Origin of the sequence: Chitinophaga pendula, from assembly GCF_020386615.1 — a bacterium.
Lineage (GTDB): Bacteria > Bacteroidota > Bacteroidia > Chitinophagales > Chitinophagaceae > Chitinophaga > Chitinophaga pendula.
Genome location: NZ_CP077769.1, coordinates 6,490,244 through 6,547,914, shown reverse-complemented (window position 1 = coordinate 6,547,914; position 57,671 = coordinate 6,490,244). Strand labels below are relative to the sequence as shown.

Sequence of the window (57,671 nt, the reverse complement as noted above, 5' to 3'; positions counted from 1 at the left end):
AAACGGCTCCTTTCGTACAGCCGGGTAAGATCGGTGATATTGGTTGTGCGGCAGGCTCCTGGCTGAAGATGGCAGGAGAGGATGCGCGCCTGCATGAATGTGATTTCTATGGAATAGAAGTATCGAGGCATTTGTATGATATCTGCCTGCAACGTAAACATAATGGCGAGTTCGCCAATCCTTCGGTATTCTTCTCCCAAAAGAATGCGGTAACCAGCCTGGTATTTGATCCCGGTAGTATGCATACGATACATACTTCTTCGCTCACACATGAGATCACCTCTTATGGTAGCATTGCAGACCTGGAGGCGTTCATTCGTAATCGTTATGAAGAGCTGGCACCGGGTGGGGTGTGGATTAACCGGGATGTGACAGGGCCAGACAATAAGGAAGAGGTGGTGTGGCTTTGGCTGAATGAGACGGATGGCGCTAATGAGCTGCCGGATCCCGCCATTACAGATACGCACCTGCTGGCGGAGGCATTGGGCCAACTATCTACACGTGCCTTGTTCCGTCGCTTTGCGCAGGACTTCCGGCATGCGGAAGGTTATCACCTGCAGCATGAATGGGTGGAGATGGGCGGTACTACTTACTGCCGCTTGTCGATGCAGGATGCCTGTGAGTTCCTGTTCAAAAAAGACTACCAGGATAACTGGCTCAGCGAAATGCATGAGACCTTCTGTTTCTGGAACTTCGAGGATTGGAAGCAAGCGCTGGAAGCCACCGGCTTTCATATAGATGCCCGTTCCGGAAGTTATCGTAATGAGTGGATCGTGCAGAACAGATTGGTGGGCAAAACGCAACTGTTCCGGCAGCAGGAGGATGGTACGCTGGTGACTATTGACTTCCCGGTGTCGCATCTGTTGTTGCTGGCCAGGAAGTAAAAGCGGATGGTACGCTGGTGACTATTGACTTCCCGGTGTCGCATCTGTTGTTGCTGGCCGGGAAGTAAAAGCGGATGGTACGCTGGTGACTATTGACTTCCCGGTGTCGCATCTGTTGTTGGCCGGGAAGTAAAAGAGGGCCGGCCTCTCAAGAAGCCGGCCGGTGATGGTGATGATGCTTATTTATACAGATAATTGAGTGCCTTGATATCATTCGAATTGAATGAGTAAGTGCTGGAGGTCAGACAAGCGGTCATCCAGGAGGAGGCATCTGCACCGGAAGGTGTGCCAGGAATCTGGATCGCGCCTACGCCTGCATCGCCTTCATTACCTCTGTTGGCTACCGGGCAGCTGCGGCGGCTGAAGTAGTCGGTATGTCTGAAGCCGATAGCGTGGCCGATCTCATGACGCATAGTAGCTGCGATCATAGCTACAGAGCTCCTACCTAAAGCCCGGTCGTTCATATTCAGTTTGAAGCCGGCTGCAGGATTGCCAGATAAGTCCGGGAAGCCTGCGGATATACCCAGGGTGGTAGTACCATCCGGGTTAAGACCCTGATTCATGGACGTGATCGTAATGGAAGGAGTGCCACTGGAAGCACGGGCGAATTTCAGGCGCAAGCCCAGATCCTGGTAGCTTTTTACTACCTGATCCAGTGCGGTGGAGAAACTTGCCGGGAAATTACCGCTCAGGCCAACGGTGATGGTCCTGGGCAGGCCGGTAACAATTCTGGTAGTATGGTATTGCTCTTCTTTGGCTACTACCATACGGGTACCGTCCTGTGAAACACCATTGAGATCTTCTGATGTAAGCAGGATATCATTTTCAACAATGTAACCTTCTTCTGTTTTTAATACGCCCACTGTGCTGAACCCCAGGGATTTTATCTTACTTAATACGTCTGTAGATATGGGATTAGTGTTGTTTAATGGGGGCTGTTCGGGTGTTACATCTTTTTTACAAGCAGGCAACATTGCTCCCGCGATTGACAAGGTCAGCAGCGCTAACTTAACGGCTTTCATAAAATTGTTTGTTTTTAAAAGTGGAATGATGCCCACCAGCTGGTGATTTGGGTTGTTGCCTGCTGCAGCAGGCTTTCGGTAAAAAGATACCCGCAATAATGTTTTTTTACCCTTAACACATACTTTTTTTACAGGAAATTTTCTAATTGGGCATAACTAGTTTAACATCAGGATATGCCCTGATGCAAATGATATGTGTAGTGTATGTAAAGCTAGGGGAAAATAAGGGCCAGTTAAGGCCCTTGTGTGTTGATTATCAACTGTTCACTGTTAATAATCAAAGTTAGGACTAATCTGAACACGTCAGCCGTACTCTATTCTCTAATACGGATACTTTATTGCAGATATAAAGTGTGTAATGAACACCTACAGGTGCGAACATACATTATGTACATACTGTGCATGTGTATATAGGGTATCTGCGTTGTGTATGTATATAATGTATGTACATCGTCATTCCTGCTTTTGTGATTACACAGCAGACAATATTTGAAATGAGCAAGGGTAGGATAGCAGCGTGTAGTGTAATGGATCAGGTGCCTGCTTCGAGTGCGGGCATCAGTTCGAAGGGTTGTTTGCAGTGCGGGCAGGCGGCTTGCCCGAACAGTTGGGCGACTATTGTTTCATAGTCTTCAATATCGTATCGGATAGCAAAGTCGGCCATCCAGAAGGGTGCGTCGATACGATTGTAGGCGCCATTCCAGTTATCGAGATCGATAGGTTGCGGGGCAACCGGGTGTTTTTCCTGTTCTTTATGGAATACGGGATCTTCTCCGTAGGCCTGCAACCGGTTGCTTTCATTCCATATGAACACTTCACCTTGGCAATGGGGGCAGAGGCATACGTATTCATCTTCGTTGTAGATGATCAATGCTCTTGCGATGGCTTTGCTGCCGCTAACAGCTGCGATGGTAACGAGCAATTGTTTTTTGTCTTCCGCGGTCAGCTGATTATCTCTGTCGAGCAAGGTGAGACAATACTGCTGGAGTTGGGAGGCCGTGTTGCGATAGGCATCTCCTATTGTTTGCAGTAGGGCGGGGTCGATCTTTTTGTTCTTGCGGAGGGCGTCGTATCCATCGGTGTGGTCACCGTAATCGAAAGCGTATACACAGGCAAAGAATCCGCAGAGGTCGAGGATGCGCCCATGTTCTTCTTCTTTTTCCAGCAGGGAGTAGAGGTGGGGAACGGCGGCCAGCGTAGCATCGTAGATGGTGTACTGGTGGCAGAGCATCCCATAAAAGAGATCATCGGCTTCTTCATGTTGTCCTGCTATCAGCTGATTGATCAGGCCAGGCACATCATCTGTGGCACCATAGGCATGGTGCAGGTGTTGCCAATTGGTATCGGAGAGTGATAGCATGAGTAGTGGATTAGTTGTGACATTTCTTCAAACATTCTTCTAAAAGATAGCCTAAAATTACTGATTGCCAAGATACTTTCTCATTCCGGGTAGTTACAAGCGATTCAATGCCCGTCTTTTCCTGAGTTTGCTGCAAAAAGAAGGCCGGAATACGATTATTCCGGCCATTTACCTAAACCTACAACTGTTACACTGTTAGTAATTTAATATGCGTTCAATATTTTCTATTTAGTTAAGTGATACTTCCTGCTCTTCGTAAGGCGCCACCATACGCTGGCGGATGAGTCGTTTTGCAGAGGTTTTACCCCATCCGAAACGGTTCATGATGCTGTCGACTACGCGGTATACTACCGGTACTACGATCAGGGTGAGGAACATGGAGCTGATCAGACCACCGATGATCACCCAGGCGAGACCATTCTTTACGGCGGCTACGCCACCATGTGCCAATGCGATGGGCAACATACCGATCACCATAGCGATGGTAGTCATCAGGATGGGTCGTAGACGGGCGTGGTTGGCCAGTAACAGTGCTTCGTTGGTATCGTGGCCCTGTTCTTTCATCTGGTTGGTAAAGTCCACCAATATGATAGCGTTCTTGGCTACGAGCCCGATCAGCATGATCATACCCAGGATGGTAAAGATGTTTAGGGAGTTGTTAGTGAGCGCCAGTGCCAGGAGGGCACCGATGATCGACAACGGAATGGAGAACATCACCACGAACGGGTAGATATAGTTATCATACAAGGCCACCATGATGAGGTATACCAGCACGATGGATATCAGCAATGCGACACCGAGTGTGCTGAAGGAGTCGCCCTGGTTTTCGGCATCGCCACCGAATACATAGCTGACGCCTGCAGGTTTGGACAAGGATGCCAGCTTTTGGGTGAACTCCTGGGTAACGGTACCAGCGGGGCGGCCTACTACCTGTGACTGTACAGATACGGAGGCGTTTTTATCCCTTCTTTCCAGGTGGCTGGGTCCGGAACTTTCGATCACATTGGCAAACTGGGACAATCTGATCAGTTCTCCTTTATTGTTGACGAATTGGATATTGGATACATCCTGGATGTTTTTACGGTTGAAGTCGTCGAAACGGATGTTGATATCATATTCATAGTCGCCCTGGCGGAACTTCACTTTGGCGTCGTCGGCGGTACCGCTGAAAGCGGTCTGCATGGTACCACCTACCTGATCGAGGGTGAGGCCGAGTGCGGACATTTTATCGCGGTCCACCTGTACGTTGATTTCAGGGTTACCTTCTTCCACGGACAGTTTGGCTTCGCTGGAACCTGGTATTGTTTTTACCAGTGCCAGGGCTCTTTTGGAGTAGGCCATTACGCTATCGAGGTCGCTACCCATCACTACCAGTTCTACGGGTGCTCTTTCGGCGGTACCCATGATACTTACTTTGGTCGTCTTCACTTTTACGCCGGGGAGGTCTTTTTTCACTTCGGCTTTCATGCGGGCGCCCAGTATTTCGGAGGATTCGCGTTTGCTTTCGTCTACCAGGAGTACGGTGATCTCTGATTTATAGGCCGTAGACTGAGAGGTACCGAAACCATCTTCACTGGTCTGACCTACGGTGGTGATGATACTTTTCACTTCCGGGCGGGTGGACAGGTATTGTTCCACTTTGCGGGTAGCGAGGTTCGTCTGTTCGAGGGAGGCATCCTTCGGCATTTCGAGTGCGAGGATGAACTGGCCGCGGTCACCGCTGGCGATGAACTCACCACCGATGTATCCTTTACCGATCAGCATAAAGGAGGCGAAGAGCAAGCCAACTGATACGATCAGGGTGATGGCTTTGTGTGCCAGTGCCCATTTGAGGAGGTTGGCCATCCACTCGGTGAAACGTTGCAACTGTTTTTCGAACCAGAGGATGAAGCGCTCGAATACGTTCTTACCGGTCATGTGTTCCAGCTTACCGAAGCGGGAGGACAGGAGGGGTACGATCATAAAGGAGGCGAGTAAGCTGAGCATGGTGGATATCATTACCACTACGCAGAACTCGCGCAGGATCTTGGACACCAGCTCGTTGGTCAAAGAGATGGGCAGGAACACTACTACGATCACGAGGGTGATGGAGGTAACGGTGAAGCCTATTTCTTTTACGCCATCGTAGGCGGCGCGTACCCTGTTCTTACCCATTTCCATGTGGCGATAGATATTTTCCAGTACCACGATGGCGTCATCCACGAGGATACCTACCACTAGCGACAGCCCCAGGAGGGACATGAGGTTGAGGGAGAATCCCATCATTTTCATACCGATGAAGGTAGCGATAAGGGATGCGGGGATGGAGATCATTACGAATATGGCATTGCGGAGACTGTGCAGGAACAGCAGCATCACGGCAGCCACGAGGACGATAGCGATGATGAGGTCATGCATTACGGAGTCGGCGGATTCCAATGTAAAGTCGGAGGAGTCGTTGGCCACCAGTATTTTTAGCCCGTTGCCGGCATATTCTTTTTCTATCTGAGCGATGCTTTTCTTCATTTCCTCACTTACGGTCACGGCGTTGGCATCGGTTTGTTTCTGTACCTGCATGGCGATGGAGCTGACGCCATCTACGCGGGCGATACGTTCTGCATCTTTCTGTGCATCCTGTACGTCGGCGATGTCTTTGAGGCGTATCTGGGAGCCATCGGCGGTGGTGGTGAGTACGAGGTTGCGCAGTTGATCTACGTCTTTGTACTTACCGGCGAGGCGGATGAGGATCTGATCTTTACCGGTTTTGGCTTTACCTGTCGGGAAGTCAAGGTTGGCGTTGGTGATCAGCTGTCTTACCTGGAGGATGGACAGCTTGTATCCTTCGAGTTTTTTAGGATCGATGTTGACCTGTATTTCGCGTTCCTGACCACCGATGAGGGAGATCTGGGCGACGCCCGGGAGGCGGGATAATACGGGTTGTAATTTTTTGTCGACCAGGTCATAGAACTGTTTACTATCCATGTTGGCGGTAGCAGACAGTGTCATGATGGGAAGGTCGTCGAGGGAGAATTTATTGAGGGACGGCGGTTTGGCATCACCCGGGAGGTCGGCGAGGATAGCGTTCACTTTACGCTGCGCGTCCTGGAGGGCGATGTCGACATTGGCGTCGTTATTCAATTCTACGGTTACGACGGAGAGGCTTTCATTTGATTTGGAAGTGATCTTTTTGATCTTTTCCATGGAAGCTACGGCGTCTTCAATTTTTTTGGTGATGGTGCTTTCTACCTCTTTAGGCGATGCGCCCGGGTATATGGTAGAGATGGTCACGATCGGGGAGGAGAACTTGGGCAACAGTTCATAGTTCAGCGACTTGTAGCTCATGATGCCCAGGAGCGTGAGAATGGTAAATATTACCACTACTATAGTAGGTCGCTTGATGGATATTTCTGTGATCTTCATTGTTTCCTAGTTTACTTTAGCCTGGAAATGGTGAGAGCAGGGAGCGGACAGGACCGGTAGCCATTGTGCTGTTTTTTATTTGCTGACGATAGTGTCAGTGATGATATCCTGTCTATTGGTCTTTATATATCGGCTAAGGGGCCTATCCGCTGTATCTGCTAACCAGTCTATTATTTCTGCACGATTACTTTGGATCCGTCAACCAGGTTAATCTGACCACTGGTGATCACGGTTTCTCCTTCGTTGAGGCCTTCACGTATCTCTACCTGATCGCCCAGGATGCGAGCTGCTACTACCTTGCGCAACTTAGCCACATTGCCTTCCATCACGTATATCTGGTTGCTGTTGACACCACCAACGAAAGCGGTGCGTGGGATGAGGATGGTAGGTGTTGCATCCGGCGTTTCAAAGTGCGCCGTGCCGTACATGCCTGCTCTCAAAGTTTTGTCCTTGCTATTGTTCACTTCCATTTCTACTGGGTAGTTGAGGGTGTTATCACCTTTTGCTGCGATAAAGGTGATACGGCCTTCAAAGTTGGCTTCCGGGAAGACATTGGAGGTCACTTTCACGGTCTGGCCTTCTTTGAGGTTCACCACTTGTCCTTCCGGTACGGATACGGACAATTTGAGTTTGGAAACATCTACGATATCGAACATTTTGGTACCTGGTGAGAGGTATGCTCCCAGTTCGATATATTTTTTATTGATAACGCCTTGGATGGGCGCTTTTACGTAGGTATCGCGGGTACGGCGATTGGCGGCCTCGTATTTGGATCTGGAAAGATCGTATTGGAGGCGGATATCGTCTACTTGTTTTTGGGTTACGCCCCCTGTTTTGAAGGCGTTCTCATATCTTTCTTTATCTACTTTGAGTTGTTCGAGATTAGCTCTGGCTTGCTGGAGGTCGGTATTAACGATTTCGTCGTCAATACGGGCGATGTTTTGTCCTTGTTTAACGAAGGAACCTTCGTCGACCAGCAATTGGGTGATACGGCCGGATACTTCAGCGAGGTAGGTGAGTTCGCGAACGGGCTGGAAGTTACCATTTGCGAGGAAGCCTTGAGAGAGGTCTGTTTTAGCGACTTTAGCTATCAGTACAGGTACATCTCCGCTATTGCTTTTCTTTACAAATTCGGTTTTTTCTTCGTTGGCCTTTTTGTTCGCGCCCAGCTTCCACATGATCAGGACCACGGCTCCAACAGTAATCAAGCCCCAGATAATAATCTTTTTCATGAGCAAATAGTTTCTTGTTTCGTAGTTCGTGATATTAAATGCCTGCATCCCGTGAACACAGGTCGTAGGTATTATGAATTATTGTGCCAGTGTTTTAAGCCGGCCATTTGATTTGATGATATCGAGTTCTGCGAGTTTGTATTGCAGCAGCGCTTCGTTATAGTTGTTCTGTGCTTCTGCCAGTGAGGTTTCTGCATCGAGCAGGTCTGTCAGATTGGCGAGGCCCAGGTTGTAGTTGTTTTGTGTAGAGCCATACACTTCGTTGGCCAGGTCTACGTTGTCTTTTTGGGACTGTATGGTAGACAGGTTGTTCCTTACGTTGAGTTTAGCGTTTTCGTATTCGGTGCTCAGTGCCAGGGCTGTTTCTTCTTTTTGTTTTTGCAGTTGGCGGAGGGTCACGTTGGCTTGGTTGACCCTGGAGCGGCGGGCAAATCCGTCGAAGATGGGTATGTTCAAGGTGAGTTTTACGGCAGCTACATCGTACCAATTGGTGGTAGAGCCGCCGGATTTGGATTTGAACATATCGAATTTGTCGCTGACGCCATTGTAGTTATAGCTTCCACCGATAGATACGGTAGGGTAGTATTCGGCTACGTAGGCTCTTTTCTGGAATTCCTGCAGTTCCTGTTGTTTATTGAGTAATCTGTATTCAATCCTATTGTCGAGTGTGATCCCGCCGAAATCGCTTACGGTAGCGGCTTTACTTTCGATTTCTTTGAAGGAGGTGCGAGGGAGGTCTACGTTATTTTCCATGGACATTCCCATTGCCTGTTTGAGTGTATTGAGTTGTACCTGGAATTGGTTATTCAGGTTGGTACGTTGTGTTTTATAGTTGGTGAGACTTACTTTGATACGATCGAGGTCGATCTTTTTGGCCAATCCGTTTTCGAGTTGTGAGGCGACTGTTTTCACCAGTTGACCGAGTTTGTCGATGTTGGCATCAAGTACGGTCATTTTTTCGCGTGTTACCAGTGCGTTGTAATATAGTTTGGTTACGTTATAGATGACGGTTTCTTCGGTCTGGGCGGATTGCATGCGATAGTATTCTTCGCCTGCTTTAGCGGCTTTGAGGCCGGTAAACACCTGTTGGTTGAAGACTTGCTGAGACAGTTCGGCGCCTGCTGCGATGTTGTGAGTAAGGCCAGCGGTCAGTAGTTGTGTGGTACCAGGTTGGTTAAAGAATTCGCCAGGTACGGGGAACACTGGTTTTTTGATATTGTTGGTATAAGAAGCGCTACCATTGAGTTGAGGTAGTGCTTTAGCGCGTACTTCACTGGTTTTGAAGCGGCCCATATCTTCTTCCATCCGGATCCTGGCTAGTTGCTGGTTGTTAGTCAGCGCATATTTCAGGCATTCCTGGAGAGATAGTTCCGATTGGGCATACCCGTTGTACACACCTATCCCCAAAAAAAGGATAAGTGACAATTTTAACCTTTTCATACGTTGCGTTGATTATATAATATCGTTGTGATTATTCGTCTTCCTGAATCTGGAGGTATTTGTTTGCCAGTTTGTGACCTTTAAGGGTGGCGATACCCAGGATGAAATGTTCTGTTACCTGGTGCATCACGGCATGGAGGTCGAACTGACCTACCGGAAACTGGGTGGGTTCGAAGGGTGATTCTAGCTGAAGTTGGCGCATGCGGGCTATAATATCCAATTTCAGGTTGCTACGGTACACTCCTTCGATGATACCTCTTTTCAAGTTTTCTTTAATGTTATAAAAAATACAGTCTCTTTTGAATGCTTCAATTTTGATCCAGATAGCCGGGTGATACTTTTGTATCTCGTAGAGCATGACCGGATTTACACTTTTGGCCACTACTTCTATATATTTCAGGCCGTTGATCGACTCTTCGATGGCGTTAGTTGCATTTTCCGAGTAGGCTTTCAGCTGTTCGACGTGCGTTTGTAACAATCTGTCCATTACTTCCTGTACGAGTTCTTCCTTATCCCGGAAGTGTTCGTAGATCGTTTTTTTTGATATCCCTGCTTCGCGGGAGATATCGGACATTGTTACACTTTTGATTCCATACAGTTTGAATAGTCTTAATGCCGTTTCTATTATTCTTTCTCTCACCTCCATGCCATTCGGATTTAATGGTGACGCTAATATTTCAACCCGTTGACGAATACTTCGGTCAGTAGTTTCTGTTGTTTGGATACTGCGGAGAAGTCTTCTTCATCGATATTTATCTGGTCTTTGCCTTCCAGTACGGAGAAGCGTAGACCTATCATAGCCAGGCTATACAGCTCTGCCATTTGGCGGATATTATTTTTACTGATATTGAATTCGCCGGTTTTGACTCCTACTTCGAATACTGTTACCAATAATTTGAGTTCTCTTTCTTTTACCTTCTTCATGATCTCCTCATTATGGAAGGAGGGGTCATTAAGTACTTTGAACAACTCGAGGCGGCAGAAGCGGCGGACGAAGTCGTGGCGTACGTCTATAAGGCGGAAGAGTGTTTTGGATGCTTGTTTTACATCTTCGATCTCAGCTTCCAGTTCAGAGAAGTATAGTTCGCCGATCTTTTCGAGTACGGCTATATGTAGTCCCTTTTTATCGGGGAAGTAATAATATAATGATGCTTTAGAGCAGTGCAGATCTTCTGCGATCTCGTTCATAGTGGTTTTAGAGGCACTATAGTGAGTAAATCGCTTCAGCGCAGCTTCGAGTATCCGCTCCCGCATTTCATCTTTGCTCTCGGTATGTTTACTCTCGGTATGCATTAACTTTCTGACTTTTTAAGTTACGAAGTCAAAATTAGGACCATTTTGGGAATTTGGTACCATGGGTTGACCGTTTAACACACATTTAACTTTTAGATGACAAAAGTCAAAAAGTCGAAAAGTCAGAATCATTACTTTTCACTACTTTGTATCTTATTGAAAAACAAATAGATAACACTTTTGGCACAAACTGGTGTTGGGACAAAAGGGGTGGTAAAGGCTGAAACGGCGGAAACTATTTTTACTCAGAAAACTTTCGTACGGGGGAAAAGTTTTCAAAATATGCGGGAAAAGGAGGAGAGGTCTGGGGAAAAATTGGACCGGAGGTATACTCCGGGTCTAGGTGTGATACAGGAACATTAGGGAAAAGGTGAACCGGAGGTATAGGCGACATATAATAAAGCAGGCCATTTCCGGTATTAGAAATGGCCTGCTTGTATCTAATTATCTCATAGTCAGACTATTTTAAACTTTCGAGTGCTGCTTTCAATTTTTCCAGCATAGCAGGGATCTCTTCCTTAACGCAGGTACCTACGCTGAGGCGGTACCAGGGGGAATTCCTGGCGGAGCCGAAGGCGTAGAATGGTACTACGGCCAGTTTGGCTTCATCGAGGATGTAGGAAGTAACGGCGGCCTGGTCTTCCAGTTTGGTACCGGCGGCGGTTTGTTTGCCTACGAGGTCTAGTTTGATGGTCAGGTAGATAGCTGCCTGAGGGGCGATGGCATCTACCTGGTGACCGGCTTGTTTGAGGGAGGAGAAGCCATCGTATATTTTCTGTAATCTTTCTTCTACTTCGCCTTTGAAGTGTTTGAGATAGGCGTCTACGTTGTCTTTCTGCACGAGGTAGCGGGCGGCGGCTTTTTGTTCGGCCATTGGGCTCCAGGCACCTACGTGGGAGAGGATGGCTTTCATTTTACCGATTACGGCAGCGGGGCCGAATGCCCAACCAACTCTTACGCCGGTACCGGCGAATGCTTTACTCATACCATCGATGAAGATGGTATAGTTTTTCATTTCGGGGCGGAGGGATACCGGGTTGTGGTGTTGTGTAGCACCGAAGGTGAGTACCCAGTACATCTGGTCGAACATTACGAATAATGGTTTTTCGTCGGCGCCGCGGCTTTTGTTCTCTTCGAGTACGAGGTCGCAGATCTCTTCCAGTTGTTGTTTGCCAAAGGTGGTACCGGTGGGGTTCTGCGGGGAGCAGAGGGCCAGGAGTGTTGCACCTTTGAGCAGTGGTTTAAGTTCTGCGGCGGTGGGCATGAAGTCGTTTTCCGGGGAGGTTTCGAGTACTACGTGTTCGGCTTCGAGGAAGTGGGTATAGTGGTTATTGTTCCAGGAAGGGGTTGCGTAGATTACTTTTTCGCCACGGTCTACGATGGTTCTGTAAACGGCATATATAATAGGACGGCCACCGCAGGAGATAACGATCTCTTTTGTGGGGTCGTAGTCCAGTTGTTCGCGTTCTCGGATGAAGTCTCCAACGGCGGTACGCAGTTCGAGGATACCATCAGCGGGCGGGTAATTGGTAAAATGTTGTTTATAGGCAGTGATGATCTCTTGTTCGAATTCGGCGGGGATGGGGAATACATTCGGGTCGAAGTCGCCGATCGTGAAATTATAGATCTTTTCCCCCTTAGCCTGTTTCTCCTTTATTTCACCGGCCAGTTTAATAATTTCAGAACCAATCAGTGTCTCGGCTAAATGAGAAAGTTTCATAACCATTCAAGTTTATTTGTTTAGAGATTTTTTTCGCGCCAAAAGTAACCGATCCGAAGATAATTTGAAAGAAAAGGTGGATTCTTTTTAGATTATTCAATATCTAGCACTATTCTTTAATAAAACAAAAATGAAATGTCCAAAAAACGGGCATATCCGCAAGTGCTCGCAGCAGAAAAGGGAGGGAGTGGGGGGAGGCGACTGATGAGGGAGGCAATACATGATACTTTTCAGCTATGTAATATAATTTCAGTGAGAAGGGAAAGAATGTGAAAAGTGCGGGGATAATGCGGGGATAACTAAGTGATCAATATAGACCATTGAAATTAGGGGGAATGCCAAATCTTTCTATCTTTGTTTACATTACTTTTTACATCAAGCCATACAGATTAAAAAGAGATGACAGGCGCCGGGGGCCGCGAACCCGGGGTAATGTTCCTGGTTATTTTGAATAGTTTTAATACGGGTGGGTATTGTTTGTAAGAAGTGGCTGTTGACACTTGCTTCCTTATACGGGCCTGCTTTTTTACTATCTTAGCCGATAAGTGGGTATTGCAGGGTGGCAAATGAATATAAAAAAAACACATAACACAGATGAAATTTATTGTTTCTTCCTCTACTTTATTAAAACAATTGCAACAGATCAGCGGTGTTATTAATTCCAACACTGTACTGCCTATACTGGAGGACTTCCTATTTCTGATAGACAGGAATGAACTGACTGTAGTAGCTACTGACCTGGAAACCGTTATGAAGGTAAAGCTGGAGGTAGAGGCCAAAGAAAACGGGCGTATCTGCATTCCGGCGAAGATCCTGATGGATTCTTTAAAGAACCTGCCTGATCAGCCGTTAACCTTTCACATTGACACGAACTCTTTTGCGGTAGAGATCACCTCAGACAATGGAAAGTATAAGGTGATGGGAGAGAATCCGGAGAATTTCCCTAAGGAGCCGACTGCGGATGAGACGACATCTTTCAATATGATGTCTTCTTCCTTGCTGACTGCTATTAATAAAACATTATTTGCGGTGAGCAGTGACGATCTTCGTCCTTCTATGACCGGTGTGTATTTTGAGCTGAGCACCAGCAACCTTACTTTTGTAGCGACGGATGCTCATCGCCTGGTAAAATATGTAAGAACGGATGTACAGTGCCCGCAGGCGGATACGTTCATCGTGCCTAAGAAGCCGTTGAACCTGCTGAAGACGGCATTGCCTGATAACGAAACGGATGTAAGGATCGCTTACAGCCAGAATCACTTCTTTGTATCACATGAAGGTGCGTCTATGATCTGCCGGTTGATAGATGCCCGTTTCCCGGATTACAAGGTGGTTATTCCCAAGGATAATCCATATCGCCTGACGCTGGTGAAAACTGATTTCCAGAATGCGTTGAAACGTGTGAGTGTATTTGCGAACAAGAGCACTAACCAGGTGGCGTTAAGCATTACCGGTAGTGAGCTGCAGTTGTCTGCACAGGATGTGGATTTCTCTTTTGAGGGTAATGAGCGGATGAGCTGCCAGTATAATGGTGATGATATGCAGATCGCCTTTAACGCGAAGTTCCTTATTGAGATGCTGCATGCTGCCGAAGGGGATGAGATCGGTATCGAGCTGTCCACGCCTACGAAAGCGGGTATCTTAAGACCTTCTGAGAAGACGGAGAACGAGGACCTACTGATGCTGGTGATGCCTTTGATGTTGAATAACTAGCAGTATACTGCTTTAATTTATACGGGCCGTAAGCGATCGCTTACGGCCTTTTTGTTTTATACTGCAGCGTGTAGGCGTGGGCGAATACCGTATAAATACTAATAAACATACATAAGCATATCAATTGCAGGCATCTTCGTGGAAGGCTTGTATTCTACACAGAGATTTCGTAATTTATAGCAAAGAAGCCCGGACAGACCCAATAGCAAGGCTGATTGATCAGCACAGTAATATTAATAAGCAGTAAAAAGCAGACAGTACCCGACAGGCCCAAACATTATATTACTCCACGAGCATTTTGAAACAGATTCAGCAGCTGCTACGTTAAGGCGTAGTCCAGCGTATTGTTTAAGATAATCAGACACGGTTATGGAAACATTTTTCGAAAATATTCCCTCCTGGTATCGTACAGCTATCCTGGTAGCCGGGTTAGTGGTGCTGTGGGTGCTGGAGGGGGCTATTCCGCGTTTTAGTTTTCGTTTTAACCGTTATCGTCATGCGGGCTCGAATCTTTTCTTTACACTGACGACGGCTGTGGTGAATTTTGGGTTTGCGTTCCTGATCGTTTTGGCATCGGACTGGACCAGCCGCACTCATTTTGGCGTACTTTATCTCTTTCCGTTGCCTATCTGGCTGCATGCATTGCTGGGATTATTGATACTGGATCTCATCGGGGCTTACCTGGTGCACCTGATCCAGCACAAGGTGGGATGGATGTGGCATTTTCATAAGATCCATCATATTGATAAACATATTGACGCTACGACGGCGTTGCGGCATCACCCGGTGGAGAGTGTGTTCCGGGTGGTGGCATTGTTTGTGGCCATTATTGTAGCCGGGGTGCCTATCTGGATGGTGATGTTATACCAAACGCTCTCTGCTTTTGTAGCACAGTTCTCTCATGCCAATATTAAGTTGCCAGGCTGGGTGGATAAGGCATTGAGCTGGGTGATCGTATCGCCGGATATGCATAAGGTGCATCATAGCCGGTATCAGGCTGAGACGGACTCCAATTATGCGAATATATTTTCTATCTGGGATCGTTTGTTCGGTACGTTTACGGAGAAGCCGGATACTACCAGCATTCAATATGGGCTGGACGAGTACCAGGATACACGCTATGAACAAGTGGGCACACTGTTGAAAGTGCCCTGGGAGAAGGTGCCCACGTTGCAATTGCACGATACGGCGAAGCAGGAGTATAAATAATTCAACCAAAAAAAATCGCTGAAGCAAACTGTCATCCCGATTACACCACCATGACCGGACGGATAAGTTGCACTGTAGGAGAGAGGAGCAGTATACGCATTTGAATCCTTAATCTATAAATAACATGCAATCACACATCTCCACATCCAAGGTAGCTTGTATCGTATCCCTGATTGCGGGCATATTAGCCGCAGTGTTCGCCTTTGCTACCAAGACGACACCTCATTATTCTGTGATGCTGGGCGGAGCCGCCGCTTTTGTAGGCATTATATCCCTTGTATTGGCAAGAAAGAGTACGGATGATATGCAGCTGGCCACAGCAGGATTGTTTATGTCTATTGTATCCTGTATAGTGGGATTGTGGCAATTATATCATTGACATGACCTGATCAAGGGGAGGGAAGTGTAGGGCGTGATCATGGCCGTTTTTTACTCTTCTCTTTCTCTTTAACGTATTGTTCCAGGTATCCTTCTGCGGCTTTTGTAGGGTAGAGGGTAAGGGAAGAATCTGTTAGTGCTTTGACAATGGTGGTATCTATGATATGGGCGGTATCTTTTACACCTTCTGCGTGGTTCCACAACAGTAATGTGTCGTGCGCGAGCTGCCATTTTTCATACACAAGGGTGTAGGTATTAATGGATCTCATGCTGCCATCTTTATTAAGGCGGAACCCCTGGCGTTCTTTCTCCAGTCCGGGTACGGGTTGCATCCAGGTACCTACTAACTGTGTGGGGTCGTAGGTAATGGTATCCAATGGCAAGATGCTGGTGTCTATAACGGTTACGGTACTGGTATCAGGCACTTTAAGCAGGCTGCTATCTGTGACATCCGTGGATTCCGGACCGGTCTTAGACTGACAGGCAGCCAGGAAGAGGAAGGCGATATAGTATAGATGTTTGTTATTAACCATTGGTGCATGCAATGTGACCGCTGTAAATATAATAGATTTTTGAGTGTTACGATGGAATAGCGGTATTGTCCGCAACGGTCTGATCGTGACCGGGTAATTGTTATTTGATATTTGCTTATTGGTTTCCTACCTTTACGGTTCACTTTAGGGGTGTTTCCTGCCTACAGTCAGGCGGGAAGCTGAGATGATACCCTCAGTACCTGAAGCAGTTCATACTGCCGTAGGGAAAAGTAACTGAACCTTCTCATCTTTATTACACATCCTTAAAGTTTATTGTTCACCTTTTAATTCCAGTATTATGGAAGTACATGTAAACAATAAACTTTATGCGGTGCAGCCAGGAACTACCGTTGCTGCACTGTTACAGTTTATTCAGCTCCCATCAGAAAAAGGCATTGCCGTCGCGGTCAACAATGAGGTAGTGCCCAGGGTCACCTGGGGACAGGTATCGTTGTCTCATTCGGACAATATTACCATCATCCGCGCTACACAAGGCGGATGAGTATAACGCCTTACGTATACTGTTAACATTGGAAGTCCAGCCCTGGCGGGTATGGTAATGGCTACCGTTGTGCCTACTGCACGGGGATCCGTTATTACCTGTCTCGGTGGCCGGTACTGTCTGTGTTGCGGTCCTTACATTCCATTTACAGCATCTTATTGCAAAACAGACCATTAAACGACTTACCATGCACACTACCACTGAGAAAATGATCAGTCGCGCACCTTTTCCTGCATCTGAAAAGATCTATGTCGCCGGCGAGCTACACGATATCCGTGTGCCGATGCGCCGTATTACGTTAAGCCCTACCCGTAATAATGGAAAAAACGATGATATACAAGACAACCCACCGGTTGTAGTGTATGACACCAGTGGTCCATTTACTGATCCGGCGGTTGCTATTGATGTAAGGCAGGGCTTACAACGGCTCCGGACTCCTTGGATTGCACAGCGGAATGATACGGAGGAGCTGTCTGCTTTTTCTGCTGCTTATAGTAAAGAGCGACTTGCAGATGAAAAGCTGGAGACGCTACGGTTCCATCATTTGCATATGCCCAGGAAGGCAAAGGGGGGAGCGAATGTAACACAACTTCATTATGCCAAGCAAGGGATCATCACTCCTGAGATGGAATATATTGCGATCCGTGAAAACCAATGTGCAGAAAAGTATTGGGAAGCCAACAATGCACAGTGGGAACAGCACCAGGGGCATAGCTTTGGAGCGAATACCCCCCAACAGTTCATTACGCCGGAATTTGTGCGGCAGGAAGTGGCTGCCGGCCGTGCTATTATACCCGCCAACATCAACCATCCTGAACTGGAGCCTATGATCATAGGACGTAATTTCCTGGTGAAGATCAATGCCAACATTGGGAATTCTGCGGTTACTTCCAGCATAGAGGAAGAAGTGGAAAAGGCGGTATGGGCCTGTCGCTGGGGTACTGATACCATCATGGATCTCAGCACGGGGAAGAACATACATGAGACGCGCGAGTGGATCATCCGTAATTCGCCTGTACCTATTGGCACGGTACCTATTTACCAGGCGTTGGAAAAGGTGAATGGCAAAGCGGAAGCGTTAACTTGGGAGATCTTCAGGGATACGCTGATAGAACAAGCAGAACAAGGCGTTGACTACTTTACGATACATGCCGGTGTATTATTACGCTATATACCGCTTACTGCGAAACGTGTAACCGGCATTGTATCCCGTGGTGGTTCCATTATGGCGAAGTGGTGTCTGGCACATCATAAGGAGAACTTCCTGTATACTCACTTTGAGGAGATATGCGAGATCATGAAGGCTTATGATGTTTCATTCTCCCTGGGTGACGGATTAAGGCCAGGCAGTATTGCGGATGCTAATGACGCGGCACAGTTTGCCGAACTGGAGACGCTGGGAGAATTGACTAAGATAGCCTGGAAGCATGATGTACAGGTGATGATAGAAGGTCCGGGACACGTACCGATGCAGCTGATCAAAGAGAACATGGACAAGCAGTTACAGCATTGTCATGAAGCACCGTTCTACACTTTGGGGCCCTTAACAACGGATATTGCTCCTGGTTATGATCATATCACCTCGGCTATTGGTGCAGCTATGATAGGATGGTTTGGTACGGCGATGTTATGTTATGTAACGCCGAAGGAACATCTTGGATTGCCTAACAAAGAGGATGTAAGACAAGGGGTTATTACATACAAGATAGCGGCTCATGCTGCTGACCTGGCGAAGGGGCATCCCGGAGCGCAGCATAGGGACAATGCGCTGAGTAAGGCCCGTTTTGAGTTCCGTTGGGAAGATCAGTTCAATCTTTCGCTGGACCCGGAGACCGCTCGATCCTATCACGATGCGACATTGCCTGCTGAAGGCGCCAAGATTGCACACTTCTGTTCGATGTGCGGTCCGCATTTCTGTTCGATGAAGATCACACAGGAGGTGCGAAACTATGCAGCGGAAAAAGGCTTAGCTACTACGGAAGCTATTGAAGCTGGCATGGAGGAGCAGTCTCAGGCGTTCAGAACGCAAGGTGCGCAGATCTATTCTTAATGATACTCGTCATTTCACATACTACGCCCATACCCGGAGAAGCGGACCTGCTGCAAGCAATGCTGGCAGCAGGTGCAGACCGTGTATTGCTGCGAAAGCCCGGGTGGACTCAACAGGCATATGAGCAATTGCTGGGGCAGTTGCCACCCGCATATTATCCCATGATATTGCTATCCGGTTATCCGGAGCTCTGTATCCGTACAGGGCTTGGCGGCCTGCATTGCAGTGAGCAGCTGCGGGCATCATTACCGGCAGCGGCGTTACAAACATTGCGTGCGCAGGGATTGCTGCTCAGCACCGGCGTACATGCGCCGGGCCTGTTGGATACGCTGCCGAATGAGTGGCAGCAGGTATTGTTAAGTCCAGTATTTGACAGTATCTCCAAGCCGGGATATAAGGGCTCTTTATCCGGAGACTGGCAACTACCGCGTACGCCTGCAGGCAGGCAGGTACTGGCACTGGGAGGTATTGACATCCACACTGTTGCGGCAGCCCGACGCATGCGATTTGACGGTATTGCGTTAATGGGCGCGCTCTGGCGACAGCCGGAGCAGGCGGTAACGGTATTTACAGCTATTCATCAGCAATGGAACAACAAAGACCATACGTATTAAGCCTGGCGGGGCTGGACCCCAGTGGCGGGGCCGGATTGCTTGCGGACATTAAAACGTTCGAGATGCAGCGATTGTGTGGGCTAGGTGTTTGTACGGCATTGACCATGCAGACGGCGGATCATTTTTATGGGGTGCAGTGGGTACCGGTGGAGCAGATTCTTGCGCAGTTGCAGCCCTTATTATCCAGCTATGCGGTGTCGTATTGCAAGATCGGATTAGTGGAGAATGCAATTGTTTTACAGCAACTGCTGGAGACCTTACATACCCTTTCGCCCGGTATACGCGTAATACTGGATCCGGTGCTGAGTGCATCTGCCGGTTATACCTTTCATCACCGGGAGGTAATGCAGACATGGCAGTCGATATTACCACTACTTTACCTGCTGACGCCTAACTATCACGAAGCGATGTTATTGTCCGGGGAGGCGACGGGGGAGGCGGCCGCCACTTATTTATCGCAATACTGTGCGGTATTACTGAAAGGAGGTCACCGGCCGTTGCAGCCAGGCTGGGATACCTTATACCAGCGTTCCGGCGTGGTTGAATTTGCGCCAGCTGCGGAAAAGGTCTATCCTAAACACGGGTCCGGCTGTGTGCTTTCTGCTGCCATCACTGCGCAGCTGGTACATGGTGTTCCTTTAGCAGCGGCTTGCCTTGAAGGCAAGCGGCATACTGCTCAATTTTTATCCAGTCATCCATCCTTAACCGGTTATCACTACATATGATCGACTCATTGCATTACATATCCCAGGCAACAGCGACACACACTCACCTGGAGAACATACGGGAGGCTTGCGTAGCAGGATGCCGTTGGATACAGTTACGTATTAAAGACGCACCTGAAGACATTATACTAGCGCAGGCGATTGCGGCCAAGGCTATCTGTCAGCAATACGGTGCGGTGCTTATTATTAATGATCATCCGCAGGTAGCGTTGGCAGCAGGTGCGGACGGCGTGCATGTGGGGAAGGAGGATATGACAGTAGCGGAGGCACGCGCTATAGTGGGGGATTACCTGATCGTAGGCGGTACGGCCAATACACTTGATGACATATTACAGCATGTTACTCATGGCGCCGACTATGTGGGTGTGGGACCTTACCGATTTACGACGACTAAGCAAAAACTCAGTCCCATATTGGGATTGGAGGGTTACATGCATCTTATGGAAGCGTTGCGTGCGCGTCACATTAATATTCCTGTCATCGCCATCGGAGGTATCCTACAGGAAGATATTCCTGCGTTGCTGGACACTGGTGTACACGGTGTGGCTGTCAGCGGGCTTATTACACATGCTGCTGACAAAGCCTCCTTGCTGAGCATGTTGCAGGGTACGCTGGCGCGATACTAATTTTTATTCATCTTCTAATCAGACGGTATATGACATCACTCATTATTGCAGGGAAGACTTTTCACTCCCGCCTTTTCACCGGTACGGGGAAGTTTTCTTCTCCTGCTGTTATGGAAGCGGCATTACGGGCATCGGGTACTGAGCTGGTAACGGTTGCTTTGAAGCGGGTGGATCTTCAACATCAATCAGACCCTCTTTTACAACACTTACATCAGGATAACTGGGATTTATTGCCCAACACTTCCGGCGCCCGTACGGCGGCGGAGGCGGTATTTGCGGCGCAGCTGGCGCGGGAAGCGCTGGGTACTAACTGGATCAAACTGGAGATACATCCGGACCCCAAGTATTTATTGCCCGACCCTATAGAGACATTGAAGGCTGCGGAGGAGCTGGTGAAGCAAGGGTTTGTGGTGTTACCATATATACATGCGGACCCGGTGCTTTGCAAGCGGCTGGAGGAGGTAGGTGCGGCCGCGGTGATGCCGTTGGGCTCTCCGATAGGTAGTAATAAGGGGTTACGAACGATCGATTTTCTATCTATTATCATAGAGCAGAGCCAGGTGCCGGTAGTTGTGGATGCCGGTATAGGCAGCCCTTCTGATGCTGCGAAAGCGATGGAGTTGGGAGCTGATGCGGTGCTGGTCAATACGGCCATTGCGGTAGCGCGGGAGCCGGTGCGTATGGCCCAGGCTTTTGCGCAGGCGGTAACAGCAGGCAGGGAGGCATTTGAAGCCGGGCTGGGTAGTAGTAGTCATCAGGCGGTAGGTTCCAGTCCTTTGCTTGCATTTCTTGACCTGTAACTTATCAATTATGAGTTTTAAAGACGTATTTCAGGCATATAACTGGGCGGATGTTTCTGCTGCTATCTATCAAAAAACGGCTGCGGATGTAGAACGGGCGTTGGGAGCGTCGACGGTCACCTTAGATGATTTTGCGGCTTTGCTATCACCGGCGGCGGTGCCTTACCTGGGGCAGATGGCTGCGCTAAGCCAACGGCTTACGCGGCAGCGGTTTGGCAATACTATGCAGTTGTATATTCCCTTGTATCTCTCGAATGAGTGCCAGAACATTTGTACTTATTGCGGTTTCAGCCTGGACAATCATTTGCAGCGGAAGACGCTCGATGATGGGGAGATCCTGCGGGAAGTAGCTGTGATCAAAAAGATGGGTTATGACCATGTGTTATTGGTGACCGGCGAGGCGCAGCAGCGGGTGGGAATGGATTACTTCCGGCATGCGCTGGAGCTGATACGGCCGCATTTTGCCAATATCTCTATGGAAGTGCAACCGATGGATGAGGAGGATTACCGGCAGTTGCAGGCGTTGGGATTACATGCTGTGCTGGTGTACCAGGAGACATATCACCAGGATGATTATAAAAAGCATCATCCCCGAGGGCGTAAATCCAACTTTGATTATCGATTAGAGACGCCTGATCGCATCGGGCGTGCGGGTATTCACAAGATGGGATTAGGGGTATTGATCGGGTTGGAGGATTGGCGTACGGACAGCTTTTTTACAGCGTTGCATTTGCAGTACCTGGAGCGGCGTTATTGGCAGACGCGGTATAGTATTTCTTTTCCCAGGTTGCGGCCTTGTGCGGGCGGGTTGCCGCCGAAGGTCGAGATGTCTGACCGGGAGTTGGTGCAATTGATCTGTGCATACCGGTTATTCAGTCCTACTGTAGAGCTCAGTTTGTCTACTAGGGAGACCCCTCATTTCCGGGATCATGTGGTGCAGTTGGGTATTACGGCGCTTAGTGCGGGATCGCGTACTAATCCGGGTGGTTATGCCAATGCGGAGGCGTCGTTAGAGCAGTTTGAGATATCGGATGAGCGGGCGCCTGCTACGATCGCGGATATGTTGCAGCGGCAGGGTTTTGAGCCGGTTTGGAAGGATTGGGATGCGGTATATGACCGATAGGCCGATATTGTAAAAGGCTGTTTCCTGGGAGGGAACAGCCTTTTAAACCTAAATCCATTAAATTAATTGTCACTTATGAAGATAAGCAGCCGTAATCATACGCTGCAAAAGTAAAGGCATAAAAATGAACAACCGCCGCCCTCCTCTTGATTGAACAAAAAGAACAGCGGCGGTTATCCCTGCACAAAAAGGTGGTCTATCTAGTGACTTACCTTTTCTACGTCTCTATATGTTTTGATGGTATCATGAGAATTTTTGAGTGCGCCTTTTTGGTTCGCAATAAGTTCACGCAGGTCGTACGGCATGGGTGTCTCTGACTTCAGGGCCTCATCGTATGCACGTTGTGCGGCATCTTCTCCATATTCGCAGCTAGAGAGAATGCTATGTCTATCGCTGCCGGTAAATGTTGCTTTTACGTCCATCCAAGTACGGTAGAGTTTGCCGGAAGTGGTGGTGCCGGATTCCGGTTCATTGCCACTTTGTGCCAGTTCCTTATTCAGTTGTCCTACATAAGTCTGGCTTTCATCGATCATCCGTTGGAACAGTGCTTTCAGGTCGGCATCGTCTGATTGGTCTACGGCTTTACGATAACCTTCTATACGATCGTTATTGATCTTTACCAGGTCATTCAATATCTCTACGGTTTTTTCATTGTGTTGCATGTTTTTCAGGTTTTAATGTTCGCAATATGTTTCGTTATCCTCCACTGCGTCCTGTTAAGCCCTGTTGTGTGCGGGTTATTGGATGAAGGAGGTAAACAAGTGTATGTCATCGGAAGAGGATATGCTTATTGAAAATGCCTCTGTTAGTGTTATTCAAAAATGCGACCATTTGACTCCCATAGGAGGCGTGGAGGGGAAGTCGACCTGTTTTTTGCTCGTATGGTGGAAGCACTTCCACAATGCATCCCCAACAGATAGCTATCCATATTATTATAAACAAGGGAGTTGTTCATTGGCATAACTTTTACATTATAGTTAGCGAACCAAATTTCTTATCATATGAACAGTCTCCTTTATTTGATTGCTGTTATCCTGATTATAGGCTGGATATTAGGTTTCTTTGTATATTCTGCTGGAGGTCTGATACACGCCTTATTAGTGCTGGCTATTATTGCTATTCTGGTAAATATTATCAGAGGCCGGGCACCGCTGTGATGACGTGGTCATACCTGCTTTATTGAAAAACAAAACCTGACGCCTTTAGTGACGCTGATACATGGGATCAACATACTGGGTATAAACTTCATTAATGGGTATAAACTTCATTAAACGGACATTCACTACGTTATACAACAAGCAGCGCTCTGCTGTGTTATAATTATCACTAAAGGACAATAGTACATTGAACCAGACAATCTTTCAATTTTTCCACTGGTATACTACTGCGGGTGGAACATGGTGGCAGCACTTCCAGGAAATAGTTCCCCAGTTAAAGGAACAAGGTATTACACACGTGTGGTTGCCTCCTGCTTATAAGGGCAGTAAGGGACCTACATCAGAAGGGTATGATGTGTATGACTTGTATGATCTGGGGGAATTTGATCAGAAGGGGAGTGTTGCCACCAAATATGGTGATCGCGACACCTATCTTTCTGCTGTACGCTATGCCCAGGAGCAGCAACTTAAGGTACTTCCTGACATTGTGTTGAATCACAAGTTAGGCGGGGATGCGGAGGAAAGTTTTGCGGTACTCCGTATCGACCCTGAGAACAGAACGAATGTTATCGGGGACCCTTTCCAGATCAACGGTTTTACACATTTTACTTTTCCCGGCAGAGCCGGAAAATATTCTTCCTTTGAATGGAACTTCCAGAGTTTTTCGGGGGTAGACTATGCAGCTAACCTTCCTCCCGAAGAGCAAGGTATCTTTAAGATACTGAATGATTATGGGGAGGAGTGGAGCAAGGCGGTGGATGATGAGAAAGGTAACTTTGACTACCTGATGGGGGCGGATGTAGAGTTCCGCAATCCTTATGTGCAGGAAGAGCTAATAAAATGGGGATTGTGGTATTATGATACTGTGCACCCCGACGGCTTCAGGTTGGATGCTGTTAAACATATGTCGTGGAAGTATTACAAGAAGTGGATCGCTGCTATGCGTGCACACGCTGACAAAGAATTATTCATTGTAGGAGAATACTGGACTGCGGACAATATTGAAGCTATGCTCCGTTATATGCAGCAGACGGAAGAAAGTATGTACCTGTTTGATACGATATTGCATCATCATTTTCACCTGGCCTCTTGTGGAGAGTATGACTTGCGTCAATTGTATGATAATACTTTCACTGCCCATTATCCTCAATACAGTGTGACTTTTGTTGACAACCATGATACACAACCCTTACAATCGCTGGAGTCTCCGGTACAGCCGTGGTTCAAGCCGATTGCCTATGCGTTGATACTATTGCGGGAGCAGGGCATACCTTGTATCTTTTATCCGGACTGGTATGGTGCCAGTTACAGGGATAAGGATCAGGATATTGAGCTACCGGCGGTAGGTGAGTTATCGGTACTGCAAATTGCGAGGCAAAAGTATGCTTATGGTGAGCAGGAAGATCACTTTGTCTCCGGCGATCTGATCGGCTGGGTGCGTAAGGGTGATCCTGCCCATCCATTGACTGGCTGTGTGGTAATTATTTCCAATCATGAAGGTGGTCATATCCATATGCAGTATCCTCATTTTTCTGGTAAGACATTTATAAATTGTCTGAATGACACACAAGTCATCCAGCTATCTGAAGATGGGGGTGCCGATTTTTATGTATCCGGGAAAGGCGTTGCGGTGTGGATCCCTGTGGAGGCGCACGAGTAACCAAGTAAACATAGCGGGCTTTAACTATTGAATAACGCAGTGTTATCCTATGGTAAGGGTAAATTGAGTAATTTGCCCCCGCTATGAAGAAATTACTGTTCCTGGCCTGTATCGGTTTGTTACCTGCATTATATGCCGAGGCCCATCGACTTGCTCCTGTTGCCGACACAGCTATCGGTACTATAAAATACATAGGTAAAAAGATACTGCCTTACAATATGCCTTATAACGGCACGACGGTAGGAGGGCTTAGTGGAATTGATTATGACCCGGTGCATAAGGTTTATTACCTGATCTGCGATGACCGCTCTGAAAGGCAGCCTGCCCGTTTTTATACGGCGAGGTTGCAGTTTAGTCAAAGTTCATTTGACAGTGTGCAGATAGTGGGTACGACGCCGTTATTACGAGCTGACGGTACTATGTATCCGGATACGAAGACGGAGGCGCCAGATCCGGAGGCTATGCGTTATAACCCTGTTACGGACCGATTGGTATGGAGCAGTGAAGGGGAGCGGATCGTTAATAAGAAAGACACCATTTTGAAAGATCCGGGGGTATATGAGATTACGCGGCAAGGGAAATATATTGATTCCTTCATGCTGCCTGGGCAGTTTCATATGAAGGCTACTGAAAATGGTCCCCGCCGTAATGGCGTATTTGAGGGGCTGGGGTTTACGCCGGATCATAAGTCTTTGTATGTCAGTCTGGAAGAGCCCCGTTATGAAGACGGTCCGCAGGCGGATTTGGACAGTAACGGTGCGGTGACCCGTCTTATCCGGTTTGATGCGCGTACCCGTAAGCCGGTAGCACAGTTTGCCTACGAGCTGGACCCTGTAGCGACTACGCCGATCCCTCCCCAAGCGTTTAAGGTAAACGGTATCTCGGATATATTGGTATTGTCTGACCGGCAGTTGCTGGTGATAGAGCGATCTTTTTCCTTTGGCAGGCTGGGATGTGTGATAAAGGTATACCTGGCGGATGTAAGCCATGCTACCGATATCAGCCAGATAGACGCTTTAAAAGGGACTACGGATGTTGTTCCTGCTAAAAAGAAATTGCTTTTCAACTTCAATTCCCTGGACACATATATTGATAACATTGAAGGCTGTACGTTTGGCCCCCGTTTACCTAACGGGCACCGTTCGCTTATTTTCGTAGCGGATAACAATTTTGCTTTTATAGAGCAGACTCAATTCTTTTTATTTGAGGTAATTCCTTGATCCTAAGACTTTTATGTGTTTCTGAAGGCATCCTATTAACAATCCTTTCATTGGATTGTTAATAGGATAGTTAGTAAAAACCTGTCTTTCATGAAACCTCTTTCCGCATTATTGTTTTCCGCCATTACTATTGTCTGCATCTCCTGCGGGCATCATTCCACACCGGCCAGCGCTACCAATACTTCTGTTAAGACTGTACCGGACACTTCTTCTTCCGGTATCAGCAACGATGCATCTGCTGTGATCTACACTGGTCAGCTACCCTGTGGTAACTGCAGTGGGGTTGCTGCTACGCTTACACTTTCAGCCAGTCGTCAGGATGGTTTTTACTATACGCTGCGTGAGGTCTATCAAGGGCTTAAGTCTGGGAAAGACGAGGTGATCACGAGCGAGGGTACCTATACTATTTTGCGGGGTACGTCATCTGACCCGCAGGCGGAGGTGGTGCTGCTGAATCCTGAGAAGGACAAGGTGTTACAGCGCTGTTTTCAAAGGAAGGGAGTGGAGGTGCTTCAGCTGTTGGATAATGAGCAACGGCCTCTTCCTGGTGCGCAGCAGTTCCAACTTAGGAGGAAAAAATAATTTTCAGGCTCCTATCTTTTACTTTCCTCTTTCATTTGTCAGAATTATTTTCTAACTTGATTCAGATTACAATCGATTGTAAAACCCAAATAAAGGCAGATCGTTGATAGTGAGGCGCATAACTTTCAACGAAGCGCAACCCAGATCATCAGCTTATATTCCCTATAGTAAAGGTTTTAAAGAATAACAGCCCTAGGATACTTAGACGGACCTTTACGAATAACGTTATGAACCCATAATTAACCCACCTTTTGTCTCATTCAGATGGGACTGCGATTTTTTTATCGAAAGCCAAAGTACTTTTAAAACAATTCCATTATGAAATGCTCCATTTGTAAACCCTTAATCCTGGTGGCGGTTGCTATGTCCAGTTATCATACTGTTGCGGCGCAAGTGACGCTACAGGCTGATGGTCCCGGCAACACCTACGAACTGTTATCTTCTGTGTTGGGCGGTAGCCCTTACGAGGCACCTGATTGTCTGCATACCGCATTTGGCAGGCATATTTCTGAGGTCTTTGACAGCCAGTTAGGTAAAAATGTTTTTGTATTCACGCTGCATGTAGATAACGACGGGGATGGATGCTCCCGATCGGACCGTCAACGTAATGAGATAAAAACTTACGGGCCTTCTCCGGACAACCTGAAGGGTACGCTGGGGGAGACGCATACGTACCGTTGGAAGTTCAAACTTGATCAGAATTTCCAGCCATCGGCCAGTTTTACGCATGTGCATCAGCTGAAGGCGAGCGGGGGTGACGACGACGGAGCGCCGATCATCACTTTATCGCCGCGTAAGGCTAATCCTGATAAGTTTCAACTATTGCATACGCCATCCAACGGCGCGCAGACGGAGATGACCAGTGTACCGCTGGCAGGCTTCAAAGGCGTGTGGGTGGAAGTGATTGAAAAAGTGAAATATGCAGAGCAGGGCACTTACCAGGTTACTATAAAAAGGGTATCTGACGGTGTTACGCTACTTAACTGGAGTAGCAATAACATTGATACCTGGCGTGCCGGGGCAGATTTTGTGCGGCCTAAATGGGGTATTTACCGCAGTCTGAATAACCTGTCTCAACTCCGCGATGAGGCGGTGCGTTTTGCTGATTTCTGTATTGCAGAAGGTAATGCTACCTGTGGTCCTATCAATATTACTGCTGATGTCGATGCTGAAAATGCGCGTAAGGAGGGTGATGTAAAGGCGCCGTTGACATCGGCGCCGTTGCAGGCATTCCCTAATCCTGTGGGCCATCAATTGATGGTCACTTATTCGCTACCGGAGGTAACTGGTCAGGCTGTATTAGGTATTTATGATCTAAAGGGAACGCTAGTCAAACAGGTGAATGCCCTTCCTCAACATGCCGGCCAATACAACACTGCTATTGATACCGGTGATCTTCCGAACGGCGTATATGTAGTGCGGCTCAGTTACAACGGTACGGTACGAACTATTAAGATCGTTAAACAATAACATCCTCGAGACATTTACACCTTTCCTTATTTCTCTCTGCGACCGGAACGTGTTCGTTCCGGTCGTTATCCTCTTTTTTCATTTCTAAAATGATCCACTATGCAACAATCTCTAAACCTGGGGAAACAACTGTTTATTCGTCCCCTCCGCATTCTTTTTCAGCCGACCCGTCTGCTAGCGGCAGGGGCGGTATTGTGTGGCATGTTTAGTACTGCCAAAGCGCAAGTCTTTTTAAGAGCCGATGGTCCTGGCAACACCTATGAGCTGATAGAAAGTGTATTGGGCAGTAACACGGCCGGGGAGGTTCCTGACTGTGCTCATCCCAGTTTCGGCCGGCACATTACGGAAGCTTTTGACAGTCAGCTAGGCAAGAATGTATTTATTTTTCACATACACGTGACGCCGGACAACGATCGCTGCGGGGGTAATATTGACCGGCAGCGTAATGAAATTAAGGCGCACGGGCCATCACCGGAGAGTGTGAAGGGCCGTAATGGAGAGACGATGACCTATCGTTGGAAGTTTAAGATCGATGCGGGATTTATTCCTACCGGCAGTTTCTGTCATATTCACCAGATCAAGGCCGGGGATGGTGATGATGGGGCGCCACTTATTACGTTGACACCACGTGCCGGCAATCCGCAGAAGCTGCAGGTGATCCACAGCACCGGTAGTGGTGGCACCGGTGGGGAGGTAGCCAGCGCTAATTTGTCAGGATTCAAAGGGGTGTGGGTAGATGTGGTAGAGAAGATCAAATATGGCGTTAACGGTACTTACAGTGTAGTCATTAAACGTGTAAGTGACGGAGCGACCTTATTGTCTTATTCAAATAACAACATCAATATGTGGAGGGATGGTACTACTTTTTGCCGTCCTAAGTGGGGTATCTACCGCAAGCTAACCCCTGAAATACGGGACGAGCAGGTGCGGTTTGCCGACTTTTGTATTGCCAAGGGCAGTACTCCCTGCCCGGATGACAATATCCCTTCCAATCAGCCTCCTACTGCCAGTATTACGGCACCGGCGAACAACGCGATCTTTAATGCGCCTGCCAGTATCAGCATTACGGCGAATGCCAGCGATGCTGACGGCAGTATTAGCAAGGTGGAGTTTTTCAACGGGGATAACAAACTGGGAGAAGCGACTGCCAGCCCTTATCAATATGCCTGGAACAATGTAGCTGCCGGCACTTATACGCTGACAGTGGTGGCTACCGACAATAAGGGGGCGGCTACTACTTCTACCGCAGTAAACGTTACCGTAAACGGAGGCGGCGGTAGTAACATTTCTCTTTCAGCGATACAGGATGCCTATGTGCGTAGTGGTAGTTATGCTGCGACCAATCATGGCAGTACAGATGCCAGTCAGCTGGTGACGAAGCTGAATCCTACGAGTCCATCTGATAATGAGCGGCAGACGTATCTCACCTTCGATGCAGGTAGTGCCAGAGGGGTGACCAATGCTACGTTGCGATTGTACGGTGCCGTTGCAGACAACAGGAGCAGCAATATTAATGTGGCGGTGTACCCTGTATCCAATACCAGCTGGACGGAGTCGACTATCAACTGGAATAATAAACCGGCAACGGGCAGTGCGGCGCTTTCACAGGTAACGGTAACTGATAATACCTCGCGTTATTATAGCTGGGATGTTACTGATTATGTAAAAAGTGAGATCGCTGCCGGACGCACGAAAGTGTCGTTTGCGCTTCGCAGCCTGGAGGCTACAGATCCTGTTATTAAATGGAATGCGGATGAAGCAGGGTCGAACAAGCCGGCGTTGGTACTTACTACCGGTTCGACGGCTTTGCCATTGAAATCTGCCGGTACTGGTAAGGAGCAGGATGAGATACAACTTAACAGTTTCCCTAATCCATTTACTGGTCCGGCTGCGGTTCAATTCAGGACGGTGAGATCCGGTCATGTGCGGCTGGCGTTGCTAGACGGCCGGGGACAGGTTGTACAGGAGTTGCTGAACGAGTACCTGCAGCCCGGTCAACATACTGTTCAAATGAATGGGTCCGGCCTAGCTAATGGTGCTTATATTTTGCAGCTTACCAATAACGGCAAGGGTAAAACGAAGATGATCATTAAGCAATAATTCTATGGTAGTTTTTCATAGACAAGCCCCTCCGCAGGAATTTTCTGGGAGGGGTTTTTTAGTGATACTCCCCGTTATTTTTTTGTATTTTATCTTGTATGAAGTCCAATTTATCCTTTTCAGTTATGTTGCTGGCGTTCTTTTGTTGTTATGAGGCCAGTGCGCCATCCGGGATTAATATTCTGTTATAGCGAGAGTTAGACAGTATTTACAAGACGGATCAGTACTACCGTGTGTTGATCGGGTACAAGCAGGACCCGGTGAAAGCGGATTCGCTGGCGGCGGCGTACCAGATAAAAAAGGAGGATTTGGGTGGCGACCTGTGGCAGCTTCAGTTACGGAGTGATTCTGCGAATCTTGTTCGTATAGAGGTGATCTTGGGGTGGTATGGTTATCCTGGGCTACCGGCTATAGCGGTAAAAGTGGGTGGACGTATTTTATCTAGCCGATCAGGGACGCTGCGGGTGTTAATGAGTGACGTCGCAAGGCAGGTTTTCCTAATACGGTAGAAGAGAATTCGAAACGGATGAATATCTCCTACCAGGTATTAACGCTGGAGGAGGCGCATAAACTGCGCGGCCGATAGGGGGTGTTTATTCTGCCACTACGATCCTGAGTTGTTGTGGCAGGATGTGGGCTTCTACCTGGTGTGTCTTTCCGAGGTATTCCCCATCTACCTGAAAGTGTGCCCGGGTGCGTGTGACGATATTTACTTTCCTGGCTTTTATGATCTCTGTCTTTTCTGGATTGAAGGGACGATGCCGGAATAGCATTTTCATCAATTCCAGTACGGAGAGCCGTCTTAATATTACGACTTCAAATATTCCATCCCCCAGTTCTCCATCGGGGTTGATGCAAGCGCCGGTACCGTACATGCGGGCATTTGCGAGTACGATCATAAATGCTTTACGCTGTATACTTACGTTGCCATTGTCGATATGTACGTCCATGAGCTGACGGTGGTATAATGTCTTCAGGACGGCGCGGGCATATCCTAGTTTGCCCCGCATTCCCTGCCGTTCAAAATTCCTTACCAGCAAGGCGTTGAGGCCGATATCTCCCAGGTGTATGCAGATATCTTTATTTACGCGGATCACGTCAATATCTTTTGCGACACCATTTACGATCACTTTTATTGCCTGTTCCATATCCTGGGGTAGGCATAGTTCTGCTGCCATTCCATTTGCGGAGCCGGCCGGTAATATTCCCATGGGGATGCCGGTATTGAGGAGGTGGGAGGCGACCATACGGACGGTACCATCTCCGCCTGCTGCGATGACGATATCGGGTTGCCAGCGTCTGATATAATGGGCCAGAGAGTCGTCGTCGTTGGCACCCTGCATCAGGTAGATCTCTATCGATTCCGGACGGCCATTAAAAAAATTTCTGATCACCAGTTCAGGATCGGCCTTCTTTTTGCCCCCGGAAACTGGATTGATCACAAACAACAGCCTCGGTCTTTCCGGTTGTAACATGTGGTAGATTTAGGTACAAAATACCTTAGATAGCAAAATCAGCGCCTAATGTCATGGATGAAAAAAATACTGTCACGACTGCGATTGACCAATGAGGTTACCATCAAGCTGTATCATGGTTTCGGGGGTGTAGAGCAACTAGAAATATTTGGTCATGTATTACAGCTATCTCCTTTGCCCAGGCGGAAGTACCGGCAGCGGATCTTTTCGAATATGCTGGCATTGTTGCGGTTATTTATTGTGAAGCCCTGTCCGCATACGACGGTGCAGTTGGAGTGGGAGGGAAGAGTGGTGACTGCCATTGCCAGTGATGACGGTTTTTTCCGGCTGGCCTGGCGGCCGGCGGTGATGCCGGCAGCGGGGTGGCATGATGTGACGGTTAGTGTGGCGGAAGAGGGGCTGGAACATATTCATGCGAAGGGTGTGGTGTTTATTCCACACCGTAGTCAATATGGGTGTATTTCTGATATTGACGATACTTTTCTGATCTCACATTCGTCGACGATCTTCAAACGGATGAAGATATTGCTTACGCGGAATGCCCGGACGCGGATGCCTTTTGAAGGGGTTGTACAGCATTACCAGCTACTCAGTCAGCGTGAGGGAGGTGCTTTACCGAACCCATTTTTTTATGTATCCAGCAGTGAATGGAACCTGTATGACTACATCCTGGAGTTTTCGCATACGCATGAGTTGCCATTGGGGGTTTATTTGCTAAGCCAATTGAAGCCCTGGTATTTGTTATGGAAATCCGGGCAAAACAAACATGCTACTAAGTTTACGCGTATCAGTCGTATTCTGAGCAGTTATCCGCATATGCGGTTTGTGCTGCTGGGGGATGATACGCAGGAGGATCCTAATATATACCGTGCGCTGGCGGTGCATTTTCCGGAGCAGATCATCTGTATTTATTTCCGGCATATACGGAAGGACCGGTTTACGGCGGTATCGGCGTTGGTGGGGGAGATCAAACATATGGGTATTCCCTGTTGTTATTTCAGTCACAGTCACGAAGCGATCGTACATTCCCGGCAGATAGGGTTGATCTCTTAATACGTAACTATCTATTATTTAGCCTGTTCCCCTATTATGGCGGTGTTTGGCACGAATTATGCAAAGTGCGGTATCACAACAGTATACTATTATTCATCCAGTGCCCCATGTAAATTTTAGCCATCTCCCCGGTGAACCGACCTATGTAGCAACAGGAGGTTACGCCAACGAAATAACCATTTTATGTATACAACTTTAGTAGTGAGGTAAGCGATCAGGGACCAACCAGGCAGGTGTATTATTCTGCTGTTCCATTTGATTCATTTCCATGCTATATAAATTAGTAGCGAGCGTTATGCCCGCTATCGCTCCATGGTTACAAGCGTAGTTGTTTGTGACGTGGATTTTACCGGCCTTCCATCTATCTATGTTTGTTCCATCTGTGTAGCTGTTTTTCTTTTAACGGTTATACTATTCCCCATGGTAAAGACTGCATGAGCAGCAGATATATTGACAGTCCCGGTTGGGGACTGTCTTTTTTTTGCAGGAGGTATACAGCGTTGCTACATTGCAGTACTGGCTCCTACCTTTAAGTTGTTTGTGCCCTCGTTCAGCAAGTTAATCAGAGAAAATAGCCCTACCGGCCACCTTTATGTCAACTCGCCAATTCACCTGGCATAGGCACGCCTTACTCCTATGTAAACAATATTGCCTTACGCGTATTGCATCCTCTTCGTCTGCAACCAGTCTACTGGTCTGTACATATATCCGGCTGTTTCGAAGCCTTATTCATCACTCAAATTTTATCTTTTTATGAAAGCAAGACTTTTACTCTTTGCGGCAGCATTGCTTGCCGCACCTATTTTAAAAGCCCAGGTTAGTCAGGGGGGGAGGCCATTGAGCTTTTCCAGGACGTCTGCTGTGCCGGTGGCTACTAAAACCGTTGCTGCGTTGTCGTTACGCACGATACAGGAAGAGGATGCCCATAATGAGAAGCAGGGGTTACCCTTACGTATAGGCATTATTGTTCCTACTGACTATTCCTTGCAGAATTCAGGTACCTGGGAGACGCTGGCTAACGGGGATCGTATATGGCGATTGCGGATAGCTGTGCAAGGGGCGTTGGCGACCTCTTTGTATTACAAGGGGATGTATTTGCCAGAAGGTAGCCGGCTGTTCGTATACAACCCGGAGAGGACACAGCTGATCGGTGCGTTTACTGCGGCGAACAACCAGGAGACTGGTCTTTTTGCAACGGAGGTGATCAAGGGAAGTGATTGTATTATCGAGTATTATGAGCCAGTGGCGGTGAGCAATAAGGGACGGTTTACTATTTCTGGTGTTAACCATGTATACAGTTCACGTATCCCGGAGGGGAGGGCAGCTGCCAATGCCCGGCTGGCGGCATCGGGTAGCTGTAATGTCAATGTGAACTGTCCGGAAGGGGTAGCCTGGCAAAAGCAGAAACGTTCGGTGGCCAGGATCGTATTCCGGTTGGGCAGCAGTAGTTACCTCTGTTCCGGCGCGTTAGTGAATAATGCGCGAAGGAATTGCAAACCATACTTCCTGACAGCCAACCACTGTGGTTCTGATGCTTCGGAAGCTGACTTTAACCAATGGATATTTTATTTCAACTACGAGTCTCCTACCTGCAGTAATCCGGCTACAGAACCACCCAGCAATACTATTACCGGTTGTGTACAACGTGCCCGTGCGGGCGACAACGGGCGTGTAGAGGGATCTGATTTTCAGCTGGTGGAATTCAAACAAGCGGTACCGCAGGCGTACAATGTATATTATGCCGGGTGGAATGCCAATGTGGCTGCTAGCCCGAGTGGTGTGAGCATACACCATCCGGCCGGGGATATCAAAAAGATATCTACCTATTCTACGCCGCTGGTGGCTTCTGGTTACAATACTCCTAGTACTCCTCCCTATACACACTGGAAAGCGGCGTGGGTACAGACGGTTACTAACTGGAGTGTTACGGAAGGCGGGTCTTCCGGGTCTCCGTTATTCAATAACCAGGGAGAGGTTGTTGGACAGTTGTCCGGCGGGCCTTCCAGTTGTGGTGCCTCTGCTTCCAACAAGGTGGATTATTATGGTCAGTTTGCGCAGAACTGGACATCGAACGGAACGGACAACCTGCATCAGCTGAAGCCCTGGCTGGACCCGGATAATACAGGCATCCTGCAGTTGAACGGTGCGGATTATCCCTGTACGGATACCAGCAATCCGCAGACGTGTCCTGACCCCTATGAGCCTAACAACTCGATCGATTCCGCCGCTGTTATTTTCGCCGGTGCAGAGATCAGGGCTAAGATCGGAGTGCGTGGGGATCAGGATTATTACAAGATCAATATTGCTGATAGCAGCGATCTCCGTGTCACGCTGGACAACTTACCCGCTAACTACAACCTGCGTCTGTTAAGTGCCAATGGTGCTGTGCTGGCTACTTCTACTCAAGGAGGAACGGTGGCGGACAGCATTTTCCGTCAGCGAGTAGCAGGGACCTTTATCATCCAGGTATATGGTAATACTGCCAGTGATGCGAATGATTCGATCTGTTACCGGTTAGTGGCTGCCGTTATTCCTGTAAAGACCTGTGAGGATCAGCTGGAGCCTAATAATACGCAGGCAACGGCTGCCGTTGTGCGTGCCAATACCAGTTTCAATGCACAGATCTCTTCTGCTTCCGACGTTGACTATTACCAATTTACCACTACGGGCACTACGAATATTGACCTTACACTTGACCGCCTGCCTGCAGATTATGACATCCGATTATTATCCAGCACGGGTGCACAGCTGGCGAGTTCGCAACAAGGCGATGTAAATACGGAAAGCATCAGTTATGCTACGGCGGCAGCGGGTACCTACTATGTGTATATATATGGCTATAACGGCGCTTACTCAGACATCAAATGTTATCGTCTCAACATTACGACTACTCCTGTAACAGGTTGTGCGGATGCTTATGAGCCTAACAATACGCAGGCTACGGCAGCGGGCATCCCGGTTGATTCTATTGTGCGGGCGCAGATCGCCAGTGCATCAGATGTAGACTGGTATAGTATCTCCACTACGACTGCGAGACCACATATCGAGATCAGCCTGAGTAATTTACCGAAGGACTATGATGTATATCTTTACAATGCAGCCGGCACTCAGCTTGTTAAATCTGAAAATGCGGGTACTACCAGTGAAAGGATTGTATACAACAATGGTGCGGTAGGCAAGTATTATATACGGGTGATAGGATATAGCGGCGCTTTCAGTAATACGCAGTGTTATCAGCTGGTAGCTGCGCTCAGTGCTACACCGAAACAGGCCGTGGTCAGCAAATACAGTAAGTCTTCTGCCGGAGAGGATAATAGAGCGGGGGCCGGTCTTCATGTTTACCCGGTACCTGCCAGAGACAGGGTATTTATAGAATTGTCGAGCAAGGCGAATGTTTTGCAGCGGATCACGGTTACGGACGTATCCGGCAAGGTGGTATATGATCAGCGTTTACGTGTGGCAACGGGGCATAATAAGTTAGAGATATTGCTGCCACAGGAACTGAAGGACGGCGTATATATTATCAGCACGGACAACGAACCATCCCGTAAGTTTATCCTTAAACGTTAAGTATCTCAGCCGGTACAGACCTTTTTAAAGGGTATGCAGAAAGGGGGTGTCTCATAAACAAATGAGACACCCCCTTTTATTTCCTTATGATGGTGACTATTTGCATGTACTGTTTTGGGCTTTAACCTGTTTGGTGCCGGTCTTCCCGGATCTCTACTTTTTCTATAAACTTCTTCAGGCAGGTCTGCAGCAGGTGGAGGTTTTTAAACTCGCTCACCTCATACTGGTTTATCAATGGATATTCGATCACTTCTTTACTGTGAAGGTGCAATTGCATCATTTTCTGATCAAATACTGTCCACAGATCGATATGGTCTATATTTTCCCAATTATATAAGGGATTATCGAGGTAGGCCAACCCTTCCGGATGCAGCGTAAGGATAGGTAACTTCTTTTTGTCGTAACTGATGCGTAACGCTTTTCGTACGATGTACAGAAGTAATATAAGTCCCAGGGAAAGGGAGCCGATACTTACCCAAGCCTCTGTTGTTTCCATCCGGACTGCATTAGCTTTCAGCTTATTTACGGAAAGGAACATGCACAACAGGAAACTCCCAAAAGGAAGCCATGCCAATTGGTTTTTATCCTTATATATTTTGCTTGTTTCAGCGGCCCGCAGTACCCATTCAGTGCCCATAAGACATAGGGCTCCGGCAATAAAAAAGAGGATGCCCGGTATTATATCACTAAGATCTGTGAATACTTCCCTATAGAAGGCAATGGGCAATATCAGACAGGCAGCGGCCGGTATGAGTGCTATAAATAAGAGGAATATACTTCCCGTTATATCGGTATGGTCTCTGTAGATGATGATATGGTCGCCTGCTACTCTCAAAAGGAGACGGTGTATTTTATTATTTAAAGTACTGATTTTGCCAATGATTTGCAAATCTGATGCCGTCACCCGGTTGCACTTTTGATGGGTTATATAGGGCAAATACATTTTAGAAGAATATCCATCCTGGATGGGTAGCAGGAACTTCCCATTCTCCTTTCTTATACGCTTATCATCCGAGGCAGCGGCCACCTTCATCAGGATAAGAGCCATCCAGTTTGCAGGTGCATCCTTTCGGGCATTCGAAACCAGCGATGCCGCCGCAGAATTGGCTGGCGCATGGTGCTATTGTATTGGCAACGCCGCCACCTTTAACGTTTTTCAAAGCTGTTCTGTCCAGGCGACTGCCTGAGAAAAATGCTTGCTATTGTTTTGGTTTACAGGTTCCGTGCTACAAAATTCGGTATTCCTGCTCCACTTATGCTGCGTTACCTATCTACGTTTAACCTTGTCCGTAATTTCACCCTTTTGGTGGATAGTATTAAAAGGTAGCGCCTGGTATGATATACCAGGCGCTACCTTTTATGCAAGGTGAGAAGATATTAGAAACGATATCCTATTGTGAGTCTGAAGTTCCTGCGGGCTTCTACGATATAGCTATAGTAGCCTGCGGGGGAGGTTGGGAGGGAAGCGGAAGTGAGGAGGGTACGGTCGTCCAGCAGGTTGTTCACCAGCATGGAGATATTGTATTTACCTCTTTGATAGCTTAGGCCGCCATCGACACGGAAGTAGTTCGGGATGTTAGGTGTTTTTGTGGTCCCTACATATCGATCTGCCAGCCATTGGAAGCCGCCCGTTACGCCCAGACCGGAGAGCGGGCCGTTGCCCAGTCGGTAGCTTATCCATGCGTTGGTGATGTGTGCGGATGTGTTAGGTGTTACGTTGCCAACTGTTTTGGTCTTTGCGCTAGCGGCCTCTTTGGTGATTTTAGCGTCTGTGTAGGCGTAGTTTAAGGTAACGTTGAGGCCGGGCAATACTTCGCCACTGATATCGGCTTCAATACCTTTAGTTACGGTTTGGCCCAGTACATCGTATACATCTGCTCCGCGGCTATCTTTGAATCCCAGTGGTACTTTAGCGTTTTCGCGGGAGATGCGGTAAGCGGATATGGAGGTCAGCCATTTACCATTTGCCCATTCGCGTTTTGCTCCTACTTCGTAATCTACTCCTTTTACAGGTTTGAACGCTACCAGATTGGAATCCAGCCCTGTTTGCGGCACGAAGGAGTTGTCATACAATGCGTATACGGTGGTTGCTTTATCGATCGAGTAGCTTAAGCCGACGCGAGGAGTTACTACATTATCTTTCAGGCCAGCGGTTTTTGTTTTACCTACTGTTTCGGCATAGGTAAACCTACCTGCCAGGGATAAGCGGAGTTTGTTGTTAAAGAAAGCCAGCTCGTCTTGTACGTATACGGAGGTATAGTTGACTACGGATATATAATCTGATTGGCCGGCTCTGGTTCTTACGCTTTGTGAGCGGTCGATTTTAGGAATAGAATCGAAAGGCAGTCCGTATTTCGGATTGTATACGTTGAAGAGTTCTCCTTTAGCGAACCTGATGGAGGGGTTCAGCGTGCGGAAGTCTCCCCAGAATTTTTTGTTTCCCATATCGAGGCCAGCGAGGATGCGGTGGCGTACTTTGCCGGTGTATTCTTCTCCGGAGAAGGATATCTGGGCGAAGCGATTTTCGCCTGCTTCATCGCCTATGCTGAAGTAGCGGTCCATATCTCCATTTTCCTGTACGCTGTTGGCCCACATGCTGTTGGCAACCATGCTGAAGTTGAAATAGGCGACCTGTGCGTGTGCCTGCCATCTGTCATTCAGTTGATGATCGAAGTAGATGTAAGCGCTGTGGTCATTTAATTTACCCGGTTCTACGGACGGATCTCCGTAGAAGAAGTCGTTGGAGATATTTTCATCCAGGAGTTTTCTTTTGGAGAAGGTATAGTTTCCGTTGGAGAGGTATTTTGATGTTTGGTAAGTGTATTCGAAGGTTACGGACGTTCTGTCGTCTACGAGGTATTTAACAACGGGAGCGAAGAGGTAGCGATTGCTGTAGTTGTATTTGGTATAGAAGTCTTTTTGCTGGCCGGCGACGTTGAGGCGGTAGAGGAGTTTACCATCTTTGCTCAGTTTACCATCGAGGTCGACGGCAGCACGATAGGTGCTGAAGCTACCCATGCTGACGTTTACGGCACCTTTGGTGATACCGGTAGGTTTTTTAGTGACTACGTTATAGAATCCGCCAGGTTCGCCATTTGCCAGCATGAAACCGGCGGGGCCTTTTACGAATTCGATCCGTTCTATCATGGCCGCATCTTCTGCGGTAGGTCCCCAGCTGGCTTCGATGTTCATGCCGTTTCTAAAGGCGGGAATCTTGGAACCACGCATACGGATGTTGGCATATTGGTTATCCCAGTGGCCGAGGCGGGTGGCGCCGCTTACGTTGCGGGTGATACCATCGACGATATCGAACACTTGTTGATCGGCGATAATGTTTGCGGAGATTACTTGAATATTCTGTGGTACTTCCAGTAAGGGTGTTTTCAAGCGAAGGCTAGCGGAGAGGCTATCAGTGGTATAGCGATTTCTGTTGCCACTGATGATTACTTCCTGTAGTTGTTTGTTGGAAGCTTCCAATTGGAGGGATACGGTAACGATCTCATCCTGTTTGACTTCTACTTCCTGGGTAATTGTTTTATATCCCATAAGCATTACGGCCAGTGTGTAACGGCCTGGATGCATTCTTTTAAAAACGAACTCCCCTTTCTCGTTCGTGAGTGTTCCGCGATTTTTTTCTTTGATCTGCACGGCGACAAAAGCAGCGGGGGTACCATCTGCGGTGGTAACGGTTCCTTTAATAGCGGAGAGTGGTTCTGTCTCTGAAAAGGCGGGTAAAGTAATGAATACGGTGAATACCAGACAAAGTAGCCTCACCATTGTGTTGTAAGCGATACGCATGACAGAGTGATTAAAGAAATGTTAAAATGACGCGCAAAGGTACAGGGGGGGTGGAAGGGGTGGGTTACGGGATCGGGAAAAAAGTTTACGAGATACGGAAAACTATTATTGAAGCGTTGTTTTAGATGTCAGCTACCTGCTGGTATTTTCATTATTTGTTTAAACTGTTCTTCCATGAAAAAGGTAACATCCAAAAAACTGTCACTTGGCAAGGTAAAGATTGCCCACTTAACTGATGAAAGCCAGTCCCATCTGAAGGGAGGAGCACCTGAAACGGTGATCACCTGTGGTCATTCGCAGCGTCCGAATAACTGTATTCCTTATTCAGAGTGGCGGACATGCTGGTGCGTATAATATTGCGTACCTGCTAATTGTTGTTAAAGCGAAGGCCCCGCTAACCCGTTGGATGACTGGTAGCGGGGCATTTTCATGTATAGTTATTGTTATTTACCTGTATTCACCGGGTTTTTCCTGGCTTCGCCGCCACCCGGTAATTTTACCACATAGGAGGTACCATATCCATTTCCTGGTCTGAAAAAGTCGGTTGATACGACCTGTGCTCCGCTGCTGAAAGCTGCATTGGCGCGGGTATAGTCATTGACTTTGGCTTCGTAGGTCTCGATATCTGACCGGGTTCTGACGATATATCCCTGTTGTACATAGTCTTTGATCTCCTTCTGTCGTAGGATGGCGTTGTCGAGTAGCAGGAAAGCGGCATAGCTATCTTTTGGATCGGACTGCATGAACATAACGCGATGTTCCAGGTTAGGGCGATTGTTGGCATACGGGGCTGCTTTACCGAGGCCAGCGGTGGTGGGTAACAGCAGGAAGATGAACTTTCCTCTAGCCGCTTTCACGGTAGGCCAGTTGTTGGCCAATACGGCTTCGCGCAGGGAGGGATAGCTACCTCGGATGTCGTCCGGGGTGATCAATTTATCACGGCCGAGTACGCTCACCACTTCCTGGTCTAGCTCATCGAATGCTTTTTCGCTAAAAGGCAGCACTTCTGTTGCTTTCGGAAAGATAGGGATACCGCGATCTTTTGCTTCTACCTGTATGTAGATGGGGATGTGGGCGGGGTGCTCATCGGACCATTTTTTCAGGCTCAGCAAGGCAGCCTTCAAGGTAGGGTAGTGGGTGCGGAAGTCGAAATCGGCAACGTGCAGCACTTTAAACCCCGGTTGGCTCAGGCCGGTCGTATCAAAAGGTGCCAGGTTAGTATATCCTTTCTCCTGCAATATGCGGTAGGAGGCAGGGTGGTTGAATCGGTTGCCGGTAGGATCGTAGTATACGTCCAGTTCCAGGCTTCTGAGGCCTGCGTTGAGCTGCACATCAAAAGGCGGGTGGTCGTATTTCAGTCCTTCGCTCATTTTCATGCCATTGGGATGGAATTCTTTAAATGCATCCTGTTGTTCTTTTGGCATCATCTGCGCGTAGTTTTTGAACAACTTATCAAAGATAGGATCTGCATACGCCATCAGGGCGGTATCTACGGGGCGTGCATAGCTGTTGTGCGTACCCAGTACCTGTATCTGATTTATTTTGAGTTTGTCCAGTTTATCCTGGCCATTCACCCGGGCTGTGAGGCTGATGGCGAGCAGTGCACCCATCAGCGTATTGGTGATTTTCATATTCATGCGTGTTTTTTATGTTTAGAATAGTTTCATGCTGACGCCTATCTGTCCGCGGATGGAATACCATTCTGCCTGTTCTGTGCGATCGTAGGAGCCATGGTAGAATCTTACCGGTGCGTTGGTGATATTATTTACCTCTGCGAACAAGCGGATATGGTTGGATATGGAGAAAGAAGCGGAGCAGTCTACCGTAAAGTTTTGTGCGTACCAGCGGTAGTGGCCGGGGCCTGCTGCCTGGCGGATGGCATCGAGGTATTTGCCTTTATAATTGCCTGCTATCCGGGCCATGAACTTTTTGTTCTCAAATATGATAGAGGCGTTGAAGATATGTTTGGCTTGTTTAGGGATGACGCTTTCGTCGTCTATGCGTTTGTTGCCTACGAAGCGAGGGATTTTCACGCGGGAGTTGGTAAAGGTGTAGTTGCCTTCCAGTCCGAAGTATTTCAATACTCCCGGCAGTTCGGTAAAGCGTTTGGAGAAGCCTGCTTCGAAGCCATATAACCAGGCTTTTTGCAGGTTATCCGGTTGTGTGACGGTATAGTTCAGGCCCTGGATGATCTCGTTGGACTGGTTATTATAGATCAGGTTAGACAGGCTTTTATAGAATGCGCCTATGCTTACCATACCGATGCCGCCGAAATAGTGTTCGGCCATGAGGTCGATATTGCTGGCGAAGGTAGGCTGCAGGTCTGCTCTACCGCGGGTGATGATCTTATTGACATCATCTTGTGTGGTAGCCGGGTTGAGCTGGCTGAAATCGGCGCGGGCAAAGGTGCGGGTATATGCCAGGCGGAGGATATCCTTGGTGCTGGCCTGGTATTTCAGGTGCAGCATAGGCAGGAAGGCATTATAGCTATTGTCCTGTTTGAGGTCGTTGATACGGCTGCCGCCATTGAAGGTGACCACCTGTTTGCCATTGAAGCGGACCTTATTGTATTCGTTGCGGATCCCACCGATGACGGTCAGTTTAGCCAGCGGCTTATATTCTGCCATCGCGTATATAGCGTATACATCTTCTGTACCGGTGAAATATTTAGTGGCGCCTGAAGCGTTATCGGGGGCATCGCTGACCACTTTAGTCAATTTGTACTGGTTGATAAATTCCGGGCTTACATATCCTTTGAGGGCAGATAGTGGCACCTGGTCTATCAGTACATTATTGTATGGCGTACCTATTTCGGTGAGGAATCCGCCATTATACGGGAATGGTTCTGTGCCCAGTTCGGCTATAGCCGGAGCGGCTTTTCCTGCGAGGCCGGTCATGTATACATCAAAGGGATTATTGGCCACATATTTATCCTTGTGGATAAACTTACCACCGAATTTGACGTGCAATTTTTCGTTGTTACTGTACTTCAGGTTGAAGGCCACTCGTTTGTTCTTTTCATTATTGGCTGCTCTCAGCAAGGTGATGCGGGCGAGCTTCATTTGTGTGGGATCTACAGGAGTGGAGGCTGACAGGTGTGGCAGTACGGCATCGATGACGTCGCCAACGCCGTTGGGAGCGTCTATGCGGAGGTATTTTTTGCCATCGGGTGCCAGGCCATCGTAGGCGGCAGCCTGCTGGAAGGTCGCGATGGGGTATCCCGGATCTTTGAAACGGAAGGATGATTCATCCATACTCAACGACCAGTCGAGGGTCATTTTTCCTTTGAGCAAGCTGGAAATACCCCCCAGTTCGACAGATTGGAGTTTTGTGAGATAGTCTGCTGCTCTTGTCTGTATCTGGGCATTTTTGGCGTCGAAGTTGAAATAGGTTTCATGTACTTTTTGCTGATCGAGGTATTCGCTGTAGATCCCTTTAGCAAATATTTTATGGTCGGGATTGATGATGTATTCCAATCCGCCGTTGAAGCCCAGTGTACGTCTTCTGGCTACGTAGTCGCGCAGTTGCAGGTCTGCTATGGAAAACGACTGGACGCTGTTAGTGCTGGCGAAGTTATAGTCTACATTATAGCGGTCCTGTGCGGAGGTGCGGTCCCATATTACGCCGGAGACGATGAAGCCTAGTTTGCCGTTCATCAGCCGGTCGCCATATACGAGGGAGGTATTATAGGACCCTTTGCGTGCCTGATCGCCATATCCGCCGGCGGCGTTGATATTCAGCACTCTTGATATCGGAGCTGTTTTGGTAATGAAGTTGACCGATCCTCCGATGGCATCTCCTTCCATATCTGGGGTGATGGCTTTGGACAGTTGTACATATTCTATCAGTTCGGAAGGGAATATATCCATTTGTACGCGGCGGTCGGCATAGTCGGCGCTGGCGCTGGGCATGCGATTGCCGTTGAGGAGGGAGGCGCTCCATTGCATGGGAGTACCACGAACGGAGACATAGCGGCCTTCTCCCAGGTCTCTTTCTATGGATACGCCCTGCATGCGTTGTACGGCTTCGGCGGCATTGCGGTCTGGTAGTTTACCGATTGCGTCGGCGGCCAGGACTTCCATGATGGCGTTGGCATTTTTCTTTATGCTGATCGCTTTTATCTGTGAGCCGACGGTGGAGCTTTTAACTACTATTTCGCCGATGTTGCCCACTTTGGGTGACAATGCGATGGTGCCCAGGTCGTTCCGTCCATTTTTGGTTTCGAGTGTAATTATCTGTGGTGTGTATCCGATGTAGCTGATGGTGAGCTTTACCTTACCGATCTTCTTTTGTGCCAGGGTGAAGGTGCCGGTAAGATCGGTTTGTGTGTTCAGGTCATCTGTATAAACGGTAGCTCCCGGCAGTGGTCCGTCTTTGGAGGTGATGGTCCCTCTGATCTGTTGTGCCTGGCAGAGACCGGGCAGCAAGAACACAATGAGTAAAATGATCCTGTTCATGTGCAAGTAAAATTTCGCACAAAGATGTTGTGTGGAGGTGGGATGGTCGACCTTGTCGATCCATCCGTACGATTGGGTGGTCTTTACCGATCGTAGAGGCTTATTAAAAATTGAAAATCAACCCCTTATCAAAAGTTACCCTATTATTAAGTCCGGTGTTTACGGACGGGCGGATCCGGTGGAAGTCCCGGCGATTTTGTTGAGAGCCGCCTTGTTTTGGCAGCAGATCAGGATTGCAATATGAGGTCGCCAGTGGTGGGAGCGTCGGCAGAGGGTAGGTTTTTCAGGTAGGCAGAAGGGGTGTGTCCTACTGTCTTTTTGAAATACTGGTTGAAGGATGATTTGGAATGGAAGCCGGCATCGAAAGCCAGGGATAGTATGTTGGGTACTACACCTTTTTCGGTATAGTGTTTCATCATATCCGTCACTTCTTTTACGCGGTATTCGTTGACGTATTGATAGAAGGACTTGGCGAGGTATTGATTCAGTGTTTCGGAAAGGTGATGGCGGGATATGCTCATTTGTTTGGCGAGACCATCGAGGGTTAGTTCGGGCTCCAGATAGGGTTTTTTATCTTTCATTATCTGGTTCATATCGGCAGCTATCCGGGCTTGTTGTGTGTCGGACAAGGCTTGTTTCCGGCGGGTGATCGTTTGCGTTATTTCGTCTGTAGTATCTACCTGTTCTGCTGGAGGTATGACGATGTGAGCGGAAGGGCTTAGTGATATTTCTATGTGGGTGTACATTAAGGACAACACTTTCACGCGTCCTATGGCCAGGCAAGCTGTCAACAGGGCGATATAACAGAGGGTGCGTGCCCAGAGGTGTCCGTCGAGGTCTGCCAATGGTGAAGGGAAATATGCTTTATACAGCATTAGCAGGAAGATGGCACTGATAGTCAGGAATAATGCGGCGATGAATCGTACGAGGTGTTTTTCCGTTTTCCAGAAGTCCGGGATCTTCCGGGCCACCTGGAGGGTCTTGATCGGGTATATGATGTACGACAGGATGATGGCGTAGTTTGTGACCTGGTTATAATACCAGATGGTTTCGGGTGTTTTCCCGTGATGGGTAATAATATAGCCGGCAATCATAAAGTATGCTATAGCGGCTATTATGCCTGGCAGGAAGAGGTATACGGTCTTTACCTGGTGCTCGGGAGCACCTAAGCGGGCGGCATACATCCAAAGCAGGGGAGTATAGAATAAGGTGATGAAAGTATTGAATTGCTTGTGTATTTCAGCGTTGGGGAATACTGTATTCAGGAAGAAGTTAACGCCCAGGTGGACAAACATACACATCAAGAGCCAGCGTAATATGCCATCTGATGACCTGTTTTTGTTGCCCGCTGATAATAGTCCTAACACGATCAGCGCCTGGAATGCGCCGAGGAAAATGATGTAGTTCACGCATCAAAAGTACAAGGTGAATATTAATTGAGCATTAAGGATATGGGATGACTATAGGAATGATATACGAATGATACAGGAGAGCTATAGGAGAGGTGGACGTGAGTGAATAAATTTTTATTTCACATACTATTAAAAATAATAAATAAAATGAATATCAGCCACAGTCAAGCATTTCATCAAAATATCCATAATCAATTGGTTATCATAAAGATACAACCACTTTCCTGACAGACATGCTCACAACCTACTTATAGCTGGATAATACGTTTGATAGAGACATAGATAGTGTATGGAAAAGGGGATATGAACAGTAAAGGCTTTCAGCGATTGCTAAAAGCCTTTACTATCTTGTGGTCCCACCAGGGCATGATCCTGGGACCCCCTGATTATGAGTCAGGTGCTCTAACCAACTGAGCTATAGGACCTATTCCTTACGGAATCCCGTTTTCGGGGAGTGCAAAATTAAATATTTTTTATTCAATAATCCTAACAATTTTTCTTTTTCTGAAAGAAAAGCTGCATTGTCATGTTGAGGCTTTTTAATTTTGCATTTTTAAGCACTACTTTAGTACTATGCAAGGCATTAAACATCTCATTTTCGACCTCGGAGGCGTCATTCTGAATATAGATTTCCAGTTGACCAACAAGGCATTTGCCGATCTCGGCGTCACGGATTTTCCGACTTTATTTTCCCAATTTCATGCGGACCGTTTGTTTGAGGACCTGGAAACGGGTAAGGTAGGCAATGAGGCATTTCTGGAGGCGATGCGAAGACATACAGGGGAGCACGTTAGTGAGCGGCAGATCGTTGATGCGTGGAATGCGATGTTATTGGATTTCCCGTTGCAGCGGTTACAGTTGTTGCAGCAGTTGCGGCAGCAGTATAGTATGTACTTGTTGAGCAATACAAATGCGATTCATTTGGAGGCATTTAATGCGTCCTTGTTAGCGACGCGGGGGATCCCATCTTTGGGTGTTTTTTTTGACAAGGCGTACTATTCTCATCTTATCGGTTACCGGAAACCTTATAAGGAGGCTTACGAGCTTATTTTGGATGAGAATGGGCTGGATCCTGCGGAGACCTTATTTATTGATGATACGTTGCCCAACATTGAGGGAGCGAAAGCGGTAGGTTTGCAAACAGTGCATCTTCAGGCGCCCAAGACTATCCTGGACATTTTCAGGCCTTTATAATATGGCGTTGAGTGATCCTATTTGACTTCTTCGAAGTCGATATAGTCTCCTTTATCCGGGCGTGCGGATTGGTTTGCATGCTGTTGCTGCTGTTGTTGGGTATTTTGTTGTTGTTGGTGTTGCTGTTGGTACTGTTCACGCATGCGTTGTTGCATGGTATTCATTTGTTGTCTCACCTGCCGGGTGGAATTGTATACCGGGATGATAAAATCGAATATCACTTTATATAGCAACCATAGGAAAAATATGGTGAAGATGAATTTGATCATAGTGGCACAAAGGTAGCGGAATATCCGGGAAGGTGATAATGGAGAGGGGTTACTTTAAGTTTTCTTTAAGAAAAAGAAGCCTGTCTGTATTTTGGGTAAAATGCAGACAGGCAGGCACTCTTGATAGGAGTGAAATAGCGATCAGGTAAGGGGATAGGATGGATTTTACTGTAATCCGAGTAGTGCTGCCGATTCGAGGGCGGCTTTTTTATTGCATTCCCAGGTTAGTTTTTTATGATTGATGGCATCGACGATGGTACCTATTGCACAGAGGCCGAAGGTGAGGAAGTAGAGGATGCCCATACCGATTTGATTTAATATGAACCGATGTATGCCGGCGGGGCCGACCAGTCCGATGAGGCAGCAGATCAGTGTGGTTTGCGGGTCTTTTCTTTTGGATTGGTATAGTGCCAGAAATCGGGCTTTGTTGTTAGCGTCGTAGTTTTTCGTCAGCTCCTGCAACCAGATGAGTTCTTCTTGTTGGATTCCGGGCAGCAAGGCAAATGACAGATCATTCATGTACTAGGTCGTTTTAGGTGAGAAAATGTCTTATATTGTAAATACAGCAGTTGTATTGATCTGATTATCAGCATACAGGTAGCAAATGGGCCAAGCCAGTGGTAGTGGAAGGCTGCGTTCCAGTTTCCATGCAGGAAGAAGTGGATGGAATGGCCGAGGCCGCAACCGGGGCACCAGGAGATGCCTGTTTGCCTAAGTAGGCAAAGGCTATGATGGCTGGACGAGGCTGGGTGCATGAGGAACAGGGTGATGAGGCCTATTGGCCATACCAGTGCTTCGAAGTTAAGTAGTTTTATATATGAGCGTATTGACATTCTCGTTTGCACCTATCACATTATAATATTTACCAATTCGAGATGGGATAAGGGTTCACCACCTGTATTTTCTTGAACCAAGTTAAAGAAATTGTTCTTGGATTAAAATAAAATGCTAATTTTGTGTTAGGATAATGATTCAAACGAAGGGGACGAGTGATTGTCCCCTTCTTGTTTTTTTTATGGCAAATGAACCGTTAATAGCATCGATTCGTCAGTTGGTGGAGAGCCTACTGTCAGAATACCCGGATTTTTTCGTAGTAGACATCCGGATCAAACCCACCAATAATATCAAGCTCTTTATAGACGGAGATAAGGGAGTACCTGTTGAGAAGCTGGTGGCATTCAACCGGGCGCTTTATCCTGTCTTGGAAACATCGGGCTTATTTCCAGCGGATGATTTTTCTCTTGAAGTCTCTTCTCCGGGGCTGGATGAGCCGCTTAAACAACTTCGCCAGTATCTTAAGAATATCGGGAGGAAGGTAGAGGTTACTTTTCTTGATGGGACGACCAAAGAGGGTACGTTGCTGGAGGCCAGTGAGGAGCACTTGCTGATAGAGGAAACTATTGGCAAAAAGAAGGAAAAGCAACAAACACCTATAAAATTTTCTGAAATCAAGCACACAAAGGTGTGCATCGTGTTTTAAAATATAATAACCAAAACATGGCTAGTATAAACCTGATCGAGTCATTCACTGAGTTCAAGGATGCGGAGAATATTGACCGTCCAACGTTGATGAAGGTATTGGAGGATGTATTCAAGACCCTTTTGAGGAAAAAGTATGGCTCGGATGAAAACTTTGATGTAATCGTAAATACTGACAAGGGGGACCTGGAGATATTGCGTCGCCGAATGATTGTAGCGGATGGGGAATCTGAAGACGATAATGCCCAAATCGAGTATTCTGATGCCATTAAGGTTGAACCGGATCTTCAGGTAGGGGAGGAGTTGTATGAGGAGGTAGAGATACAGGATTTTGGCCGCAGGGCGATTCTGGCGGCAAAGCAAACGCTGTCGGCCCGCATTGGGGATTTAAAAAAGAATATTCTTGTTAAGAAATATGCGGATCGGGTAGGGGAGATAGTTACTGGTGAGGTATATCAGGTATGGAAAAAAGAAGTTTTATTGCTCGATGATGAGGGGAATGAGTTAATATTGCCTAAATCTGAACAGATCCCGACAGATTACTTTAAAAAAGGGGAAAATGTGCGGGCGGTAGTGAAGAAGGTGGAGATGAAAAATAATGCTCCGCTCATCATTCTCTCACGTACACATTCTTCCTTCCTTGGTAACTTGCTGGAAATTGAAGTACCGGAAATCGCAGATGGCCTGATTGTTATCAAAAAGATTGTGCGCGAGCCAGGGGAAAGAGCTAAGGTGGCTGTTGAATCTTATGATGACCGTATCGACCCCGTAGGAGCCTGCGTCGGCATGAAAGGTAGCCGTATCCATGGCATTGTGCGTGAACTCAGGAACGAAAACATTGATATCATCAACTATACTGCCAACATCCAGCTGCTGATTCAGCGCGCGCTTACGCCGGCCAGGATTAGTCGTATGGAATTGGATAATGAAAACAAGTATGCCTCTGTTTATCTGATGCCGGACCAAGTGTCGTTGGCGATTGGTAAAAAGGGTGTGAATATCAAATTGGCCTGTGAATTGACAGGGTATGAGATAGATGTGTTCCGTGATGAGGTGCAGGAGCAGACGGAATTTGATATTGACCTGGAGGAATTCTCTGATGAAATAGAAGAATGGATCATAGATGAGCTGAAGCGTATAGGTTGTGACACGGCCCGCAGTGTATTGGAATTGACAGTGGAGGAGCTGGTACGTCGTTCTGACCTGGAAGAAGAGACGGTGAGTGATGTAAGAAGGATATTACAGGAAGAATTCGACAAGGAATAAAGCCCGGTTATCCGGAACCCTTCCCAGGATGAGGGCTTTAGTAGGATTTAATTGAGAAATTGTTAAAAACGTAAAAATCCCCTCATCGGATGATGGGGGAAGGGGAGGCCCGAATTACAATATGCCTGAAGTTACAAACAACACACCCAGATTGCTGGCCGCTGCCAAAGAATTCAATATTGGAAAGGAGACGCTTATCGATTTCCTGGCCAATAAAGGATATGACATGGGCGGTTTTGGTTCACCCAATGCCCGTCTCACTGCTCAGATGTACACAGCCCTGCAGTCTGAATTCCAACAGGACAAGGCCAATAAGAAGAAAAGTGATCAAATTGCCTTGCCTAAAGGAAGCGTGTTAGACTCAATGAAGAAAAAGGAGAAGGAAGAAGCTGAGGCTGCGGCTGCTGCGAATGCGGCTGCTGCCAAGAAGAAAGACGAACAGGCACCCCAGGCTGCTGAGGAACCGAAAGTGGAACCTAAGCCAGAACCGCAGCCCGTTAAGGAACAGGAGCCTGCCAAACCGGAAGCCCAAGCTGAGCCAGCGCCGGTTCCGGTTACGCCTGCAGCTACGACTCCTCCTGCCAGCACACCGGTAGCAGAGACGCCCAGCCCGGCACCGGAGGTTATTAAACCGGAAAGTCCCAGGATTAACGGACCGAAGGTGATTGCTACCATTGATCTTGATGCGCTACAGCCAAAGGCCAGGAAAACACCGCCGGCAGAACAGCCTGTGAAGTCTGAGCCACAGCCGCCTGTAAAAGCGGCACCAGAGCAGCAACAACCGCCTGTGGAGCAACCCGTTGCTCCTGCTGCGACGTCGGCTCCCACGCCGACGCCTGTTGCAGCGAAGGAAGAAAAACCAGAGAAGCCAGCCCAGGAGCCTGTACAACAACAGGTAGAAAAGCCTATTGCTGACGATAGTAATATTGCACGAACAGAAAAGGCAGTACAGCCGGAAAAAGTGGAAAAGCCAGTGATGGCTGAAAAGACTGAAAAGCCCGCCGCTCCGGAGACACAGGAAGTAACGCCCGTAAAAGAAGTAAAACCTGCTGCCGCAATTGAAAAACAGGAAGTAAAAACGGAAGAAGTAAAACCTGTGATAGCAACTCCACCGGTGGAAAAACCAGCTGCTCAACAAGAGCCGGCTCCCACCCAAAAAACCGTTATTGTGCCTGCCACTCAAAATAACGATGCCAACGCCAACACCAGTGAAAAATCTGGTTCAGACACAACGCCTCCCGAAGAAACAACAGGTCCTGCTGTGATAGAGAATATCCAGGCAGAGAAACTGACGGGACCTAAGGTGATTGGCAAAATTGACCTGCCCGTACAATCCGACAGGCGAGATAACAACAAAGGCAATAATTTCAGCCGTGATGAGAAACGCAAACGCAAGCGTATCATCGTGGAGAAGAAGCCTGAACCTGTTCAACCCAAGGAATTCTCCGGAGACAGAAGAGATAATCGCGGACCTGACAACAGAAACAACGAAGGCCGCCCTCCACAGGAAAGCAGACCGCATGCGCCGGCCAGGGACAACAGACCCGGGCAGGGAGGACATGGTGGTAACCGCGGACCAGGTGGCGGACACCATAATAACAACAATAATAACCGTGGTCCCGGTAACCGCGATCACAACCGTCCAGGACAAGGTGGACAAGGCGGCGGTAACAGACGTTTTGACAATAACCGCCCTGGCTTTGGTAATAACAGGGGGCCCAATCATAACAATCCCCGTGACCAGAAACCGGAGGATAAAGAAATCGACAAAAACGAGATCCAGAATAAGATCAAGGAAACGATGGCCAAACTGGGAGGCGGTGGACGCGGTAAGAGCGTAAAAGCTAAACATCGCCGTGAAAAACGCCAGGAGAGAGATGAGCAGATGGCCAATCAGAAAGCCGGCGACAACAAGCTGCAGGTAACTGAATTCGTTTCTGTAAGTGAACTGGCTACCCTCATGGATGTGAGCTTTGCAGAAGTGATCTCCAAGTGTATGGGACTGGGTATCATGGTATCTATCAACCAGCGGCTGGATGCTGAGGTAATCGAGCTGGTGGCCGGAGAGTTTGGTTATGAAGTAGAATTCATTGGTGTAGATGATGCTGACGATCTTGAAGAAGAGGAAGAAGTAGATGCACCGGAAGATCTGATACCTCGTGCTCCTATCGTTACGATCATGGGTCACGTAGACCATGGTAAGACCTCCTTGCTTGACTATATCCGTAATGCCAATGTGGTAGCCGGTGAAGCAGGTGGTATCACTCAGCACATCGGTGCTTACCAGGTGACTACTGCTAACGGCAAAAAGATCACCTTCCTGGATACACCAGGTCACGAAGCGTTTACCGCGATGCGTGCCCGTGGTGCCAAAGCAGCGGACATCGCGGTGATTGTGATCGCCGCAGATGATGCGATCATGCCACAGACAAGAGAAGCAATTTCACACTCTCAGGCAGCGGGTCTGCCAATGGTATTTGCCATCAACAAGGTGGATAAAGAAGGTGCCAATCCTGAAAAGATCAAAGAACAGCTGGCAGGTATGAACCTCCTCGTAGAAGACTGGGGTGGTAAATTCCAGAGCCAGGAGATCTCTGCGAAAAGTGGTCTTAATATAGATGTCTTACTGGAGAAGATCCTCCTGGAAGCTGAATTGCTGGAGCTGAAAGCTAATCCGAACCGGGAAGGTTCCGGTAGCATCGTCGAAGCATCGCTGGATAAGGGTCGTGGGTATGTAGCATCCATGCTCGTACAAAACGGTACGCTTCGCCAGGGTGATACCATTGTATCCGGTTCTTTCTATGGTAAGATCAAGGCGATGTTTAATGAAAGAGGGCAACGTCTGGACGAAGCAGGACCCTCCTCACCGGTACAGGTACTGGGCCTTAATGGTGCCCCTCAGGCTGGTGAGAAGTTCAAAATGTTCCTTGATGAGTCTGAAGCGAAAGAAGTGGCCAACCGCAGAGCCCAGATTGTACGTGAACAAGGTATCCGTACCAAGAAACATATCACACTTGATGAGATCGGCCGCCGTCTGGCATTGGGCAACTTTAAACAGCTCAACCTCATCATCAAGGCTGACTTTGATGGTTCTGTAGAGGCACTCAGTGACTCCCTGCAGAAATTGTCTACAGAAGAGATCGTAGTGAGTGTGGTACACAAGGCTGTAGGTCAGATCACCGAATCCGATGTATTGCTGGCGACAGCTTCTGATGCGATCATCGTTGGTTTCCAGGTTCGTCCGTCTTCCCAGGCAGCGAAACTGGCAGAGAAAGAGAACATCGAGATCCGCAATTATTCCATCATTTACGATGCGATCGACGAGCTGAAGAGCGCGATGGAAGGTATGTTGGAGCCGAAGATCGAGAAGAAAGTGGTGGCCAATGTGGAAGTAAGGGAAACCTACCGTTTCGACAAGGTAACCGTAGCCGGTTGTTTTGTGTTGGACGGAAAGATCTCCAGAAATACCCGTATCAACGTTGTACGCGACGGTATCGTAGTATTTACCGGGGAGTTGGGTTCACTCAAACGTTACAAAGACGACGTGAAAGAGGTAGCTTCCAACATGGAGTGTGGTCTCTCTATCAGAGGTTACAATGATCTGAAAGTCGGCGATATCGTGGAAGGCTTTGAAGAAGTAGAAGTAAAACGTACGCTTTAAAATTAAATAATATACAACGCTCAATGCCCAAACACCCTTTAGGTGCCCGGTGCATTGAGCGTTGTTATTTATGGGGCATAAACTTTTGTTAAAAGGCATGGCCATCTTAACACAGCCCGTTTTATTAGTTATTTTTGAATTTCACTGTATTTGGTATGAATAAATTTTTGGCATTATCTGCTGGTGCCTTTATGCTCTGGCAGACCTCTTCAGCACAACAGAGAATGGTAGCCGACAAGATCGCTGCTATTGTAGGAGATAAGATTGTGCTGCAATCTGATATAGAAGGGGAGATGGCTAACATACAGCGCAATTCACATGACAATGTGATCCCTCCCAATGCGGCCTGCAATATTATGGAGCAGATCATCTCCCAGAAAGTAATGGTACTTCAGGCTGAAAGGGACAGTTTACCTGTCAGTGATGGTGATGTAGACGGCCAGATCGAAAACAGGATCCGTTATTTTGAGGAGATGTATGGTTCCCGTGAGAAAATGAAGGAGGTGACCGGCTATTCTATCTATCAGCTCCGGGAAAGGTTCCGTCAGCCGATCAAAGAAGGTCTTCAAGCCAAAGCAATGCGTGACAAGATCGTCGATGCTGTTAAGGTTACTCCTTCCGAAGTAAAAGCTTATTTTGACAAAATCCCGAAAGATAGTCTTCATTTTTACGAGTCCGAACTGGAAATCGGCCAGCTTATTATATTGCCAAAGGCGACCCGTGAGATGGAACAATATGCTATTGACCGTCTGTTGGAGTTCAGAAAGCGGGTAGAGACGAAAGAGTCTGATTTTAGCTCACTGGCCATCCTTTATTCGGAAGATCCCGGTGCCAAAGAGAACAAAGGTATTTACAACCTTAACCGTAATGATAAGAATACCTGGGATCCGGACTTTCTGGCGGCTGCTTTCCGCCTGAAAGTAGGGGAGATCTCTTCTCCTGTTAAGTCACAGTTTGGTTATCACCTTATCCAGGCGATCAAACGCCAGGGAGATAACATTACGGTACAACACATCCTGCTGAAACCTAATATTACTAAATCGGATATTGCGCTTACCATGAATAAGCTGGATAGTATCCGGAATAATATCCAGGCTGGTAAATTTACATTTGCGGAAGCTGTTGCCAAATACAGCGATGCCCAGATGGCTAAGTTTGATGGCGGTATGTTACAAAGCCGTGTAAATGGTAGTACTTTTATCAATATTGACGAACTGGATGAGCCATCTGAAAGAGACATCGTATTGATGATCGACACGATGAAAGCGGGAGGAGTATCCAGACCGGTTCAGTTCACTGACGAACAAAACAGGCTGGCATGCCGCATCGTGTTCCTCAAGACCCGGACGCAGCCGCACCGCGAGAATATGACGGATGATTACTCCCGTATTCAGCAGCGTACCCTGCAAATCAAGCAGGCAGAGACCATTAATAAATGGCTGACTGACAAGATACCCAGCTATTACATTAACGTTGATGACGCCTATAAGTCTTGTACGAATATAGCCCGCTGGACGGCTAACGTGGCCAAGCATTAGCGATCATTATCAACAACTTATATTAAACGGTCTGTTGCTATAGTATAGCAACAGGCCGTTTGCTTTTCGGGGGTTATCCCCTATGCTCCGTTTTAGGAATTGGTGATTTTTCACCGTACCTTTGCGTTTTCAATTTCACGGGCATGAGTGACGCTATCAAGCACGAATGTGGTTTAGCATATATAAGACTAAGGAAGCCATTTTCATATTACCAACAGAAGTACGGGACTGTTTTTTTTGGTCTGAATAAGTTGTACCTGCTTATGGAAAAGCAGCACAACCGCGGACAAGATGGTGCCGGTATTGCCACCGTAAAACTTAATACGGAGCCTGGTGTGCCCTTTATGCACCGCATGAGGAGTAGTGTACCACAGGCCATCAGCGATATCTTCAGCAAGATCAGGGAGGAAATCCAGGAGATCGAAAAATACCAGCCGGAGATCGTTAAATATCCGGGATTGATGAAAGGCCACGTGCGTTTTCTGGGAGAGCTCATGATGGGGCATATCCGGTACGCGACACAAGGCAAGAACAATGTAGAGCTGTGCCATCCTTTTGTTAGGCACAACACCATCCCCGCCCGAAATCTCAGCCTTGCAGGTAACTTCAACCTGGTTAATTCTGAGGAACTTTTCAAATTCGTTAACGTAGACCCAGGAGATACCCATCGCAACAGCGACCTCGCTGCCATGCTGGAGGTGATCCATCATTTTATCTGTAAAGAAGATGAGATAAGCCGTAATGGCCTTGACGTTAAGAGTATATTACAGCAGGCATTTTCACTTTTCGACGGCGGTTATCACGTATGTGGTCTGATCGGTTCGGGAGATTCCTTTGTGATGCGTGATGCGCATGGTATACGTCCTTCGTATTATTATATCAACGAGGATGTGATCGTTGCTGCTTCAGAAAGAGCTGCCATCCGTACCGCTTTCAATGTGGGTGAAAATGAGGTGCTGGAATTGATGCCGGGTAACGCCCTTATTGTAAAGCAAAACGGGGACTACAGCATTGAACAGATACTGGAGCCGAAAGAAAGACAGGCTTGTAGTTTCGAACGTATCTATTTCTCCCGTGGTAATGACGAGAAGATATATAAGGAACGAACGGCACTGGGCTACAACCTTTCTGAGACAGTGCTTAAGGCCATTGACAATGACCTGCGCAATACCATCTTTTCTTTTATACCCAATACGGCGGAAGTCGCTTTTTATGGTCTGATCAAAGGTTTGGAAGATTACCTCAATCATATTAAAGTAGAACGTATCCTGTCATGGGGCAAGGACTTCGATGAGACCAAACTCACAGAGATGGTGAATCGTCGTATTCGCATTGATAAGATCGCTATCAAAGATGTCAAAATGCGCACCTTCATCACTGAAGATGCCGGGCGTAACGAGATGGTACAGCATGTTTACGATATCACTTATGGTACTGTAAGGCCGGGTATTGACACGCTTGTGGTGATTGATGACTCTATTGTAAGGGGAACTACCCTGCGGGAAAGCATTATCAAAATGCTGGATCGGCTGGGACCTAAACGGATTATCATTGTATCGTCTGCACCACAGATCCGTTATCCTGATTGCTATGGTATTGACATGAGTAAGATGGGCGATTTCGTAGCTTTCCAGGCAGCTATTGGTCTTCTGAAGGATCATGGGAAGGAATATATCCTGCAGGAAGC

General features: G+C 47.7%; 46 protein-coding genes, 1 tRNA gene and 1 riboswitch (2 of these 48 running past the window's edge). Of the genes, 26 read left to right on the top strand and 21 right to left on the bottom strand.

Features of this window, described 5'->3' with window-relative positions:
* Positions 1-884, top strand: the 3' portion of a protein-coding gene (locus KTO58_RS24575) for a class I SAM-dependent methyltransferase (RefSeq protein WP_095836865.1). 703 nt of this gene lie to the left of the window's left edge; the window shows 884 of its 1,587 coding nt (coding positions 704-1,587); its start codon lies off the left edge, out of view; it ends in the stop codon at positions 882-884.
* 179 nt (positions 885-1,063) lie between these two features.
* Here the strand turns inward: KTO58_RS24575 and KTO58_RS24570 are convergent, their stop codons facing one another.
* From KTO58_RS24570 to KTO58_RS24535, 8 genes are all read right to left on the bottom strand, one after another.
* Entirely contained in the window at positions 1,064-1,906 is an 843-nt protein-coding gene (locus KTO58_RS24570; RefSeq protein WP_095836866.1) for a M57 family metalloprotease, read from the bottom strand.
* Positions 1,907-2,438: 532 nt separating this feature from the next.
* Complete coding sequence (locus KTO58_RS24565; RefSeq protein WP_095836867.1) at positions 2,439-3,266, bottom strand: hypothetical protein; 828 nt, start codon at positions 3,264-3,266, stop codon at positions 2,439-2,441.
* A 228-nt stretch (positions 3,267-3,494) separates the two neighbouring features.
* A complete protein-coding gene (locus tag KTO58_RS24560; RefSeq protein WP_095836868.1) occupies positions 3,495-6,665 on the bottom strand; it encodes an efflux RND transporter permease subunit in 3,171 nt (1,056 codons plus the stop codon).
* Between the two features lie 170 nt (positions 6,666-6,835).
* Positions 6,836-7,897: an efflux RND transporter periplasmic adaptor subunit gene (locus KTO58_RS24555; RefSeq protein WP_095841407.1), complete on the bottom strand. Its 1,062-nt coding sequence runs from the start codon at positions 7,895-7,897 to the stop codon at positions 6,836-6,838.
* A 78-nt stretch (positions 7,898-7,975) separates the two neighbouring features.
* Positions 7,976-9,337 carry a TolC family protein gene (locus KTO58_RS24550; RefSeq protein WP_095836869.1) on the bottom strand — a complete coding sequence of 454 codons (1,362 nt, stop codon included), beginning with the start codon at positions 9,335-9,337 and terminating at the stop codon, positions 7,976-7,978.
* 31 nt (positions 9,338-9,368) lie between these two features.
* Positions 9,369-9,983 (bottom strand): TetR/AcrR family transcriptional regulator, encoded by a 615-nt coding sequence (locus tag KTO58_RS24545; protein ID WP_095836870.1) that lies wholly within the window; start codon positions 9,981-9,983, stop codon positions 9,369-9,371.
* A gap of 23 nt (positions 9,984-10,006) precedes the next feature.
* A complete protein-coding gene (locus KTO58_RS24540; protein ID WP_095836871.1) occupies positions 10,007-10,630 on the bottom strand; it encodes a TetR/AcrR family transcriptional regulator in 624 nt (207 codons plus the stop codon).
* 460 nt (positions 10,631-11,090) lie between these two features.
* The gene (locus tag KTO58_RS24535; protein ID WP_095841408.1) at positions 11,091-12,350 is read right to left on the bottom strand and encodes a pyridoxal phosphate-dependent aminotransferase; all 1,260 of its coding nucleotides are present in this window, start codon (positions 12,348-12,350) and stop codon (positions 11,091-11,093) included.
* A 594-nt stretch (positions 12,351-12,944) separates the two neighbouring features.
* On the opposite strand from KTO58_RS24535, the gene dnaN reads away from it, so the two are divergent.
* The 3 genes from dnaN (at position 12,945) to KTO58_RS24520 (ending at position 15,651) form a co-directional block, all read left to right on the top strand.
* On the top strand, positions 12,945-14,063 hold the full coding sequence (gene dnaN / locus KTO58_RS24530; RefSeq protein ID WP_095836873.1) for a DNA polymerase III subunit beta: 1,119 nt from the start codon (positions 12,945-12,947) through the stop codon (positions 14,061-14,063).
* A gap of 369 nt (positions 14,064-14,432) precedes the next feature.
* Positions 14,433-15,272, top strand: a complete 840-nt coding sequence (locus KTO58_RS24525; protein ID WP_095836874.1) for a sterol desaturase family protein — start codon at positions 14,433-14,435, stop codon at positions 15,270-15,272.
* Positions 15,273-15,396: 124 nt separating this feature from the next.
* Positions 15,397-15,651: a DUF308 domain-containing protein gene (locus tag KTO58_RS24520; protein WP_095836875.1), complete on the top strand. Its 255-nt coding sequence runs from the start codon at positions 15,397-15,399 to the stop codon at positions 15,649-15,651.
* 37 nt (positions 15,652-15,688) lie between these two features.
* Here KTO58_RS24520 and KTO58_RS24515 read toward each other — a convergent pair whose 3' ends face one another.
* Positions 15,689-16,183: a lipocalin-like domain-containing protein gene (locus tag KTO58_RS24515; RefSeq protein ID WP_095836876.1), complete on the bottom strand. Its 495-nt coding sequence runs from the start codon at positions 16,181-16,183 to the stop codon at positions 15,689-15,691.
* Between the two features lie 136 nt (positions 16,184-16,319).
* Positions 16,320-16,427: riboswitch (TPP riboswitch) on the top strand.
* A gap of 54 nt (positions 16,428-16,481) precedes the next feature.
* On the opposite strand from KTO58_RS24515, the gene thiS reads away from it, so the two are divergent.
* The 7 genes from thiS (at position 16,482) to thiH (ending at position 22,623) form a co-directional block, all read left to right on the top strand.
* Positions 16,482-16,685, top strand: coding sequence for a sulfur carrier protein ThiS (gene thiS / locus KTO58_RS24510; protein ID WP_095836877.1), 204 nt, complete (start codon positions 16,482-16,484; stop codon positions 16,683-16,685).
* Between the two features lie 187 nt (positions 16,686-16,872).
* Positions 16,873-18,735 (top strand): phosphomethylpyrimidine synthase ThiC, encoded by a 1,863-nt coding sequence (gene thiC / locus KTO58_RS24505; RefSeq protein ID WP_095836878.1) that lies wholly within the window; start codon positions 16,873-16,875, stop codon positions 18,733-18,735.
* Positions 18,735-19,349 (top strand): thiamine phosphate synthase, encoded by a 615-nt coding sequence (locus KTO58_RS24500; protein ID WP_095836879.1) that lies wholly within the window; start codon positions 18,735-18,737, stop codon positions 19,347-19,349. The genes thiC and KTO58_RS24500 overlap by 1 nt, the downstream gene beginning before the upstream one ends.
* The gene (locus KTO58_RS24495) at positions 19,322-20,074 is read left to right on the top strand and encodes a hydroxymethylpyrimidine/phosphomethylpyrimidine kinase (RefSeq protein WP_095836880.1); all 753 of its coding nucleotides are present in this window, start codon (positions 19,322-19,324) and stop codon (positions 20,072-20,074) included. The genes KTO58_RS24500 and KTO58_RS24495 overlap by 28 nt, the downstream gene beginning before the upstream one ends.
* Positions 20,071-20,700, top strand: coding sequence for a thiamine phosphate synthase (locus KTO58_RS24490; RefSeq protein ID WP_095836881.1), 630 nt, complete (start codon positions 20,071-20,073; stop codon positions 20,698-20,700). The genes KTO58_RS24495 and KTO58_RS24490 overlap by 4 nt, the downstream gene beginning before the upstream one ends.
* A 29-nt stretch (positions 20,701-20,729) precedes the next feature.
* Positions 20,730-21,500 (top strand): thiazole synthase, encoded by a 771-nt coding sequence (locus KTO58_RS24485; protein WP_095836882.1) that lies wholly within the window; start codon positions 20,730-20,732, stop codon positions 21,498-21,500.
* Positions 21,501-21,510: 10 nt separating this feature from the next.
* Complete coding sequence (thiH, locus tag KTO58_RS24480) at positions 21,511-22,623, top strand: 2-iminoacetate synthase ThiH (protein ID WP_095836883.1); 1,113 nt, start codon at positions 21,511-21,513, stop codon at positions 22,621-22,623.
* A gap of 200 nt (positions 22,624-22,823) precedes the next feature.
* Here thiH and KTO58_RS24475 read toward each other — a convergent pair whose 3' ends face one another.
* On the bottom strand, positions 22,824-23,285 hold the full coding sequence (locus KTO58_RS24475) for a ferritin-like domain-containing protein (RefSeq protein WP_095836884.1): 462 nt from the start codon (positions 23,283-23,285) through the stop codon (positions 22,824-22,826).
* A 339-nt stretch (positions 23,286-23,624) separates the two neighbouring features.
* On the opposite strand from KTO58_RS24475, the gene KTO58_RS24470 reads away from it, so the two are divergent.
* The 6 genes from KTO58_RS24470 (at position 23,625) to KTO58_RS24445 (ending at position 30,812) form a co-directional block, all read left to right on the top strand.
* Positions 23,625-23,780 (top strand): lmo0937 family membrane protein, encoded by a 156-nt coding sequence (locus tag KTO58_RS24470; protein WP_157752757.1) that lies wholly within the window; start codon positions 23,625-23,627, stop codon positions 23,778-23,780.
* 187 nt (positions 23,781-23,967) lie between these two features.
* Positions 23,968-25,440, top strand: a complete 1,473-nt coding sequence (locus tag KTO58_RS24465; protein WP_095836885.1) for an alpha-amylase — start codon at positions 23,968-23,970, stop codon at positions 25,438-25,440.
* 83 nt (positions 25,441-25,523) lie between these two features.
* Positions 25,524-26,660 (top strand): esterase-like activity of phytase family protein, encoded by a 1,137-nt coding sequence (locus KTO58_RS24460; protein ID WP_095836886.1) that lies wholly within the window; start codon positions 25,524-25,526, stop codon positions 26,658-26,660.
* A gap of 90 nt (positions 26,661-26,750) precedes the next feature.
* Entirely contained in the window at positions 26,751-27,242 is a 492-nt protein-coding gene (locus KTO58_RS24455; protein WP_095836887.1) for a copper resistance protein NlpE N-terminal domain-containing protein, read from the top strand.
* Positions 27,243-27,605: 363 nt separating this feature from the next.
* Positions 27,606-28,712: a T9SS type A sorting domain-containing protein gene (locus KTO58_RS24450; protein WP_095836888.1), complete on the top strand. Its 1,107-nt coding sequence runs from the start codon at positions 27,606-27,608 to the stop codon at positions 28,710-28,712.
* Positions 28,713-28,811: 99 nt separating this feature from the next.
* Positions 28,812-30,812, top strand: a complete 2,001-nt coding sequence (locus KTO58_RS24445) for a CBM96 family carbohydrate-binding protein (protein ID WP_157752758.1) — start codon at positions 28,812-28,814, stop codon at positions 30,810-30,812.
* A gap of 593 nt (positions 30,813-31,405) precedes the next feature.
* Here KTO58_RS24445 and KTO58_RS24440 read toward each other — a convergent pair.
* Complete coding sequence (locus tag KTO58_RS24440; RefSeq protein ID WP_095836891.1) at positions 31,406-32,287, bottom strand: diacylglycerol/lipid kinase family protein; 882 nt, start codon at positions 32,285-32,287, stop codon at positions 31,406-31,408.
* Between the two features lie 48 nt (positions 32,288-32,335).
* On the opposite strand from KTO58_RS24440, the gene KTO58_RS24435 reads away from it, so the two are divergent.
* Positions 32,336-33,340, top strand: a complete 1,005-nt coding sequence (locus tag KTO58_RS24435; RefSeq protein WP_095836892.1) for an App1 family protein phosphatidate phosphatase — start codon at positions 32,336-32,338, stop codon at positions 33,338-33,340.
* A 753-nt stretch (positions 33,341-34,093) separates the two neighbouring features.
* Complete coding sequence (locus KTO58_RS24430) at positions 34,094-36,910, top strand: pre-peptidase C-terminal domain-containing protein (protein WP_095836893.1); 2,817 nt, start codon at positions 34,094-34,096, stop codon at positions 36,908-36,910.
* Between the two features lie 121 nt (positions 36,911-37,031).
* On the opposite strand, the gene KTO58_RS24425 is transcribed toward KTO58_RS24430, so the two are convergent.
* The 3 genes from KTO58_RS24425 to KTO58_RS24415 form a co-directional block, all read right to left on the bottom strand.
* Positions 37,032-37,745 (bottom strand): hypothetical protein, encoded by a 714-nt coding sequence (locus KTO58_RS24425; RefSeq protein ID WP_157752759.1) that lies wholly within the window; start codon positions 37,743-37,745, stop codon positions 37,032-37,034.
* 172 nt (positions 37,746-37,917) lie between these two features.
* Entirely contained in the window at positions 37,918-38,070 is a 153-nt protein-coding gene (locus KTO58_RS24420) for a hypothetical protein (RefSeq protein WP_157752760.1), read from the bottom strand.
* A 217-nt stretch (positions 38,071-38,287) separates the two neighbouring features.
* Positions 38,288-40,708 carry a TonB-dependent receptor gene (locus tag KTO58_RS24415; RefSeq protein WP_095836895.1) on the bottom strand — a complete coding sequence of 807 codons (2,421 nt, stop codon included), beginning with the start codon at positions 40,706-40,708 and terminating at the stop codon, positions 38,288-38,290.
* Between the two features lie 174 nt (positions 40,709-40,882).
* Here KTO58_RS24415 and KTO58_RS24410 point away from each other — a divergent pair, with 174 nt between their 5' ends.
* Entirely contained in the window at positions 40,883-41,062 is a 180-nt protein-coding gene (locus tag KTO58_RS24410; RefSeq protein ID WP_157752761.1) for a class I lanthipeptide, read from the top strand.
* Between the two features lie 89 nt (positions 41,063-41,151).
* On the opposite strand, the gene KTO58_RS24405 is transcribed toward KTO58_RS24410, so the two are convergent.
* From KTO58_RS24405 to KTO58_RS24390, 4 genes are all read right to left on the bottom strand, one after another.
* The gene (locus KTO58_RS24405) at positions 41,152-42,345 is read right to left on the bottom strand and encodes a Ca2+-dependent phosphoinositide-specific phospholipase C (protein ID WP_095836896.1); all 1,194 of its coding nucleotides are present in this window, start codon (positions 42,343-42,345) and stop codon (positions 41,152-41,154) included.
* Between the two features lie 15 nt (positions 42,346-42,360).
* Complete coding sequence (locus KTO58_RS24400; protein ID WP_095836897.1) at positions 42,361-45,165, bottom strand: TonB-dependent receptor; 2,805 nt, start codon at positions 45,163-45,165, stop codon at positions 42,361-42,363.
* A 227-nt stretch (positions 45,166-45,392) separates the two neighbouring features.
* Positions 45,393-46,574 (bottom strand): AraC family transcriptional regulator, encoded by a 1,182-nt coding sequence (locus KTO58_RS24395; RefSeq protein WP_095836898.1) that lies wholly within the window; start codon positions 46,572-46,574, stop codon positions 45,393-45,395.
* Positions 46,575-46,928: 354 nt separating this feature from the next.
* Positions 46,929-47,002: transfer RNA gene (locus KTO58_RS24390), tRNA-Ile, on the bottom strand.
* Between the two features lie 148 nt (positions 47,003-47,150).
* Between KTO58_RS24390 and KTO58_RS24385 the strand changes: the two genes are divergently transcribed.
* On the top strand, positions 47,151-47,771 hold the full coding sequence (locus tag KTO58_RS24385) for an HAD family hydrolase (protein WP_095836899.1): 621 nt from the start codon (positions 47,151-47,153) through the stop codon (positions 47,769-47,771).
* 17 nt (positions 47,772-47,788) lie between these two features.
* Here KTO58_RS24385 and KTO58_RS24380 read toward each other — a convergent pair whose 3' ends face one another.
* From KTO58_RS24380 to KTO58_RS28965, 3 genes are all read right to left on the bottom strand, one after another.
* Entirely contained in the window at positions 47,789-48,040 is a 252-nt protein-coding gene (locus KTO58_RS24380) for a DUF4834 family protein (protein WP_095836900.1), read from the bottom strand.
* Positions 48,041-48,205: 165 nt separating this feature from the next.
* The gene (locus tag KTO58_RS24375) at positions 48,206-48,559 is read right to left on the bottom strand and encodes a TM2 domain-containing protein (RefSeq protein WP_198315127.1); all 354 of its coding nucleotides are present in this window, start codon (positions 48,557-48,559) and stop codon (positions 48,206-48,208) included.
* Complete coding sequence (locus tag KTO58_RS28965; RefSeq protein WP_225860270.1) at positions 48,556-48,795, bottom strand: DUF2752 domain-containing protein; 240 nt, start codon at positions 48,793-48,795, stop codon at positions 48,556-48,558. The genes KTO58_RS24375 and KTO58_RS28965 overlap by 4 nt, the downstream gene beginning before the upstream one ends.
* 212 nt (positions 48,796-49,007) lie before the next feature.
* On the opposite strand from KTO58_RS28965, the gene rimP reads away from it, so the two are divergent.
* The 5 genes from rimP to KTO58_RS24345 form a co-directional block, all read left to right on the top strand.
* The gene (gene rimP / locus KTO58_RS24365) at positions 49,008-49,520 is read left to right on the top strand and encodes a ribosome maturation factor RimP (RefSeq protein WP_095836902.1); all 513 of its coding nucleotides are present in this window, start codon (positions 49,008-49,010) and stop codon (positions 49,518-49,520) included.
* A gap of 17 nt (positions 49,521-49,537) precedes the next feature.
* Complete coding sequence (nusA, locus tag KTO58_RS24360; protein WP_095836903.1) at positions 49,538-50,785, top strand: transcription termination factor NusA; 1,248 nt, start codon at positions 49,538-49,540, stop codon at positions 50,783-50,785.
* A gap of 121 nt (positions 50,786-50,906) precedes the next feature.
* On the top strand, positions 50,907-54,446 hold the full coding sequence (gene infB / locus KTO58_RS24355; RefSeq protein ID WP_095836904.1) for a translation initiation factor IF-2: 3,540 nt from the start codon (positions 50,907-50,909) through the stop codon (positions 54,444-54,446).
* A 155-nt stretch (positions 54,447-54,601) separates the two neighbouring features.
* Positions 54,602-55,984 (top strand): peptidylprolyl isomerase, encoded by a 1,383-nt coding sequence (locus tag KTO58_RS24350; protein WP_095836905.1) that lies wholly within the window; start codon positions 54,602-54,604, stop codon positions 55,982-55,984.
* A 263-nt stretch (positions 55,985-56,247) separates the two neighbouring features.
* On the top strand, positions 56,248-57,671 hold the 5' portion of the coding sequence (locus KTO58_RS24345) for an amidophosphoribosyltransferase (protein WP_225859902.1). It continues 304 nt past the right edge of the window; only the first 1,424 of its 1,728 coding nucleotides appear in the window; it begins with the start codon at positions 56,248-56,250; its stop codon lies beyond the right edge, outside the window.

Excerpts from the sequence above, each read along its gene's own strand:
- KTO58_RS24475 (WP_095836884.1), bottom strand. The coding sequence starts at position 23,285 with ATGCAACACAATGAAAAAACCGTAGAGATATTGAATGACCTGGTAAAG.
- KTO58_RS24435 (WP_095836892.1), top strand. The coding sequence starts at position 32,336 with ATGTCATGGATGAAAAAAATACTGTCACGACTGCGATTGACCAATGAG.
- infB (WP_095836904.1), top strand. The coding sequence starts at position 50,907 with ATGCCTGAAGTTACAAACAACACACCCAGATTGCTGGCCGCTGCCAAA.
- KTO58_RS24540 (WP_095836871.1), bottom strand. The coding sequence starts at position 10,630 with ATGCATACCGAGAGTAAACATACCGAGAGCAAAGATGAAATGCGGGAG.
- KTO58_RS24470 (WP_157752757.1), top strand. The coding sequence starts at position 23,625 with ATGAACAGTCTCCTTTATTTGATTGCTGTTATCCTGATTATAGGCTGG.
- nusA (WP_095836903.1), top strand. The coding sequence starts at position 49,538 with ATGGCTAGTATAAACCTGATCGAGTCATTCACTGAGTTCAAGGATGCG.
- KTO58_RS24535 (WP_095841408.1), bottom strand. The coding sequence starts at position 12,350 with ATGAAACTTTCTCATTTAGCCGAGACACTGATTGGTTCTGAAATTATT.
- KTO58_RS24490 (WP_095836881.1), top strand. The coding sequence starts at position 20,071 with ATGATCGACTCATTGCATTACATATCCCAGGCAACAGCGACACACACT.
- KTO58_RS24380 (WP_095836900.1), bottom strand. The coding sequence starts at position 48,040 with ATGATCAAATTCATCTTCACCATATTTTTCCTATGGTTGCTATATAAA.
- KTO58_RS24515 (WP_095836876.1), bottom strand. The coding sequence starts at position 16,183 with ATGGTTAATAACAAACATCTATACTATATCGCCTTCCTCTTCCTGGCT.
- KTO58_RS24560 (WP_095836868.1), bottom strand. The coding sequence starts at position 6,665 with ATGAAGATCACAGAAATATCCATCAAGCGACCTACTATAGTAGTGGTA.
- KTO58_RS24525 (WP_095836874.1), top strand. The coding sequence starts at position 14,433 with ATGGAAACATTTTTCGAAAATATTCCCTCCTGGTATCGTACAGCTATC.
- KTO58_RS24445 (WP_157752758.1), top strand. The coding sequence starts at position 28,812 with ATGCAACAATCTCTAAACCTGGGGAAACAACTGTTTATTCGTCCCCTC.
- KTO58_RS24460 (WP_095836886.1), top strand. The coding sequence starts at position 25,524 with ATGAAGAAATTACTGTTCCTGGCCTGTATCGGTTTGTTACCTGCATTA.
- thiH (WP_095836883.1), top strand. The coding sequence starts at position 21,511 with ATGAGTTTTAAAGACGTATTTCAGGCATATAACTGGGCGGATGTTTCT.
- dnaN (WP_095836873.1), top strand. The coding sequence starts at position 12,945 with ATGAAATTTATTGTTTCTTCCTCTACTTTATTAAAACAATTGCAACAG.
- KTO58_RS24555 (WP_095841407.1), bottom strand. The coding sequence starts at position 7,897 with ATGAAAAAGATTATTATCTGGGGCTTGATTACTGTTGGAGCCGTGGTC.
- KTO58_RS24570 (WP_095836866.1), bottom strand. The coding sequence starts at position 1,906 with ATGAAAGCCGTTAAGTTAGCGCTGCTGACCTTGTCAATCGCGGGAGCA.
- KTO58_RS24565 (WP_095836867.1), bottom strand. The coding sequence starts at position 3,266 with ATGCTATCACTCTCCGATACCAATTGGCAACACCTGCACCATGCCTAT.
- KTO58_RS24385 (WP_095836899.1), top strand. The coding sequence starts at position 47,151 with ATGCAAGGCATTAAACATCTCATTTTCGACCTCGGAGGCGTCATTCTG.
- KTO58_RS24520 (WP_095836875.1), top strand. The coding sequence starts at position 15,397 with ATGCAATCACACATCTCCACATCCAAGGTAGCTTGTATCGTATCCCTG.
- KTO58_RS24495 (WP_095836880.1), top strand. The coding sequence starts at position 19,322 with ATGGAACAACAAAGACCATACGTATTAAGCCTGGCGGGGCTGGACCCC.
- KTO58_RS24405 (WP_095836896.1), bottom strand. The coding sequence starts at position 42,345 with ATGAATATGAAAATCACCAATACGCTGATGGGTGCACTGCTCGCCATC.
- thiS (WP_095836877.1), top strand. The coding sequence starts at position 16,482 with ATGGAAGTACATGTAAACAATAAACTTTATGCGGTGCAGCCAGGAACT.
- KTO58_RS24375 (WP_198315127.1), bottom strand. The coding sequence starts at position 48,559 with ATGAATGATCTGTCATTTGCCTTGCTGCCCGGAATCCAACAAGAAGAA.
- KTO58_RS24440 (WP_095836891.1), bottom strand. The coding sequence starts at position 32,287 with ATGTTACAACCGGAAAGACCGAGGCTGTTGTTTGTGATCAATCCAGTT.
- KTO58_RS24450 (WP_095836888.1), top strand. The coding sequence starts at position 27,606 with ATGTCCAGTTATCATACTGTTGCGGCGCAAGTGACGCTACAGGCTGAT.
- KTO58_RS24350 (WP_095836905.1), top strand. The coding sequence starts at position 54,602 with ATGAATAAATTTTTGGCATTATCTGCTGGTGCCTTTATGCTCTGGCAG.
- rimP (WP_095836902.1), top strand. The coding sequence starts at position 49,008 with ATGATTCAAACGAAGGGGACGAGTGATTGTCCCCTTCTTGTTTTTTTT.
- KTO58_RS24550 (WP_095836869.1), bottom strand. The coding sequence starts at position 9,337 with ATGAAAAGGTTAAAATTGTCACTTATCCTTTTTTTGGGGATAGGTGTG.
- KTO58_RS24485 (WP_095836882.1), top strand. The coding sequence starts at position 20,730 with ATGACATCACTCATTATTGCAGGGAAGACTTTTCACTCCCGCCTTTTC.
- thiC (WP_095836878.1), top strand. The coding sequence starts at position 16,873 with ATGCACACTACCACTGAGAAAATGATCAGTCGCGCACCTTTTCCTGCA.
- KTO58_RS24455 (WP_095836887.1), top strand. The coding sequence starts at position 26,751 with ATGAAACCTCTTTCCGCATTATTGTTTTCCGCCATTACTATTGTCTGC.
- KTO58_RS24400 (WP_095836897.1), bottom strand. The coding sequence starts at position 45,165 with ATGAACAGGATCATTTTACTCATTGTGTTCTTGCTGCCCGGTCTCTGC.
- KTO58_RS24415 (WP_095836895.1), bottom strand. The coding sequence starts at position 40,708 with ATGCGTATCGCTTACAACACAATGGTGAGGCTACTTTGTCTGGTATTC.
- KTO58_RS24500 (WP_095836879.1), top strand. The coding sequence starts at position 18,735 with ATGATACTCGTCATTTCACATACTACGCCCATACCCGGAGAAGCGGAC.
- KTO58_RS24545 (WP_095836870.1), bottom strand. The coding sequence starts at position 9,983 with ATGGAGGTGAGAGAAAGAATAATAGAAACGGCATTAAGACTATTCAAA.
- KTO58_RS28965 (WP_225860270.1), bottom strand. The coding sequence starts at position 48,795 with ATGCACCCAGCCTCGTCCAGCCATCATAGCCTTTGCCTACTTAGGCAA.
- KTO58_RS24410 (WP_157752761.1), top strand. The coding sequence starts at position 40,883 with ATGAAAAAGGTAACATCCAAAAAACTGTCACTTGGCAAGGTAAAGATT.
- KTO58_RS24430 (WP_095836893.1), top strand. The coding sequence starts at position 34,094 with ATGAAAGCAAGACTTTTACTCTTTGCGGCAGCATTGCTTGCCGCACCT.